Annotated in this window: 49 protein-coding genes (2 of these 49 cut by a window edge); 31 read left to right on the forward strand and 18 right to left on the reverse strand. The window is 46.6% G+C overall.

The window, feature by feature from the left end:
- The 7 genes from AC58VC_RS14035 to AC58VC_RS14065 form a co-directional block, all read right to left on the reverse strand.
- A protein-coding gene (locus AC58VC_RS14035; protein ID WP_497369803.1) for a DUF7507 domain-containing protein crosses the window boundary here: on the reverse strand, positions 1-2,106 show its start. The gene continues 4,608 nt to the left of window position 1, outside the view; only the first 2,106 of its 6,714 coding nucleotides appear in the window; the start codon lies at positions 2,104-2,106; its stop codon lies beyond the left edge, outside the window.
- A 153-nt stretch (positions 2,107-2,259) separates the two neighbouring features.
- Positions 2,260-3,012: a hypothetical protein gene (locus AC58VC_RS14040; protein ID WP_497369374.1), complete on the reverse strand. Its 753-nt coding sequence runs from the start codon at positions 3,010-3,012 to the stop codon at positions 2,260-2,262.
- Between the two features lie 158 nt (positions 3,013-3,170).
- Entirely contained in the window at positions 3,171-4,046 is an 876-nt protein-coding gene (locus tag AC58VC_RS14045; RefSeq protein ID WP_497369375.1) for a carbohydrate ABC transporter permease, read from the reverse strand.
- Positions 4,047-4,062: 16 nt separating this feature from the next.
- Positions 4,063-4,992 (reverse strand): ABC transporter permease, encoded by a 930-nt coding sequence (locus AC58VC_RS14050; protein WP_161409057.1) that lies wholly within the window; start codon positions 4,990-4,992, stop codon positions 4,063-4,065.
- Positions 4,993-5,062: 70 nt separating this feature from the next.
- On the reverse strand, positions 5,063-6,724 hold the full coding sequence (locus AC58VC_RS14055) for a type 2 periplasmic-binding domain-containing protein (protein WP_497369376.1): 1,662 nt from the start codon (positions 6,722-6,724) through the stop codon (positions 5,063-5,065).
- A 260-nt stretch (positions 6,725-6,984) separates the two neighbouring features.
- Positions 6,985-9,354 (reverse strand): AraC family transcriptional regulator, encoded by a 2,370-nt coding sequence (locus AC58VC_RS14060; protein WP_497369377.1) that lies wholly within the window; start codon positions 9,352-9,354, stop codon positions 6,985-6,987.
- Positions 9,355-9,493: 139 nt separating this feature from the next.
- Positions 9,494-10,912, reverse strand: a complete 1,419-nt coding sequence (locus AC58VC_RS14065) for an MFS transporter (RefSeq protein ID WP_497369378.1) — start codon at positions 10,910-10,912, stop codon at positions 9,494-9,496.
- Between the two features lie 7 nt (positions 10,913-10,919).
- Here AC58VC_RS14065 and AC58VC_RS14070 point away from each other — a divergent pair, with 7 nt between their 5' ends.
- From AC58VC_RS14070 to AC58VC_RS14090, 5 genes are all read left to right on the forward strand, one after another.
- The gene (locus AC58VC_RS14070) at positions 10,920-11,153 is read left to right on the forward strand and encodes a cold-inducible protein YdjO-related protein (RefSeq protein ID WP_497369379.1); all 234 of its coding nucleotides are present in this window, start codon (positions 10,920-10,922) and stop codon (positions 11,151-11,153) included.
- Positions 11,154-11,274: 121 nt separating this feature from the next.
- Positions 11,275-11,718: a DUF2663 family protein gene (locus tag AC58VC_RS14075; RefSeq protein ID WP_497369380.1), complete on the forward strand. Its 444-nt coding sequence runs from the start codon at positions 11,275-11,277 to the stop codon at positions 11,716-11,718.
- A gap of 127 nt (positions 11,719-11,845) precedes the next feature.
- On the forward strand, positions 11,846-12,061 hold the full coding sequence (gene rpoZ / locus AC58VC_RS14080; protein WP_497369381.1) for a DNA-directed RNA polymerase subunit omega: 216 nt from the start codon (positions 11,846-11,848) through the stop codon (positions 12,059-12,061).
- 166 nt (positions 12,062-12,227) lie between these two features.
- Positions 12,228-12,968: a hypothetical protein gene (locus tag AC58VC_RS14085; RefSeq protein WP_497369382.1), complete on the forward strand. Its 741-nt coding sequence runs from the start codon at positions 12,228-12,230 to the stop codon at positions 12,966-12,968.
- A 155-nt stretch (positions 12,969-13,123) separates the two neighbouring features.
- Positions 13,124-13,744, forward strand: a complete 621-nt coding sequence (locus tag AC58VC_RS14090) for a carbohydrate-binding family 9-like protein (RefSeq protein WP_497369383.1) — start codon at positions 13,124-13,126, stop codon at positions 13,742-13,744.
- A 258-nt stretch (positions 13,745-14,002) separates the two neighbouring features.
- Here the strand turns inward: AC58VC_RS14090 and AC58VC_RS14095 are convergent, their stop codons facing one another.
- Complete coding sequence (locus tag AC58VC_RS14095; RefSeq protein ID WP_497369384.1) at positions 14,003-15,202, reverse strand: ornithine--oxo-acid transaminase; 1,200 nt, start codon at positions 15,200-15,202, stop codon at positions 14,003-14,005.
- A 503-nt stretch (positions 15,203-15,705) separates the two neighbouring features.
- Between AC58VC_RS14095 and aspA the strand changes: the two genes are divergently transcribed.
- Positions 15,706-17,124 (forward strand): aspartate ammonia-lyase, encoded by a 1,419-nt coding sequence (gene aspA / locus AC58VC_RS14100; protein WP_497369385.1) that lies wholly within the window; start codon positions 15,706-15,708, stop codon positions 17,122-17,124.
- Between the two features lie 62 nt (positions 17,125-17,186).
- Here aspA and AC58VC_RS14105 read toward each other — a convergent pair whose 3' ends face one another.
- The 4 genes from AC58VC_RS14105 to AC58VC_RS14120 all read right to left on the reverse strand — a co-directional run bounded on the left by AC58VC_RS14105 (position 17,187) and on the right by AC58VC_RS14120 (position 21,147).
- A complete protein-coding gene (locus AC58VC_RS14105; protein ID WP_497369386.1) occupies positions 17,187-17,876 on the reverse strand; it encodes a DUF1361 domain-containing protein in 690 nt (229 codons plus the stop codon).
- 122 nt (positions 17,877-17,998) lie between these two features.
- The gene (gene rocF, locus AC58VC_RS14110) at positions 17,999-18,916 is read right to left on the reverse strand and encodes an arginase (protein ID WP_497369387.1); all 918 of its coding nucleotides are present in this window, start codon (positions 18,914-18,916) and stop codon (positions 17,999-18,001) included.
- Positions 18,917-19,072: 156 nt separating this feature from the next.
- Complete coding sequence (locus AC58VC_RS14115; protein ID WP_497369388.1) at positions 19,073-20,305, reverse strand: aminopeptidase; 1,233 nt, start codon at positions 20,303-20,305, stop codon at positions 19,073-19,075.
- Between the two features lie 68 nt (positions 20,306-20,373).
- Positions 20,374-21,147 carry a helix-turn-helix domain-containing protein gene (locus AC58VC_RS14120; protein ID WP_497369389.1) on the reverse strand — a complete coding sequence of 258 codons (774 nt, stop codon included), beginning with the start codon at positions 21,145-21,147 and terminating at the stop codon, positions 20,374-20,376.
- A gap of 161 nt (positions 21,148-21,308) precedes the next feature.
- Between AC58VC_RS14120 and AC58VC_RS14125 the strand changes: the two genes are divergently transcribed.
- The 3 genes from AC58VC_RS14125 to uxaC all read left to right on the forward strand — a co-directional run bounded on the left by AC58VC_RS14125 (position 21,309) and on the right by uxaC (position 24,724).
- The gene (locus tag AC58VC_RS14125; protein WP_497369390.1) at positions 21,309-22,118 is read left to right on the forward strand and encodes a phytanoyl-CoA dioxygenase family protein; all 810 of its coding nucleotides are present in this window, start codon (positions 21,309-21,311) and stop codon (positions 22,116-22,118) included.
- Positions 22,119-22,269: 151 nt separating this feature from the next.
- Positions 22,270-23,199: a VanW family protein gene (locus AC58VC_RS14130; protein ID WP_497369804.1), complete on the forward strand. Its 930-nt coding sequence runs from the start codon at positions 22,270-22,272 to the stop codon at positions 23,197-23,199.
- Between the two features lie 124 nt (positions 23,200-23,323).
- On the forward strand, positions 23,324-24,724 hold the full coding sequence (gene uxaC / locus AC58VC_RS14135) for a glucuronate isomerase (protein WP_497369391.1): 1,401 nt from the start codon (positions 23,324-23,326) through the stop codon (positions 24,722-24,724).
- 331 nt (positions 24,725-25,055) lie between these two features.
- On the opposite strand, the gene AC58VC_RS14140 is transcribed toward uxaC, so the two are convergent.
- Complete coding sequence (locus AC58VC_RS14140; RefSeq protein ID WP_497369392.1) at positions 25,056-25,880, reverse strand: helix-turn-helix transcriptional regulator; 825 nt, start codon at positions 25,878-25,880, stop codon at positions 25,056-25,058.
- A gap of 159 nt (positions 25,881-26,039) precedes the next feature.
- On the opposite strand from AC58VC_RS14140, the gene AC58VC_RS14145 reads away from it, so the two are divergent.
- The 3 genes from AC58VC_RS14145 (at position 26,040) to AC58VC_RS14155 (ending at position 29,082) form a co-directional block, all read left to right on the forward strand.
- Positions 26,040-27,323 (forward strand): Gfo/Idh/MocA family protein, encoded by a 1,284-nt coding sequence (locus AC58VC_RS14145; protein WP_477501826.1) that lies wholly within the window; start codon positions 26,040-26,042, stop codon positions 27,321-27,323.
- Positions 27,324-27,345: 22 nt separating this feature from the next.
- Entirely contained in the window at positions 27,346-28,386 is a 1,041-nt protein-coding gene (locus AC58VC_RS14150; RefSeq protein WP_497369393.1) for a dienelactone hydrolase family protein, read from the forward strand.
- Positions 28,387-28,464: 78 nt separating this feature from the next.
- Positions 28,465-29,082: an SLOG family protein gene (locus AC58VC_RS14155; protein ID WP_497369394.1), complete on the forward strand. Its 618-nt coding sequence runs from the start codon at positions 28,465-28,467 to the stop codon at positions 29,080-29,082.
- A gap of 12 nt (positions 29,083-29,094) precedes the next feature.
- Here AC58VC_RS14155 and AC58VC_RS14160 read toward each other — a convergent pair whose 3' ends face one another.
- Entirely contained in the window at positions 29,095-29,958 is an 864-nt protein-coding gene (locus tag AC58VC_RS14160) for a LysR family transcriptional regulator (RefSeq protein ID WP_497369395.1), read from the reverse strand.
- Between the two features lie 139 nt (positions 29,959-30,097).
- Between AC58VC_RS14160 and AC58VC_RS14165 the strand changes: the two genes are divergently transcribed.
- The 8 genes from AC58VC_RS14165 to AC58VC_RS14200 all read left to right on the forward strand — a co-directional run bounded on the left by AC58VC_RS14165 (position 30,098) and on the right by AC58VC_RS14200 (position 40,736).
- Positions 30,098-30,979: a DMT family transporter gene (locus AC58VC_RS14165; protein WP_497369396.1), complete on the forward strand. Its 882-nt coding sequence runs from the start codon at positions 30,098-30,100 to the stop codon at positions 30,977-30,979.
- A gap of 1,060 nt (positions 30,980-32,039) precedes the next feature.
- The gene (locus AC58VC_RS14170; protein ID WP_497369397.1) at positions 32,040-34,109 is read left to right on the forward strand and encodes a bifunctional aldolase/short-chain dehydrogenase; all 2,070 of its coding nucleotides are present in this window, start codon (positions 32,040-32,042) and stop codon (positions 34,107-34,109) included.
- Positions 34,110-34,142: 33 nt separating this feature from the next.
- The gene (rhaI, locus tag AC58VC_RS14175; RefSeq protein WP_497369398.1) at positions 34,143-35,363 is read left to right on the forward strand and encodes an L-rhamnose isomerase; all 1,221 of its coding nucleotides are present in this window, start codon (positions 34,143-34,145) and stop codon (positions 35,361-35,363) included.
- Positions 35,357-36,859 carry a rhamnulokinase gene (gene rhaB / locus AC58VC_RS14180; RefSeq protein ID WP_497369805.1) on the forward strand — a complete coding sequence of 501 codons (1,503 nt, stop codon included), beginning with the start codon at positions 35,357-35,359 and terminating at the stop codon, positions 36,857-36,859. The genes rhaI and rhaB overlap by 7 nt, the downstream gene beginning before the upstream one ends.
- Before the next feature lie 9 nt (positions 36,860-36,868).
- Positions 36,869-37,636, forward strand: a complete 768-nt coding sequence (locus AC58VC_RS14185; RefSeq protein ID WP_497369399.1) for a DeoR/GlpR family DNA-binding transcription regulator — start codon at positions 36,869-36,871, stop codon at positions 37,634-37,636.
- 113 nt (positions 37,637-37,749) lie between these two features.
- Positions 37,750-38,493: a (Fe-S)-binding protein gene (locus AC58VC_RS14190; protein ID WP_497369400.1), complete on the forward strand. Its 744-nt coding sequence runs from the start codon at positions 37,750-37,752 to the stop codon at positions 38,491-38,493.
- Positions 38,480-39,997 carry a LutB/LldF family L-lactate oxidation iron-sulfur protein gene (locus tag AC58VC_RS14195; RefSeq protein WP_497369401.1) on the forward strand — a complete coding sequence of 506 codons (1,518 nt, stop codon included), beginning with the start codon at positions 38,480-38,482 and terminating at the stop codon, positions 39,995-39,997. The genes AC58VC_RS14190 and AC58VC_RS14195 overlap by 14 nt, the downstream gene beginning before the upstream one ends.
- Entirely contained in the window at positions 39,990-40,736 is a 747-nt protein-coding gene (locus AC58VC_RS14200) for a LutC/YkgG family protein (RefSeq protein ID WP_497369402.1), read from the forward strand. Before AC58VC_RS14195 ends, AC58VC_RS14200 begins: the two co-directional genes overlap by 8 nt.
- Before the next feature lie 134 nt (positions 40,737-40,870).
- On the opposite strand, the gene AC58VC_RS14205 is transcribed toward AC58VC_RS14200, so the two are convergent.
- Positions 40,871-41,734: an aldo/keto reductase gene (locus tag AC58VC_RS14205; protein ID WP_497369403.1), complete on the reverse strand. Its 864-nt coding sequence runs from the start codon at positions 41,732-41,734 to the stop codon at positions 40,871-40,873.
- A gap of 337 nt (positions 41,735-42,071) precedes the next feature.
- Here AC58VC_RS14205 and motA point away from each other — a divergent pair, with 337 nt between their 5' ends.
- From motA to AC58VC_RS14225, 4 genes are all read left to right on the forward strand, one after another.
- On the forward strand, positions 42,072-42,866 hold the full coding sequence (gene motA, locus AC58VC_RS14210; RefSeq protein WP_497369404.1) for a flagellar motor stator protein MotA: 795 nt from the start codon (positions 42,072-42,074) through the stop codon (positions 42,864-42,866).
- Positions 42,863-43,669 carry a flagellar motor protein MotB gene (gene motB / locus AC58VC_RS14215; RefSeq protein WP_497369405.1) on the forward strand — a complete coding sequence of 269 codons (807 nt, stop codon included), beginning with the start codon at positions 42,863-42,865 and terminating at the stop codon, positions 43,667-43,669. The genes motA and motB overlap by 4 nt, the downstream gene beginning before the upstream one ends.
- Before the next feature lie 183 nt (positions 43,670-43,852).
- Positions 43,853-45,148: a hemolysin family protein gene (locus tag AC58VC_RS14220; RefSeq protein WP_497369406.1), complete on the forward strand. Its 1,296-nt coding sequence runs from the start codon at positions 43,853-43,855 to the stop codon at positions 45,146-45,148.
- A gap of 112 nt (positions 45,149-45,260) precedes the next feature.
- A complete protein-coding gene (locus AC58VC_RS14225) occupies positions 45,261-46,100 on the forward strand; it encodes an MBL fold metallo-hydrolase (RefSeq protein ID WP_497369407.1) in 840 nt (279 codons plus the stop codon).
- A gap of 93 nt (positions 46,101-46,193) precedes the next feature.
- Here AC58VC_RS14225 and AC58VC_RS14230 read toward each other — a convergent pair whose 3' ends face one another.
- Entirely contained in the window at positions 46,194-48,155 is a 1,962-nt protein-coding gene (locus tag AC58VC_RS14230) for a methyl-accepting chemotaxis protein (protein WP_497369408.1), read from the reverse strand.
- 318 nt (positions 48,156-48,473) lie between these two features.
- Between AC58VC_RS14230 and AC58VC_RS14235 the strand changes: the two genes are divergently transcribed.
- The 5 genes from AC58VC_RS14235 (at position 48,474) to phoU (ending at position 52,831) form a co-directional block, all read left to right on the forward strand.
- Positions 48,474-49,397, forward strand: a complete 924-nt coding sequence (locus AC58VC_RS14235; RefSeq protein ID WP_497369409.1) for a phosphate ABC transporter substrate-binding protein — start codon at positions 48,474-48,476, stop codon at positions 49,395-49,397.
- Between the two features lie 180 nt (positions 49,398-49,577).
- Complete coding sequence (gene pstC / locus AC58VC_RS14240; RefSeq protein ID WP_497369410.1) at positions 49,578-50,516, forward strand: phosphate ABC transporter permease subunit PstC; 939 nt, start codon at positions 49,578-49,580, stop codon at positions 50,514-50,516.
- On the forward strand, positions 50,513-51,370 hold the full coding sequence (gene pstA / locus AC58VC_RS14245) for a phosphate ABC transporter permease PstA (RefSeq protein ID WP_161409095.1): 858 nt from the start codon (positions 50,513-50,515) through the stop codon (positions 51,368-51,370). Before pstC ends, pstA begins: the two co-directional genes overlap by 4 nt.
- Before the next feature lie 3 nt (positions 51,371-51,373).
- Positions 51,374-52,147, forward strand: coding sequence for a phosphate ABC transporter ATP-binding protein PstB (pstB, locus tag AC58VC_RS14250; protein WP_497369411.1), 774 nt, complete (start codon positions 51,374-51,376; stop codon positions 52,145-52,147).
- A gap of 24 nt (positions 52,148-52,171) precedes the next feature.
- Positions 52,172-52,831: a phosphate signaling complex protein PhoU gene (gene phoU / locus AC58VC_RS14255; protein ID WP_477500851.1), complete on the forward strand. Its 660-nt coding sequence runs from the start codon at positions 52,172-52,174 to the stop codon at positions 52,829-52,831.
- A 313-nt stretch (positions 52,832-53,144) separates the two neighbouring features.
- Here the strand turns inward: phoU and AC58VC_RS14260 are convergent, their stop codons facing one another.
- Positions 53,145-54,731, reverse strand: a complete 1,587-nt coding sequence (locus AC58VC_RS14260; RefSeq protein ID WP_497369412.1) for a response regulator — start codon at positions 54,729-54,731, stop codon at positions 53,145-53,147.
- A 171-nt stretch (positions 54,732-54,902) separates the two neighbouring features.
- Between AC58VC_RS14260 and AC58VC_RS14265 the strand changes: the two genes are divergently transcribed.
- Positions 54,903-56,666 (forward strand): GGDEF domain-containing protein, encoded by a 1,764-nt coding sequence (locus AC58VC_RS14265; RefSeq protein WP_497369413.1) that lies wholly within the window; start codon positions 54,903-54,905, stop codon positions 56,664-56,666.
- Between the two features lie 6 nt (positions 56,667-56,672).
- On the opposite strand, the gene AC58VC_RS14270 is transcribed toward AC58VC_RS14265, so the two are convergent.
- Positions 56,673-57,422 (reverse strand): HAD family hydrolase, encoded by a 750-nt coding sequence (locus AC58VC_RS14270; protein WP_497369414.1) that lies wholly within the window; start codon positions 57,420-57,422, stop codon positions 56,673-56,675.
- Between the two features lie 133 nt (positions 57,423-57,555).
- On the opposite strand from AC58VC_RS14270, the gene polA reads away from it, so the two are divergent.
- Positions 57,556-57,671 carry the 5' end (the start) of a DNA polymerase I gene (gene polA / locus AC58VC_RS14275; protein ID WP_497369415.1) on the forward strand. 2,548 nt of this gene lie beyond the right edge of the window, so only the first 116 of its 2,664 coding nucleotides appear in the window; the start codon lies at positions 57,556-57,558; its stop codon lies beyond the right edge, outside the window.

Below are 57,671 nucleotides of genomic sequence, written 5' to 3' on the forward strand. Positions count from 1 at the left end.
AGGAGAGGGCAAGGAAACGACGTTGACCTGGAAGGCGACGATCACCGAGCCGCCAGCAGCTATAGTACCTACAGCGATGCCGCCGCCAGGAGCTGAAGTTGGCCTCGAACTCCCTCCAACGAGGACGGTGCCGGGTACAAAAGTCGCGCCTTGGGGAATCGCATCCGTGAGAATGACATTCGTCACACTTTCTACGCCTGAATTCGTAATCACCGTACTGTATGTAAAGGTATCTCCGACAACCGCGTCGATCACGTTAGCGCTTTTGACGGCACCAACGCTTGGCAAACGGACGGGAATAGTCACCGTATTGGAGCCAGCCGTTCCCGAGATTGTGCGACCGTCAGGCGGTTGAAACGTGTAAGTACTATTCGCCGTATTTACAAGCTGCGGTGGAGATGGGAGCGAATTAATCAGTACATCAAAGGTGACCGTTGCTGTTCCGCCAGCTGCAACTGTGCCTATGTTTACACCTGTGACAGGATTGGCGCCAGGAACGGTGACGCCATTCACTTTGAAGCTGTTAGCGACGAAGGACGTTCCCGCTGGTATGTTATCGGTAACTGTCATTAATGCGGCTCGATTCCCCGTGTTAGCTATTTGCAAGGTATAGGTTACCGTGCTCCCGACAGAACCGTTCGTCGTACTCGCAGATTTCACAATCGCGATCTTCGGTGAATAAACCGTAGTTGTTACGGTATTCGATGGTATCACACCTGAAATCACACTACCGCCTGCAACGCTTTGGAATGTGAAAGCGGCATTCGCTGTATTCCCGAGCGTTTGTGGATCGGGAAGGCTTGTGACCATAGCTCTGTAAGAAACAGTGATCGATGAGCCAAAAGCAAGGGAACCTAGAGGTGCACCTGTTGTAATATCGAAGGTTGGTCGTGACACGCCAGCTACGATGACGCTGCCAGGTATAAAGGTTGATCCGGCGGGTAAGGCGTCGGATAATACGATACTTGCGGCGCTGGCCGTACCCGTATTGGTGGTCGTTACCGTGTAAATGATGATATCGCCTACGACCGTTCCTGGCACACTTGCACTTTTGGTCACACCAATCTTTGGGGCGTTAATATCGACTTGAATGCCGTTGGCATTGACCACATAGGCATCCCCGGAAGTTGTCAGTTGCAGGATGGCGGAAGATTGATTGTTCGTTAACCGTGCGGAGACATCAACGTTCGTAATGTCCCAGCCTTGACGGCCTCCGCTAATATTCGATCCGGGAGCTCCATTGATTTGGTTGAGTGAGCCGAACGTCCCTGTTGTGTTAAGCGTTCCTGCATCGTTATTGATCTGTGAGGCAAAGAAGTTAGCAGCAAAGTTATTCGGTCCGGATAATGCGACGAGTGAGGCCGTTGTGGGTCCAAACAACGCCTGATCCCCAGTTCGGTTGGCATCCCCCTCCTGGGCGCTGAAAAGCGCTCTACCGCCTAATGCTCCTGTTACCGGTGTAGCAAATCCGGTAATTGTGGTGTTCACAGGAGGGGAGGTAGACTGGACGAGTACGGCTCCAACGCGTAATGACATGTTCCTGAAAGGCAGGTTCGTATTCTGGTAGATAACGGCCAGCGTCCAACCGCAATGGTTGGCTGTTGGATCACCGGTAATGACGATCGTACCAGGCACGCTTCCTACGGTGTAAGTACCCCCCATCCCTTGCTGCACCTGAGTCGTGACATTGGCTGTGCGCACATAGCCGAATGCACCACTGCCCAAGTTAAACTCATTTTTCGTTGCATTATCAGGTGTGATGCTAAATGTTGCTGCTGATGTCGTAAACGAAACCGGATTGTTGATCACAGCGCTCAGGTCAATATTGCCGTTGATATAAGATCCGCCCCAGATCAGCTCTGCATAAAGTACGGTACTTCCAGCAGGAATTGTGAGAATGGCAGCTGAGCTATTCGAGGTGTAGAGATTGGTTGTACCTGCGGGATACGTTCCGAACTTAAGCAGCGTATTCACGGTTGTAAATGCGCCGATGCTGTCTTGTGTTCCCGGTTGGCCTATCGTATCGGAGCGGCTTAGGCCAAGTGTGTTTCCGGTGAACGTGATCGCGCCAGTCGCGTTGAGTGTGGACCTGACGACGAGAGCTATGATCGTCACCCCCTAGATTTTGAACCGTTCGTTCGTTAGATAGCTGAAGGAAGTTTACTGTGATGGCTGGTGAATTTAGGCCGATGGTTACATGGTATGACCTGAAATAGAAAACATGATCAGAAATTATACAGATTTGTAAGGCGGTCTAAATTATAACTGCTTCCTTGAGCTGCGAGGGATTGTTTTGGTTGGTTTAACAGGCTTATGGCTATAAAAGTCCAGGGCTGGCGGGTTATATGGCACATGCGATTCTTGCAGGGCGGCATCCACGGCTATTGACGGGGCAGGTTGTCTTAACGCTTCGGCCCACTGGGGTTCACGGTACTGCTGATTGCACATCCATAGCCATTCGTCGATAGAGAGCTCTTTTTTGACAACAACGAATTGATACATGATTTCACTCACGACATTCGGCTGAAGCTGGAGCAACAAGTCAAGTTCATCCTGCTCATACAGCGGGGGGCTAAAGGGAGATTCGTAGAAAAATTCCATTTTCAGCAGCCGGAAATCAAAAGGAACGGAGTTGCCCGTATAGCTGGGGACGAGGGGACTAAGCGGACTGCCTGGCGGCTGATGGAAATGATTGGTGAAATAACGCGGCGTATATTCATCAAATTTTTGCTTAAGATGGGGATTGGACATATGGCGGAAATGATGAGCGTACGGGGACAGGATACAGACGATCGCTTTGTGGACACAAATCCGGTGCAGCTCGGACATGACTGCTAGGAGATCGTTCACATAGGGCAGACTGCGGCTTGCCATGACAAATTCAACGGAATGATCAGGCAGCGGAATACCGTCATTGATATCACAAACCATGTCCACTTCCGGGCCGCCAATACGATCTATTCCGTAAAAATGCCTGTGTTTATGCTCGCCGCATCCCAGATCAACTTTCATGTAGGCCTCTCCTCTCAAATGAGTAATACTGTGATCCTACAGTGTATGGCCAAGTTTCTCACGAGAAACTGCTGTTGCCTAAAGCTTCCAAAAGTAAGCGAAAAATTGAAAAACGCCGCAGCCTACGAAGTAGGCTGCGGCGCACAAGTGCTGTGAATTTACCCTTTGACAGCGCCAATCATGACGCCTTTGACGAAATACTTTTGCACGAATGGATATAAAATAAGAATGGGTACGGATGCTACCATGATCGTTGCATATTTGATCGTTTCCCCAATTTGAAATTGATCGGCTGCATTGGCACCGGTTGACATGGAGTCGGTGTTATTCGAAATTAGAATTTCCCTTAACGTGAGCTGAAGCGGATACAGATCTCGATCCTTCAGGAAGATGGAAGCATAGAACCAACCATTCCATTTCTCAACGGCATAATAGAGAATCATAACAGCAATAACCGGCATGGAGAGCGGAATGATAATTCGGAATAGGATGACGAAGTGATTGGCCCCGTCCATTTTCGCAGATTCCTCAAGGCTTTCAGGTACGGCCATGAAGGCAGTACGCATAATGATCAAATTGAAAGTGTTAACGGCAAAAGGTAGAATCGTAGCCCATAAGGAGTCGATTAAGCCAACGCCTTTGACCACCAAGTAGAGCGGGATGAGACCGCCGCTGAAAAACATCGTTACAACAACGACGAAGATAAACACATTGTTCCACATGACATTTTTACGCGAAAGGACATAAGCTCCTAAGGATGTGACGATTAGGTTGGTAATGACGCCGAATACAAGGATGAAAAGTGTGTTCTGGTAACCTTTGAGAATCGCAGGGTTCTTGAAAACGCTTTTGTAAGCTTCAATACTGAAGCCTAATGGCTTGAACAAAAACCCTTTGTGGGTGATCAACTGCCCGGCATCGCTGATGGAAGCGAAGGTGACGTAGAGAAGTGGATACAACGTAACGACAACGAGCAAAAGCAGTACAATGTGGATGATCGTAGTAAATACTTTGTCTGAGTAGCTGGTTTTCACTTCAGTCCCTCCTTTCTCACCATAAGCTGCTTTGACTTATTTTTTTACTGATTTTATTTGCTGCAATGAGCAAGGCTAGATTGATGACGGAGTTGAACAAACCGACCGCGGAGCTGTAACTCCAACCGAATTCGATTAAGCCTTTTCGATAAACGAAAGAGGAAATGACATCGGCCGTATCGTACGTGCTGGGGTTATACAGCAAAATAATTTTCTCGAAACCAACGTTTAGTAGATTCCCCATTCGCAGAATGAACATAATCGCGATCGTCGGTAGGATACCCGGGAGGGTAATATGCCAGATTTGCTTTATTCGGTTGGCTCCGTCGATTTTCGCCGCTTCATACTGTTCCTGATCAATTCCCATGAGAGCCGCTAAATAAATGATAGACTCCCACCCAATCTTCTGCCATATTTCCGATAATATATAGATCGTCCGGAACATCTCAGGCTTCTGCAGCATGGCCGTGTCACTGAAGCCAAAGTAAGTCATAAAGTTATTAATGAGCCCGCCATTATTCGTAAAATCTTTGATCATCCCGGCAATAACGATGAGGGAGATGAAATAAGGCATATACGTTACCGTCTGTACGAAACGCTGAAACCTTTTATTCGTCAACTCATTGATCAGAATCGCCAAAATAATAGGTGCAGGAAACTCGAAGCATAGCGAGTAAAGCGAGATAATAACTGTGTTTTTGAGAATTCGCCAGAAATAATAGGAACTGAAGAAATCATTGAAGTGCTGGAAGCCGACCCATGCGCTGCCCAAAATACCTTTATTCGGGGTATACTCCTTGAATGCAATCAGAGCTCCATACATCGGCGCATAATGGAAGACAAAGTAGTAGACCAGCACGGGTACCATCATCAGGTACAAATATTTGTTGAGCAAAAAATCGCGCTTGAAGCGTACTTGGAACGTTGCTTGCCCTGCTTTGCGCATGAAATCTCTCCTTTCGCCGCGAGTTTCTAGTAAAGCGGGGAGGGCGATTGCCCTCCCCCTGGCTTGTTATCTATCTTTTGTTGAAACGATCCAAGGAGGCTTTCTTAATTTCAAGCGCGCGGCTCAGTTTAACAGACTTGAATTTCTCTTGATATTTATCGAAGGAATCTACAGGCTCAGTGCCCAGAATGATTTTGAGCGTCATTTCATCAACCAACGTGTTGAGGTCAGTCATGATTTTGGCAAGCTCTGTGCTTTCTTCCGGTGTAGCCGTGACTGGCGGCAGTTTATGTTTGTCTACGTCCGTTTTTGACCAAGTGGTCACGGCATCACGCTGCGTTTGCAAAGCCAGATACTGCTCAATGTAGCGTTTGTCTTGAACGAATGGACCATTGTAGTTACCGCGTACATACAGGGACAGCGCTTGTGCTGGTGCTAATTTATCCGGATTTTTCATAAGAAGATCGGTATATTTCGGATAGCCATTTTCCATTTTGTAGGAAACGCCTTCGGTGCCGAAGTTGAAGTAATTATGACCTTCTTCGGAGTATCCATAGTCAAGAAGTTTTGCTGCAGTCTCAATATTTTTGGAAGAAGCTGTGATCGCAACCATACCACCTGGTGAGAAGGATGGATCTTTCTGGCCGTACATCGCGATATCGCCTTTTTTGAGCACCGGATATGGTGCTGCAACGAGCACGCCTTTCGGATCTTTCGCTGTAATCAGAGGCTGCCATTTCCCGATACCGCCGCCTGCATTATTTACGGTTACGCCTGTTGCACCGGAGGCCATATTAGCGTCCAAAGCTTTGCCATCTGCTGTTGCGAAGTTTTTATCAATTAGGCCTTCTTCATACCATTTGTGCAGGGTGGCAAGGAAGTCTTTGTAGCCTTTTTCTGCTGGACCAAATTTAATTGTGCCATTGTCAATATAGAAATCACGCGTCACGCCATAAGCACCTGCGAAAGCGCCGTTTCCTAATTCATTGAAAGGTCTAGGCACACTGACAACGGAGAATGCAGCTGTAGCCCCTTTTTTCTCTTTAAAAGCTTTAAGTGTCATATACCAATCGTCAATCGTCTCAGGAATCGGCAGACCTAGTTCGTCCAGCCAGTCCTTCCGGATAATTGGACCTTGATAGACACGCAAGTAATCATCGCCGCGGATGAAAGGGAAGGAATAGTAACTGCCGTTATCGGTTTTTACTTGTTTGTCGATCTCAGGATGTTCTTTGAGATATTTCTTCAAGTTAGGTGCGAATTTATCAATCGTATCATTCAGTTTTAAAATGTAGCCGTCTTTGATCGCTTTTTCAGGACCGCCGGGGAATGCCCCTTGCCAGTCAAACTCGATCATGTCTGGAAGATCACCTGATGCTAACAAAACGTTCAATGCTTGCTGACCCTGGTTGGTAGGAGGAGCAAGGAACTTCAATGGAACACCGGTCTTTTTCTGCCAATCCTGGAAGAAAGGAATGTCTGCGTGAGCGGCTTTAACGCCTGTCACGTTGCCAGGCAGTTCGCCCCAGTACGTTAGGGTCTTGTCTGTTTTGAGCGGGTACGAAGCAGGTGCGGCGGCAGCCGCTGGAGCGGTTGTTCCGCCGGCAGTCGCTTTCGGACTCGTGCTAGATTCTGCCGTCGGCGTGTTCGATGACGAACAAGCGACAGTCAAGCTTCCCATTAACGTTGTTGCAACAAGCACGGTGAACATTTTTTTTCTGTTTTTTTGCATAGATTGACCTCCTAAGAGTTACTGAGTTTTTGGCCAGACAAGCTGGCATCGCAGAAGTTGCTGCTTGTTTGCTGTCAAAATGAGGTGCTCTCTTTCACACCTTTACTATATGATAACGCTTACAAAAGAACCATCTGCAAATTATCCAATTGCTTCTTGAATTGTTGAGATATGCTCTACAAAATATCCAATCGGGTCTTCAAAATAGCCAATATTGGCCTATATAAAGGAGCGGACAGCCTATTGGCTGCCCCAAATATCTACTTTTCAATCAGTTCCTTGTATTTGCCCGGTGTGATACCTTCGACTTTTTTGAAAACACGGATAAAGGCATTAATATCATTGAACCCCACGCCATTCGCGGCATCGCCGACTGACTGCTCTTGGCTTTTCAAAAGCTGCTTGGATTTGTCGATCCTGACTTTATTGATGCGATCCAGCAGACCTTCTCCCACATAATCTTTGAACAGCTTCGACAAGTAGGTCGCTTTGCGGTCAAAATGGCTGCCAATCATGGTCACATTCAAATTCGCGTCGGAGTAATTATTTTCGATATAAATAGAAATTTCATCGACCAGCTGCTGCAGCGCCTTTTGCCGCGTTTGCGACATGGCTACCTGCCGTTTGGCGGCTGTATATGCGCATACCTGCTCTAGCATTTCGTTCAAATAGAGATTCATTTCTGGGACGGTTATACTGCTTAACAGCCGATCGAGCAGCTTGGGATTGCGGATGAAGAAGCTCTCCTGAATGTCACCTGTTTCACTAATGCTTTTCATCATTGTAGTAACTAAACCTAACATTAAGCACTTGGTTAAGGAGACGGATATCCCGCGGATTTCAAAATTTTTGTTCATGATCTCGGCAAGAATGCTCTTAGCGTCTTCCAATTCTCCTGATTTCACGGCATATAGGAACTGTTGCTCAATTTGCTGTGGATAATAGTAGCCGGAGGCCGGCTCACAGGGACGGTTAGCTTGCAAATCATCATAGGCGAGAATTTCACGTCCTCCCATAACCAGCTTATAGGCCATCGAATCTAACGCTTCTAAGAAGGCTTGAGGCACACTTGATATTTTCTCGTGTATGCTGCTGATCGAGATCGTCAGATGAATGTCATAGGTAGCGGAGAGGAATCGTTGCGTCTCTTCGGCGATGCGCAGCAGCTCCTCCTTGCCGCTTGTATCCTTCTCCAGTGATAAATTGACTAAGCAGGCGAGCGAGTCGTCAATCTCCGTCGCATAGCCGCGGTGCCGCTTGGACGTCAGCTCTTCTACAACATTCATAATGATGAATTGCAGCAGCTTCCATTTATCCTCATCCGACGTATGGGTAATCCGTCCGAAGAACGGCGAGCTTTTATCAACGACAAACAGCATGACGGCGAAATCTTTGCGATCCAGCTTCATATCAAAAGTCGTCAAGGCTTCGGCAATTGGCATATGCCTATCTAGCTTTCCTCTCAGTAACTTCTCGATGAAATGAGAGCGGACCATATGCCGCTGCTGTTCCATTTTGCTTTTGAAATCAGCCATCTCAAGTAAGGTGCTGTCCACCGCTTCTTGTATGAAGTGAAACTCATTATAGCGCTCACCAGAAGTATAGGTCATCTTTTTGGAAAAAGCATGCACGAGGCGCCGGACGGGATTATAATTGCGCCGTAAAAAGAAGAAAGTCAGAATGCCGCCGCCAAGCAGCGAAATCGCCATACTCATATACGTCAGGTTGCGGATGTGAGCCGCCTTTTGCCAATAAATCGTACTCGGCATGATAGACACATATTTTAACTTGGAACGGGGGGATTGAATGTTAAAAACTTCGTATTTCTCGCTATCCTTACCTGAAAAATAGAAGTTTGGTGTGTTCGCTAATTTGTCATAAGGGAAATCGCTGGGAAGCGCATGGGCCGAATTGGAAGCCAGAATTTGATTCTCATCATTCAAAATAAAGACGTGACCTTTATTGAAAATCTCCATATTTTGAATAGCGCCAAGAATACGAGACTGATCGACCATAATGACATTCGTGGCGAGAGGTTGATTATGTTCAACAGGGTAGGTGCTGATATAGGCTACGGTTTTTGTTAGCTTATTATCGTCACCGATCCGAGTCATCGGAATAAAACCTTGGAAATGGGGACGAGTCATAATTTCTTGCCAAGCAGAAAAGGAGAAATCATCGCTCATATGCAAAGTTTGATAGGCAAAAGCGCTAGGCCTAACCGTGGTAGGAAGAATCACAGACTGATCCTTATACAAATAGACATAGAAAGAGTCAATGAGCGGATAGGAAGTTTTGTACATCGATAGATTACGTGCAATTTGGGAAATGTCATAACGATATTCTTTGGGGAAGGCCTCATATTTATTAGAGTAGAGCAGTTCCTGCACGTTCACATTCCAAGTGATTTCAAAGTTTAGTTGCTCCATCGCCTTGAATTGGTTGTCCATGACTTCGCGAACCTGCTTCAATAAGGAATCATTGGCTTGTTGAATTTCATCCTTCAGCGTTTTGTTAGATTCCACGTACAAGAGTAAACCGATTACGACAGGTAAAAGGAGAATAACGATATAGGAAATCATCCAGGTTAAGACAATGCTTTGTCCGTTAAAGATGATTTTATTCTTCATAGCTAGCAATCCCCTCACAATCAAAATCGGACTCGATAACGAGTTCATAGCGACATATGTATGCGCTCTCATTTCATTGTATTTCCTTTCCATCGCCTAAGTCAACGATAGAAAAGAACCAATTTTTATTCGTCATCTACTACTGAGATTCTTCAACTGGCTTGAACCGATTTTTCCCGAAAAAGAAATAAAATAAATAGGAAATCACCGTGTAGACAACTGCTGTGATGCAGAAAGCATAGGCGTAGCCGTAGTAGGGGCCATGTCGGAAAACCAGGCCTGTACTTATCGGAGCCGCCAAGAACCAGCCCAAGTTGAAAACGGCTTCTCCGGAAGAGGAGGCTAGTCCACGCAGCGAGCGGTCGACGTAACTCATTTTGACTGAGTTGTAAAAAGGATTCGCCGCGTTCATCAATGCCTGACGGAACAAATACCCGCCGGAGGACAAGTAGAAATTGGCTGAGAAAGCAGTCAGGAGGAGGAATGGGATGGAACAGAGCTGCAAGTACACAACGGATCTGACTTCCCCAAATCTCTTCACAATCATCGGCCCAATGAGAAAGGCAATCGCTGTTGCTCCTTGGCCTAACGCCACAACAAGTCCTATCGCAGACTTCGAAGCTTCAAAACGATCCTCGAAATACACATTTAAATACGGGACAATCATTCCCCCGCCGATAGCTGACAATAAACCGAGTAGGCAGAAAATACCGATGACTTGAAGGGAAGATTTGTGGGAGCGCCACGAATGTTTCCAATTGAGCGCTTCCCTCCGCGGTGGCTGGATCTCCTGCTCGCTTTTTTCGAACAAAGCTACAGGGATGACACCAAGCGCAGCGAAGACGACGCCAATTAATAAAGTGAAACGTAAACTTAAAATCTCCTCAAACCCGATGACGAATTGAAAAAAGTCACATAGAAGGCCTCCGAGCGCAATACCCACAACATTGGCAATCATCACCAGCGCCATATTAAAGCTAAACAAATGTACACGCTGCTGAGGCGTGGAATTGTTAGCCATAAAAGGCAGAATGGTTGCCGAAACGACGGCAAGTGCCATGCCTCCGAAGAAAGAGGAAACGAGCATGCCTCCTTCAGCCTCGAATAAAGAGCGAACCGTCAAGGCGACAATGGTAAAAACAAGACCAAACGTAATGACTCGTTTCGGCCCGAATCGGTCATTCATAATACCTGCGGGAATAAGAATGATAGCTGCTGCCAGTGAAGTCATACCAACGATGCTGCCGACCGTCGTTTGCTCGTAGCCAAGACTTTTGACATACAGATTATAAACGAGACCAAACATACCCAAACCTAGGTTCCAAACAAAGTTAAAGCAAAAGAACAGCAAAATATTTCGACTGTATCCCTGAAACTGAGACTTCCATTCTTGAAGTAAATTCGTCATGCGAGATTCCTGCCTTTGTATTGTGTGTCTAATTTGTAGCCGCTTTTCCCATTCTACCATCGGTAAATAATTTTGAACACGGGAAAGACTTGATATTAAATTGGATCTGTATAATAATAAGTAGTCTAATCTACGAAACAGGGAGAACATGCTGAAAATGTCTACATCAACGAGTGCCGTTACGGAAGAACAGAAACCAGAAGTCGAACAGATTGAAATTTGGAAATGTAAAGAGGGAGATTGTAAAGCATGGGTTCGCAAAGAATTCGTTACGGAAGCTTTACCAACATGCCCGCTGTGCAAAAATCCGATGATCCGCAGCTATAAGCACGTGCCTGTGACTGCGAAAAAAGGAAACAAAAAGTTCCTAGTAGGGAAAAAACGTTTCTAATTACGAATATCCAAAGACCAAAGCATCTTCAACAACGCTCTTAGAGTGATGCTTTCGGTCTTTTTTTCTTGCAAGATTAGCGGTGAACAAGCATACGATGATTAGTGAGGGGGGAATGCCGATGGAGCAGCCTGATCTACATCTAAGTAATGACACCTTAATGTTGATAGAAAAGCTGAAAAAGAGGAAGAAAGAATGGGATAGACTTAAGAAGGCTCAATGGATATTTCTCATTCTTACTGGCGTTTTGTTACTGTATTGCACAATGTCTTTCTATCAAAAGGTTTTATTAGTTTCGGGTGGTAATGCTATGGCAATCCTTAACTTGCTTGTTTCGAACAAACGATTAACGTTTTCTCTACTGGCTTGTATAAGCTTTTTCATGTTTAGCCGAAATCTTGTGAAGCAAAAGGAGAAAGCCAAAACGAAATATGAGAATATCCGCATGGAAACCGTCGATAGGCTTGATGCGAATTGGTTAAGTGACGTTAAGTCAGAAACGCGCGATAAGATCTCAAGTTATCTGGATAAAGAATTTGACATTAATATTGCGTATAAAGGTTAAATAACTAATAAAAATGGATAATTAGCTGATAGAAAGGGTATAATAATATATACTATGCCCACAAAGTAGCGACTCATGAAAAACGTCGAATACCAAAAATCGCAATACGGGAACTGAGGTAATTTGAATGTTATATCCTTCCATTGATAAACTGCTTGATATCGTTGATAGCAAATATTCGCTAGTTGTAGCTTCTTCCATGAGAGCAAGATCCTTGCGTGATGGTGCAAAATCTGATTTGAAAGGCCAAAAGTCTCATAAGTATGTTGGGATTGCTTTAGAAGAACTTTATGGCAACTATATCAGTTATGAAAAACTTTTGACCGAGCCGGATAAGAAATAAAAGACCAGGAGAAAACCCTTCAATGCAGCAAATGAGCAGCTAGTAGCTAGCTGATGTCATTTGTATGCGTGAAGGTTTTTTTGCGTGTGGAGTCTAGTCATAATTTTAGTAGAGATAGAATACTAGTAAGAGAGGAATGAGTTGCGTATAAAGGGGTTGTAGCTGGATGATAAAGCCCATGATCAAAGGGATATTTCATATATTTCGTTCGCGGAAAGCGTCAGGAACAGCGGATATTTCGCTTCGTAACATCAAGGTTAGCGCACCGCATACCTATTTTGAGCGAACGACGGCTTTTATTGATGACCTCTACTATTTTGCGAAAGACAGCTCCATGCCTTCCACGAAAATGACGATTACCTTTATTATTCGCATCCTGTTTGATAATTTTGTAGATCAAGTTCGGAAAGAAATGATGACATATGATCATCTTCTGGAGCTTAGAGATACTTATGGGAACGTTCTATACGGCAGGCCTCATTCGCAAACGATAAGTTATGTGGCTGCTTCTGCCCCTCACCACCCTTATTCCAAAAAGTCAACCAGAGTTGACGGGAATCCAGCGATGAAATTTCAATGGACACTGAGCCATGATGCTAGGCATTCTGTTCGTTCAGATAACAGATACAAAACACTGAATGTTCCTTTAGATGATTCCAAAGTTCGCCGAGTGCAGACGCTCTTTTCGGATTTTGAAGCAAGAGGAGAAGATATCTATATGGATATGGATGAGCTGGTATCTCTTCTCTATTATCAATTCGTTGATCATATTCGCAACAATATTCATCTTGAAGCTAAACAGTCACTCATTCACGATATGGTAAAAGAGTGGAAATTGCTGCAAGGTGAAGAGGAGGATGTGGAAGTGGAAGATGATGATTCAAAATGGCGAGATGAGGATGATTAAAACAAAAGAGGAATAGATAAACAACGATGAACCGCGGATAGGCGGTTTTATTGTGTTCATGGCGCACTCCCACACTTTTACCTATTGGCATCCTTGTCATAAGAGATTAATATGGTTTACAAAGATGAATTGCAAAGGGAGGAAAATGAACTCGAATGAGATACGAATGCCCATACATAGCTGATGAAAATGTACGTATTCCTTGGGATGAAATAACCCCGGGTGTGTTGTACGATGTTGTAACTGGAGCCAATCCTCGTTTGGAAACTCGATTCCGTGCATGCTGGACCGTAGATGCTTTGCTTGTTCGATTTGATTGCGAGGACGATCATGTCGTGGCTACGATGGAACGGCGTGATGATCCAATCTACGAGGAGGATGTCGTGGAAGTGTTTCTTGATCCCGTGGGGACGGGCAAAGTCTACTACGAATTCGAACTCAGCCCCCGGGGCGTTGAATTCGATGCTTTGATTCACAATAACCTCGATGGGAATAAAAAAGTGGACGTAGCTTGGGACGGTAAGGGTTTGCGCACCTTTGTCACCGACGGGGCAGAGGGGTGGAAGCATTACGAGCTGCGAATTCCATTTGCAGATTTAACGGATGAACATGAACAAGCGAGTGTCCCGCGGCATGGTGCCGAGTGGGGCTGGAATCTATACCGGATCGATGAGGATACGGAAGGGGAGCGGCATTACTGGGCATGGTCTACGACCGGTGCTGTCAATTTTCATATTCCTCAGCGTTTTGGTACGCTCGTGTTTGTGAAAGAATAGAAAAAGCTCCGACTTCCATCATGGAGAGTCGGAGCTTTTTCTATTTAGAGGAACTACAGGACGCTATTTGTCTGAAATGCAGCTGTTTGCAGGATAAGGGGAACTGTGGTCCGTTATTTCACCGTTTTGGGATGGAAAGTGGCCAACTTGGGGCAGATAAGGTCCTGTAGTTCCGATTCACACAGGATATGCCCGATTTAGCTCAAATAGCGTCCTGTAGTTCCCATATGCTCAGATTATTAGATTGCCATAACTAATTTAAGCGCCACTCAGCACATCATTCACGTGCTGCCAAGCCCAATCCAGCTCCTCCCGCGTAATCGTTAGCGGAGGAGCGAGGCGAATAATGTGCTCGTGTGTCTCCTTGCACAATAGCCCCTTCTCCTTCAGCTGTTCGCAGAAGGGCCGGGCCGGGACCTTAAGGTCAATACCAATGAACAGCCCGCGTCCGCGAATATCCGCGATCAGCGGGGACTGAATTTCCTGAAGCCGCTTCAGGAAATAAGCCCCAAGCTCATCCGAGCGCTCTGCGAGCTGCTCGTCTTCGATCACTTCCAGCGCCGCGATAGCGACGGCGCAGCCGAGCGGGTTCCCCCCGAAGGTGGAGCCGTGGGATCCGGGCTCGAACACCTCAAGGACCTCGCGATCTCCGGCCACAGCCGAGATCGGAAAAACACCGCCGCCAAGCGCTTTGCCCATAATGTACAGGTTCGGCGTGACGCCTTCCCAGTCCGTGGCGAAGCGGCGGCCCGTACGGCCGAATCCAGTCTGGATTTCGTCCGCGACAAATAGCACACGATTCGCTTGGCATAGCTCATAACATTCCCGCAGATAGCCATCCCGCGGGATAACAATGCCGGCCTCGCCTTGAATCGGCTCGAACAAGAACCCGGCTGTATGCGGTCCGATCGCCGCGCGAAGTGCCTCCACATCCCCATAAGGGATGATGCGGAAGCCCGGCGTGAAAGGCCCGAATCCGCGCTTGTATTCCGGCGATGACGAGAAGGAAGTGACCGTCACCGTGCGTCCATGGAAATTTCCTTCACAGACGATAATTTCCGCTTGATCATCCGGAATCCCCTTAACGTCGTAGCCCCAGCGGCGAATAGCTTTTACCGCCGTTTCTACGGCTTCCGCTCCGGTATTCATCGGTAAAATCATCGGCTTATTTGTATAATTCGCTAATTTTTCATAAAAAACGCCGAGTGTTTCGCTGTGAAAGGCTCTTGAAGTCAAAGTGACCTTCTCAGCTTGTTCATGGAGCGCTTTCAAAATGTGGGGATGACGATGTCCCTGATTCAAAGCCGAGTAAGCGCTAAGCATATCCATGAAACGGTTGCCGGCTGGATCCTCGACCCAAACACCTTCCGCTTTTGAAATGACGATAGGCAGCGGATGATAATTATGTGCTCCGTATTTTTCAGTTTTCTCAATGATCAAAGAACTTTTTGTGTCCATGAGTATTCCTCCTTGGAGTGCAACCTGGCCAAACGTGTCTTGATACCTGTATTGTCGCACATAGCGAGCTTGTAATCCATTGTATTCTTCTGGTTATCAGGTTGCTCATGTGCGGCTATAGGTCGCTTGTTCGATATTCGGGCAGCTCATTTTTGGGAAATGTCCTTTGCATGTGGCTGCTTACGAGCATATATTAGTAGAGAAAGTTAGACGAGGTGCAAGCTTTTTTGAAATGTACCCAAATGAGTCATGGTAATGCGTAAGTTGGGTAATATAATTTGAAGAATACTAAAACCTTTCGACTTATGAAAATGCTTTCATTTTCGCATAAATTTATTACAAGGCGTGTCAGATATTGGAGCAGGAATACGAGTAAGATGGCGCGAATAGTTAGGATAACTACTGTGCATTACAGTGGTCAATTAAAATCTATCTCTGAAAAATGCTACTAGAACACCTACTTCGCGAGCAGTTACTTTAATGAAAAAGGAACGGTGTGTACGATGAGTATTCGCATTGAAAAAGATTTTTTAGGTGAAAAACAAGTTCCAGTCGAGGCTTATTATGGCATTCAAACGATGCGTGCGCTTGAAAATTTTCCAATTACAGGCGTTAAAATTCATGCAGAACTGATAACGGCTTTAGCAGAGGTAAAGCGGGCAGCAGCTCTGGCGAATATGGAAACCCATATGCTGCCTAAGAAAATTGGTGAGCCACTAGTAAAAGCAGCTGAAGAAGTTAGAGAAGGTAAACTTCTGGATCAGTTCATTGTAGATTCCATCCAAGGTGGAGCAGGAACATCGATCAATATGAATATGAATGAAGTTCTGGCTAATCGGGCTCTGGAGCTGATGGGTGAGGAGAAAGGCAGTTACTTCCACTGTAATCCAAATAATCATGTGAATATGTCGCAGTCAACGAATGATGTTATTCCTACCGCAATCAAAATTGCCGCATATCGGTTATCTCAACAATTAATCGAGACGATGATTTCGCTGCAGAGCGCTTTTGCCAGGAAAGAATCAGAATTTGATGATGTGATTAAAATGGGAAGAACGCATCTTCAAGATGCTGTTCCGATTCGTCTTGGACAAGAGTTCGGTGCCTATGCACGTGTCTTGCAACGTGATATCAATCGAATTCGCCAAGCTTCAACGGGGCTTTTGACAGTGAATATGGGGGCAACTGCCGTAGGCACGGGGCTGAATGCGAAGACGGAATATGTCAATCGCGTGATGTTTCATTTGAAAGATGAGTGTGGAATCCCGGTTGAGAATGCCGAGCATTTGGTCGATGGTACTCAGAATATGGATGCTTACACAGAACTCTCCGCATCTTTGAAGGTATGTGCGGTGAATCTGTCCAAAATATGCAACGATATTCGTCTAATGGCTTCAGGTCCGCGGGCCGGTCTAGGAGAGCTGAAATTGCCTCCAAGACAACCAGGTTCCTCCATCATGCCGGGCAAAGTGAACCCCGTTATGCCGGAGGTTGTGAACCAAGTTGCCTTCCAAGTCATCGGGAACGACCATACGATTTGCTTGGCGTGTGAAGCAGGTCAGTTCGAGCTTAACGTCATGGGACCTGTACTGGCGTTTAACTTGCTGCAGTCACTCAAAATCTTGCGCAACGCGGCGGATGTCTTCGAGCGCTTCGCGATCGAAGGTTTGGAAGCGGACCGTGACCGGTGCCGCACTTATGTCGAGCAAAGCTTCGGCATCGTGACTGCCTTGAATCCGCATCTTGGCTATGAGGTGGCCGCGCAGCTGGTGAAAGAGGCTGTACGCACAGGCATGACGCTGAAAGAGCTGATTCTGGAGCGCGGCTTGCTGACGACAGAGGAGATTGAAGAAATCCTCAATCCGATTCAGATGACGACGCCAGGCATTGCCGGCGAAAGATTGCTGCAGCCTACCGACTAAGTCAGGCCTGAACGAACCAAACGCCCTCAACTCATCGGAAAGATGAGGTGGGGGCGTTGTTGTTATTTTTTAGACGTTGCAAGCTTGGAGCTGCCAATGCCATTGATAAGTAAATAGAAAGTTGCATACATGGCCAAGATGACAAAACCAACAAGCACGCAGAAAATAATTGCCTCTTTGTGTATGCTCTTCTCCAGGGTATTCACGATATCGATGTCCAGCAGGGCATCCCAGCTATTCAGGCGATATTCTCTGCCCAAAAGAATACCATATCCGCTTAGTAGCGAGGTTACGATCATGAGGAACCATGAAATGATGTGGCCCCAATGCTTCATCATAACGACATGGATCATATACATGGAGCTGCATCCAAGTAATAATCCATTCCATGCATATAAAAAAATGGTGAAAAAGTCATTCCAATATGCCATGTCCCAAGCTTTTTTGGTTATGTATAAGTCCTTCAAAAGCGTTAAGTGAAGGAAATCAGTTATGATATACGGCGCATTTGGCAGGAACAGAAGCCAGCCTAGGCCAAAGATGACCATGAACATATGGACAATAAAGGAAGGTCGGCGTAAATGTAGCAGATAGGTCAACAAAGCGAAGAGATTGGGTATCCAGGCAAGGAACAGATTCCAATTCAGAAATTCAAAATACGTTTGGTTTTTGAAGAAGAAGTAGATGCCAATCGTGGATAAGGAAAGCAGGGCAAGTAAAAGCTGCAGAATCCATTGATTTATCGTTTTCATGCTGATCTCCAGTCCAATGTCCGTCTCGTAAGTCCTCTATATTTTACCAAGTAAACCTACTTGCAACAAGCAGAAAAACCCATATTCCTGTGAGGAATACGAGTTTCAGTTCGAGCGGATAGCTATAAGATTTGTTTGCCCAGCAATGAACTAATGAGGCCGACAGCAAGTTGCGAGGTCTTGTTGTTATCGTCGAGCAGCGGATTGACCTCAACGAATTCGGCGGATGTGACGATACCTGCTTCATGCAGCATCTCTACGGCGAGATGGGCTTCGCGGAATTGGAGTCCGCCTTTTACCGCTGTACCGGTTCCCGGTGCTTCGAGCGGGTCTAAGGAATCAACATCAAAGCTAACATGAACGCCATCTGTTTTACCGCTTATATAAGCGATGGCATCTTGCATCACGGCGGCCATGCCTTTGCGATCGATATCATGCATCGTGTAGCACTTGATGCCGAGTGAACGGATCAGCTTCTTCTCGCCTTCATCCAGTGAACGAGACCCGATAAGGACGATATTTTCTGCCTTCACCTTGGCTTGATCCCCTTTAATGCCGGTTAGCAGAGGATGCCCCATCCCAAGGCTAATCGCGAGTGACATACCGTGAATATTGCCGGACGGACTAGTGTCCGCCGTATTTAAATCAGAATGCGCATCAATCCAGATGACGCCTAAATTCGTATAATGCCCGGATAACCCTGCCAATGTCCCAATAGCAATGCTATGATCGCCGCCGATAACGAGGGGGAATTGCCCTTGCTCCACCACGTTGGAAACTTGTTCAGCCAAGCGAGTGTTGACGTCTATTACTTCAGCTAAATATTTTAAATTGTTTTTTTCCACCTCAGGGGGAAGCGGTGCTGCTGTATCGTTCGGAAGACGAATCTCCGCCACATGCTGAATCGTCATATCCATTTGCTGCAAACCTCGCAATAAGCCTGCTTGCAAAATAGCTTTAGGTCCTTTACTAGCCCCGCGTCGGCCTGCTCCAAGATCAAATGGCACGCTAATCGCAGCAATCGTCGGTTTGGTACTCATACGACCAACTCCTCTTGTTTGGATGGGGTGCAAGAAATTCCGTCTACCTTCTGACTAACATTCCCAATTTCGTAAGAACCCATGCTCTTATACTATATGAAAAAAGAACCTTCCGTTCCACTCTTATTGTGGTTTAGAAGGTCTCTTTTGTCTAAATTAAAATGCCCAGTTGCCCTTGCGGAAAATAGGTTCAATACGGCCGTCTGCGTGCTCTCCGTCAATATCCATGTCGGCAGAACCGACCATGAAGTCTACATGGATCAGGCTGTCGTTAAGCCCTGCTTCGCGCTGCTCATCCTTGGACATGGCAGGTCCACCCTCCACGCAAGTAGGGAAAGCTCTTCCCAAAGCCAAATGATTTGAAGCATTTTCATCAAAAAGTGTATTGAAAAAGATCAGATTCGAGTTGGAAATCGGTGAATCATGAGGAACAAGAGCAATTTCGCCTAAGTAGTGGGCGCCTTCATCCATTTCGATCATAGCTTTCAAGGACTCAAATCCTACCTCGGCTGTATAGTCGATGACACGTCCATTATCGAAGGTGATCGTAAAGTTATCGATCAAATTTCCTTGATAACTCAGCGGCTTCGAGCTGCGTACTGTCCCTTGTGTCCCTAGTCGATTCGGTGAAATAAACACCTCTTCTGTCGGGATATTCGGATTGAATTCAAATCCTCCCGTTCCATTCGTAGCTGATCCGCCGCGCCAAATGTGGTTTTTCGGCAGCTCGACAGTTAGCTCGGTGCCCGGGGCACGGTAATGAATTTTATGGAACTGCTTCTCGTTGAGCTGTTCTCTTTTGCTGCGCAGGGTAGCGTTATGCTCGTGCCAAGTCTCCACAGGATTGTCTTGATCGACCCGTGTTGCTTTGAAAATCGCATCCCACAGGGCATCGATAGCAGCCCCTTCATCCAAGTTTGGGAACACCTTAGAGGCCCAGGCTGGCGTAGGCGCAGCGACAATCGACCATGTCATGAAATAGGAGGACATGCTTTCTCTCCATTTTACCAATTTAGGTCCTGCTGCTTTGGAATTTGCGGCAATACGTGCAGGATCGACACCTTTCAGCAGCTCAGGATCTACGGCATCGATCAATAGATAAGCACCGTTATTCTCCGCTAAATCGTTAAGTGCTTGAGCGCGCCAGGCAGGATACTCGTGAAAAGCTTCCTCTGGTGCATGCATATATTTAATTTGAGTGCTAATTTCATCCTGCCATTCGATATGTACGTGTTTGGCACCTGCTTCATAAGCTTTCCGGGAGATGAGGCGCACAAGAGCTGGATGGAGAATAGGAGCGTTAATCCACAACGTTTGCCCGGATTGGATATTCACACCCACGCGGACGATAAGTTCCGCATATTTATCAAGATTACGTTCAAAGGTCATAGAAATCCTCCTTTTTTCTATAGCTTGCTAGCAGTTTATCGTGGAGTTTGTAAACTGTCAAATAATTTTTACCGTCGTTCTTTCATGAAAGTGCTAGGGTTAGTGCCATGCCATTTGCGAAATTGGTTGGTGAAGTGATTATAGTTTTGAAAACCAACGTCATAACAGACGTCCGAAGCGCTTCGCTGCGTATGCTCAAGCAGGAGAGCGGCCTGCTGAATCCGCATTCGATTGAGGGAATCAATGATGGAATAGCCTGTGCTGGCTTTAAAAAGATGAGCAAGCCGTGATGGGGAAAGCCCGACATGCTGGGCTAATTCTTCGATGCGGACGGGCTCGCGCATTTGCTGGGATAAGAGGTGGAGGACCTCTTCAATGCGAGGGTCCATGGTACGGCTTGTTTTCTGCGCCATGATGAGCAGGATTTCCCGCAAGGAGGAAAGGATCAGCTCAAACCAGTATTCCCCACGCTCTCTGGAATCCTGCAGGATGCGCGCGAAAGCTTGATAGATGCGTTCTCGGAGCGACTCGCTTTCTATAGTGAGGAAGAGATGATCTTCCTTAGGAAGCAGATTCGTTTCTGCGAGGATGGACGGAAAATGAGCCCAAACAAAGTGCCAATGATGACTTTTCCTCGTACCGTAATGCTGCGGTGTTCCTGGAGCAAGCAGCGTGAGATCCCCTGCTCGGCAGCGCCTTTCTGTTCCGCCATATTTGAAGTAACCTTCCCCGTCTAACGTGAAGCAAAGTAGCCAATCATTACGTCCTTCAGGGCGAATGGTGACATAAGAATCCGATTCACTGAAATGCCCCGCCAAGAAAGTGTTTGCTTCGATATTCATGAAGATTGCTCCTTCCTGAGAGCTTGATGCTGATTGAATTAAGTATAACAGAAAATAGCAGGATTGTAGGATTAATTAGCAGCATTCTTACTTCTGTGAGAGCGCTTTATTCGGTATGCTGAAAGCAGGAAGAATACAAGATAACTTGGAGGGAAGATAGAATGTCCAAAACATTGCTTAAACTAACCATAGAGCAAAAACAGCATTTTGAACGTGAAGGTTATTTGATTGTTAAAGGCTTATTTTCAGCGGAAAATTTGACCGAAATCGATGCCACATTTGAAGAGATTTCGATGCAGACGGTACCGGGATATTTTGAACCTGATCTGCAGGCAGATGCCTCCGACCCTCTGAAGCGTTACCCGCGTGTCATGCATCCGCACCGTTTCAATGAGACGGCCAAGAAGTATATGCTGCATCAGCCGGTGATGGAGGTGTTAGCTGATTTGTATGAGGAGGAAGCACTAGCTGCGCAAAGTATGTTCTATTACAAACCGCCAGGCTCTCGCGGTCAAGCGCTGCACCAGGATAACTTCTACTTGCAGGTTGAGCCTGGCAACTGTATTGCCGCATGGACAGCTATAGATGCCGCAGATGAGCAAAACGGCGGTCTACTCGTCGTGCCAAAAACGAATACGTTGGATCTTTCTTGCCCGGATCTTGCAGACGCCAAAGAATCGTTTACGACGCATTATGTGAAGCCGCCAAAAGACGAAAAGGCAATGCCTGTCGTCATGGATAGAGGCGATGTGCTGTTTTTTAACGGCAATCTGATCCACGGCTCGTATCGCAACAAAACGAAAGATCGCTTCCGCAGGGCGTTCATCTGCCATTATGCCAATGAATCCGCTACGCATATAAGCCAACATTATTGCCCTTTGTTCCGGCAAAACGGCGAAGCCGTCGATCTGGAAAATAACCCTAGCGGCGGACCTTGCGGGAATGAATTCGAAGCGGCTTATCCGCATTAAGGCGATATAATAAGCAGATAAATTAGGGACTGTTCCTCGACCAAATACGGGTCAGGGGGACGGTCCTTTTTACATTGCGGCTAGGAATTCATTTATTTAGTATGGAAAATTTTCAATTGTTTACAATAGGGGAGGGGTGATTGAATTGACGATGCAGGGATGGATTGCGGGTCTCATGCTTTTGATGCAGATGAATGAAATGGCGGATCAGACAACCAAAGATGGAAGTTCTCAAATTCAAGCGAATGTGCAGCGTGAGGCTTACAGAGTTGATTATGTTGATGTGCCGTTGATCAATAATGAAAGATTAGATCGTCTTGTGACCGAAATGGAGAAGAAAGCGTACCGGAAGCCTGTCAACGCGACGATTAGCGATGCGGGAGGAATTGTGAAAGAAATTCCAGGAGCGCAGTTGAATCGGCGTGCCTTCGTGGAACAATTTTACAAGCAATTTTACAGTGAAGGACCTTTGAAATTCGATGTTCCCGTGCTGACTATTTATCCGAAAGTAGATAGTGAGCTGCTTGCTAGCATCCGAGTACATCCAATCGGCTATTATGTGACGTATTTTAATTCCAATAATAAGCACCGTTTTACGAATATTAAGCTCGCTACTCAGGCGATTAACAATTACGTAGTTCTCCCGAACGAAACGTTCTCTTTTAACCGGGTGGTTGGTGTTCGTACGCGTGGAAAAGGTTATATGCCGGCCAAAGTCATTGTTAGAGGAGAGTTTTCCGAAGGGATTGGCGGCGGTATTTGTCAAATTTCTTCGACCCTTTATAATGCGGTGGATCGCGCAGGACTTACGATTGTAGAAAGGTACTCGCACAGCAGATCTGTACCCTACGTACCTTCAGGAAGAGACGCGACGGTGAATTGGGGTGGACCGGATTTTAGCTTCAAAAATAACTATAATCAGCCGATCCTCATCAGAGCGCAGGCTTTGCCGGGCAGAGTCTATGTCAGCATCTACTCCTCTGAGTTGATTAATCATAAGCCGCGGCACGTCCCGGGCGCTTCCAAAGCTATACCGGAAGAAATAACGGCGGGTGCAGACGCAGAGAATTCAAATTCGTAGACTTTGAGAGGTCAATATATGCATATTTCGCAAAATTAAAGCAAAAAATCACAAGACTTCACTCCCACCTTCGGCTAAAATAAAGGGCAGATCATTCAGGTCGAGAAAGGTGGAAATTCGCTTTATGAAAACGTTTTTAGATGAAAACTTCCTACTTACTAATGAAACCGCTGTTCATTTGTTCCACGAATATGCCAAAGATCTGCCGATTATTGACTATCACTGCCACTTGAGCCCAAAAGAGATTTATGAAAATAAACAATTCAATAACATTACGGAAGCTTGGTTATACGGCGACCACTATAAGTGGAGAATGATGCGCGCTAACGGCGTTGAGGAGAATAAAGTTACTGGAGAAGCTAGCGATTATGATCGTTTCGTTGCTTGGGCAGGTACGCTGCCAATGGCAATCGGCAACCCGCTTTACCACTGGTCCCACATGGAGCTTCGTACATACTTTGGTGTGAATGACCTGATCAATGAACAGAATGCGCCTGCCATTTGGGAAAAAGTGAACGCGAAGCTGGCTGAAGGCGGTTCACGCGCCAGAGACCTGATCACGAATTCCAAAGTAACCGTAATCTGCACGACGGACGATCCGGTTGATTCCTTGGAGTATCACATCAAAATCAAAGAAATCAAAGATTTCCAAACCCAAGTGCTGCCGTCTTACCGTCCTGACAAGGCGCTCGAAATCAACCGAGCTACGTTCCTCCCGTGGATCGCTCAACTGGAAAAATCGGCTGACATCACGATCTCTTCCTATGATGACCTGCTTGCAGGACTTGAGAGCAGAGCTGAATTCTTTCATTCCGTGGGCTGTAAAGTGTCTGACCATGCTTTGGATTACGTGCCTTTTGCGGTGGCGACCAAAGAAGAAGTTGAACAGATTTTCAAATCGGCCTTGGCTGGTAACGCAGTTAGTCTGGAAGATGAGAAAAAATATAAAGCATTCACTTTGTTGTTCCTAGGCGGCGTTTATAAAAAGCTGGATTGGGCGATGCAGTACCATATCAACGCGTCCCGTAACAATAATGGACAAGCTTTTGCAACACTCGGACCGGACACTGGTTTCGATTCCATCAACGATAGCGCTGTAGCTAGCGCGCTTACTGGTTTGCTGTCTTCCCTGGCTGTAGCGGATTCGCTGCCAAGAACGATCCTTTACTCATTGAACGCACGCGACAATGAAATTCTTGCTTCGCTGATGGGCAGCTTCCAAGGCGACGGGATCCCGGGCAAAATCCAGCTTGGCGCCGCTTGGTGGTATAATGACACAAAAGACGGCATGGTTTCGCAGATGAAATCGCTCGGCAATTTCGGTTTGCTTGGCCGTTTCGTCGGAATGCTCACCGACTCCAGAAGCTTCTTGTCGTACACGAGACATGATTATTTCCGCAGAATTTTGTGCAACATGATCGGCGAGTGGGTTGAAGATGGCGAGTTCCCGAACGATGATCAGCTGCTCAAGCAATTGGTTCAAGGCATTTCCTATAATAACGCGAAACAATATTTTGGGTTTTAAATGAAAAAGGCTTCCCACAAGTAGAGTTATCTGCTTGTGGGGAGCCTTTTTTGGTTTTGGTGGATGCGCGGCTTGGCGTGCTTGTGAGCAGCTGCGGGAAGAGGGCAGTGAGGCATGGGCCGCGAACTGGCGGGCAGTATAGCGTCCAGCTACTAGTAAGCGTAAGCAGCAACCACGAAGCGACAACAATGTGCAACGAGCGATGAGCGACCAGCAACTCAAAACAACTAGTCACAAGCCATACTCTCAAGTAGCATCCACCAATACCACTTTTTCCATTTATTCTCATCTAATCTCCATCCATTCGCATCCAACACGATCCACCTGCCCACTACTGGCTCAACCGCATCAACTTCCGACACTCAAGCGGCGTCTGTGAGGTGACCTGCTTAAAAACGCGGCCGAAATGGGCGACACTATCAAAACCCGATTGCTCCGCAATGTGAATCACCTTCAGCTTCGTTTCTCTTAGCAGCCGCTGAGCTTCCCGAATCCGCACATTGTTCAAATATTCAACGAATGAGAAACCCGTCGTCTCTTTAAAAGAACGGCAAAAATAGCTGGGACTGATATAAAACGTCTCCGAGATCGAAGCAAGCGTCAGCCGATTCCGATAATGCTCATTGATAAAGGCCACAATCTCGAAAATTTTGGGATTGTGGGATTGTGGCGCGTGATCTTGAGCCGTGCTGATCTTATCAGTCAGGCGCGAGCAGAAGATCAACAGCTGCGTAAACAATGCGCGGCTGTTTAATTGCCAACCACCGAGCGCTTGCTGCTGTTCCCGAAGCAGTTGAAACAGCAGATTCTCAACCAGGGTACGATTCGTACCGTTCAGCGAGAATACATGCTGTTTTTGCACAAAAGGCACAAGCAGGTGCGTGGACGCATCCTCACCAATAGAGCGAATCCATCTATCATCGAAACTGAGCAAAATACGCTCGTGAGTCTCGGCATCGACATTTCGCGTTTTGTGCAGCTGATTTTTATCGATAAAAACGAGATCGCCTTCTTGGATGAAGTACGAACGATCTTGTATAAAGTAGTAGCGTTTGCCACTCAGCAAATAGTAGATTTCATAATGATCATGGAAATGATTCACTTGCATGGAGTAGGGCCGATCTCTGCGCAGTCTTTCAATTTCATATTGGATCACAAGGGCCACCTCTTCGATCACTCAAACTAAAATGTACTGTTATTATAGCAAAATATGCAAAGATTGAAAGACATTAGATAAGATTTGATTAGAAACACAGCAAATATTGTATTAATCTTGAGGTAAGAAAACTTATTCTCGAGAGGGGCTTAACCGGTTATGAAAAAACGTTATGCAGTCGTCGGCACCGGAGGACGGGCCGAATTTTTCTATGGCGCTATTGTAAGGGATTTCCAAGATACATCTGAACTGGTTGCAATCTGCGATATTAATCAAACGAGAATGGATTTTACGAACGGTTTGCTGCAAAAAAAATATGAATATAAGGCTGTACCCACTTATAAAGCGCATGAATTCGAAGAAATGATCCGTAGAGAAAAGCCGGATTATGTCATTGTAACTTCCGTTGATCGCACGCACCACACGTACATTATTAAAGCGATGGAGCTAGGTTGCGATGTTATTTCGGAGAAACCGATGACCGTGGATGAAGAGAAGTGTCAAGAGATTCTCGATGCGATCAAGCGGACAGGTCGTCAGCTTCGCGTAACCTTCAATTACCGCTATGCACCGCACAATACGAAAATCCGCGAGCTGATTATGGATGGAACCATTGGTGACGTTCACTCCGTGCATTTCGAATGGCTGCTTAATACCCAGCATGGCGCGGATTATTTCCGCAGATGGCACCGGGATAAGCGCAATGGCGGCGGTCTGCTCGTGCACAAATCGACGCATCATTTTGACCTTGTGAACTTCTGGTTGGGAACGCGTCCTGAAACCGTTTATGCAATGGGCGGATTGATGTTCTACGGTAGAGAAAATGCGGAGAAACGCGGAGAAACCAAGTTCTATCAACGTGCGACAGGCAATGAGAATGCGAAGGATGATCCTTTTGCGCTGCATTTGGATAAAAACGAGCACCTCAAAGGCTTATATTTAAATGCGGAGCATGAAGACGGTTATCAGCGCGATCAAAGCGTCTTCGGCGACGGTATTAACATCGAAGATACGATGGGCGTTATGGTTCGCTACAAAAATAAAGCGATTCTGACCTACTCTTTGAATGCTTACATGCCATGGGAAGGCTTTAATGTGCATATTAACGGCAGCAAAGGCCGTATAGAAATGAAAGTCGTTGAGCAATCGTACGTCAATTCCGGCGGTAAAAAAGAAGACGAAGGTGCTTTGAAGGAGAAAACGATCAAAGTGTTCCCTATGTTCGCAGCGCCTTATCAGGTTCAAATCGAAGAAGGCGTTGGCGGTCACGGTGGCGGAGATCCGGTGCTACTTCGCGATATTTTCGAAAAAGCATCAGACGATCGCTTCCAAAGAGCAGCTTCTCATGTGGATGGTGCTATGTCCATTCTTACAGGCATCGCTGGCAACATTTCACTGCGCACAGGACAACCCGTTGCCGTGGATAAGTTAGTCACTTTTTAGCAAATGAGAGTGAGGCGACGGTATGTGGAATCCAGATGCCATCATGGAGAATCTCTATCTCTCCTATGAGCAGAAACGTCAAGCGCAGATGAGGGAAGAGAGCGCTGAGCAGACTAGGGAAAGGCTTAAGCAAGGGCTGGCCAGTTCGTTGCAGATAGGTTTGATGACGAAGGATGAGCTTCGCCCTGTTCTCCTTGAGCGTGTCGAACGGAAGGATCATATTCAGGAGCGAATCGAATTTGGGACGGTGTCGGGATTCCGTGTCCCTGCTTACGTGCTGATCCCCAAGGGGAAAAAGGAGAGATCAGCCGCAGTCCTTGCCCTGCATGGGCATGGCTATGGCAGTAGGCAGATATCGGGTATGCATGCGGATGGCACCGAAAATACCGGAGAACCGGATTCTCATGGCAATTATGCGCTTGAATTAGTGAGACGCGGCTTTATCGTCATGGTGCCGGAAATTATCGGTTTCGGCGATCGAAGGTTGGCTGAGGAACTGAAGGATGGGAAAGTTGGCAACTCCTCTTGCCAAGCACTTGCTTCCCATCTGATGCTGTACGGCATTTCACTCGCAGGGCTGCGCGTGCGGGAAGCGCAGCGGGCCATCGATTATCTGCTGACACGCGAGGATGTCGAAGGCGGCAGCGTAGGCTGCTTTGGCTTCTCAGGAGGCGCCTTAGTTGCTTCTTACGCAGCGGCTTTGGATGAACGCGTCAAGGCTACCGTGTTATGCGCATTTGCGAATACGTTCAAGGGAAGTATTATGCATCTTCGGCATTGCATCGACAACTACTTGCCAGGCGCGCTGGCCTATGCGGAGCTGCCTGACTTAATAGGGTTAATTGCACCGCGTTCGTTATTCATTGCTTCTGGCAGGCAGGATCGGATTTTCCCGGTTGCTACGGTGGAAGTGGCGATTGAGCAGTTGAAGGCTGAGTTTACGAAATTTGGTGCGGCTGAGCGGTTGGGATTCCATTTGTATGAAGGTAAACACGAAGTAAATGGGAGTCAGGCGTATCCTTGGCTTGTTGAGGCTATGAGTAAAGAGCTGTCCGGTTATTAACCGGCGGCTCTTTTTGCTTTCTATCGCTATCGTTCTATGCTACCCTTTAGGGAGAGTTAACAAGGTGGTGTGCCTCTTTTGAAAAGAATATTAATTACAGGATATAAAGCATCAGAGCTAGGCATTTTTTCATTAAAACATCCAGGCATTGCGATTATTAAAAAAGCGATTCAAAAGAGACTCACTCCGCTGATTGAAGAGGGACTTGAGTGGGTGGTTGTCAGTGGCGGATGGGGTGTCGAGTTATGGGCGGCGGAAGCCGTTCTTGACCTTAGAGCCAGCACCTATCCAGAGCTCAAATTGGCCGTAATCACGCCTTTTTTGGAGCAAGAAGAGAAGTGGAGCGACGATAAAAAGAATAGCTACACGAGCGTTATAACTCGGGCTAATTACGTAAATAGCATCACGAAAACGAAATATGAGGGACCTTGGCAGTTTAAGGAACGGGACAAGTTCCTGCTGCGTAATTCGGACGGCATACTTCTTGTCTATGATGAGGATACAGAAGGGTCTCCGAAGTTCATGAAACTGCAAGCTGCCCAGATTGCGGCTAATCACGACTACCCAATCATCACGATTAATGCCAGCGATTTGCAAAATGTCGCCGAAGATGAACAGGATGTTGAGCACGGCGATCAGTGGGGGGACATGGAAGCCAAGCATCCAAATGCTCCCGCTGATTATGAGGAAATTTAAGAATTTTGCCTTTTACGCACGGGCGGCTTCTGGCAGCATGTCGACAAAAGCGCTCAATGAACTGCTAATAAAAGCATCCTTGCGCGTGATAAATTCCGTTTTGATAAAACGGTAAGGCTCTGGAATCGCAAAGGTGCGGATTAAACCTTCCCTTTCTTGTTTCTGTATGACAGCTTTGGGCATGAGCGAGATCCCCAGTCCCGCGGATATTCCCCCAATAATGGCTTCAAGCATACCGAATTCCATCATGATTGGTTGTGTTTTGCCAATGGACTGTAGCCACTGATCCAGAACGTCGCGATAGGAACAGCCTGTATTGAAGACAAGAATAGGCTTCGTCAAAGCTTCGGAAAGTGTGGCAACGCCAGGACCGGCAGCGACGACCAATTCCTCTTCATATGCCTGAGTGGACTGCAAGTCAGGATGTGTACAGGAACAACCGATGAAAGCGCCATCGAGCTCATAGTGAAGTACTTTTTCAATCAAAAATTGCGTATGCCCAGTAGTTAAAGAGAGCTGTACATTAGAGTGCTGCTCGTAGTAAGAGGCAAGCAGTTTGGGGAGGCGGACCGCTGCAGCGGTCTGTGTGGAGCCAATCAAGAGCGGACCGCTAGGTTCACCTGTTGAAGAAAGTGCCAGGAACGCCTCATCGAGCAGACCGACGATTTTATCTGCATATGTCAGCAAGGTTTTACCGCTAGAAGTTAAGGACATGCCTCGATTATGACGGGAAAAGAGGACCGTTTGCAGTTCAGATTCCAACTGTTGAATCCGAGCGGTAATATTGGATTGTACGTAACCGAGGCGTCCCGCAGCTTTGGTAACGGAACCCTCCCGGGCAACCATTTGAAACACTCGCAAATCTGAGCTTTCCATCGTTATGATCCTCCTGTGCGTATATTTGAATGTCTTTGATATCATTAATTGTGATTTCAAATATCTTTAGCAATCATTATACATAATTCCAACCCTCCTTTACAATGAGATCATCTTGTTGATAGGGAGGTTTTTTAAGATGAACAAATATAAATATATAGCTCTTATTCTTGTCACAACATTTGTGATGGGGGTCGCTTTTCCCGTAGGTAAGGTCGGGCTCGATTATTCGACGCCGTTCTTTCTGATGGGTATCCGCTTTGCTCTAGCTGGAGGAATTTTAGCGCTCATCGTGAGGAAAAAGCCACGGCCCTCCAGTTTGAAAATGTGGGGGCAAGCGGGCTTGATCGGCTTATTGCAATCAGCGGGTGTGATGGGCTGCGCCTATTACAGCATGCATTGGATTAGTTCAGGTGAGTCTTCGATCATCACTTGTACGAACCCTCTGCTCGTAATCGTCTTAGGCACTTTCCTGACAGGAGCCAAATATCGAGGGCGGCAATGGCTCGGTGTAGCGCTTGGTTTCATTGGAGTGGTCGTTACCTTCGGACTACAATTGAACTTCCAGGCAGGCATGTTGATCGGCTTTCTCGGTGCCATATTTTTTGCTGCATCTACGTTGCTCATTAAACAGTGGGGAGCTAGTTTCGATATGACGGTGCTGGCCGCGTATCAAATGCTTGCGGGAGGCATTGCGCTTCTTCTTCTGGGAGCGGTGACTGAACATCCGCATTTCTCCTTTACGCCGACGTCTGTAGTCGTAATGCTCTGGCTTGTCATTATGGGGTCAATTGTGCAATTCTCCTTATGGTTTTATCTGCTTCGCAGCGGAGACCCTGCCAAAACGAGTGCATTCTTGTTCTTAGTTCCCGTGTTCGGGCTGCTCTCTAGCTGGCTGCTGCTTGGTGAGAAGGTCGCTTGGTATGTCGGTTTGGGCGGTGCTTTTATTTGTGTGGGCATCTTTTTGGTGAATTGGGAGGGGAAGGCGCGCTCGGGAGAGCGATTGGTGCGAGCTCGGTAATGGGAACCCACCACTGAGCCATCCATAAAGGCCGTCTCGTGCCCACCGCGCGCGAAACCAGCCCCTGAGAGTGCCGAAAAGGCCCTCTCAGCAGCGAAAACCAGCATTCAGCGGGGAATCCACCGCTGAGCCGTCCTTAAAGGCCGTCTCGCGCCCCCCGCGCGCGAAACCAGCCCCTGAGAGTGCCGAAAAGGCCCTCTCAGCAGCGAAAACCAGCGTCCAGCGGGGAATCCACCGCTGAGCCGTCCTTAAAGGCCGTCTCGCGCCCCCCGCGTGCGAAACCAATCCCTGAGAGTGCCGAAAAGGCCCTCTCAGCAGCGAAACCAGCGTCCAGCGGGGAATCCACCGCTGAGCCGTCCTTAAAGGCCGTCTCGCGCCCCCCGCGAGCGAAACCAGCCCCTGAGAATGCCGAAAAGGCTCTCTCAGCAGCAAATATTCAAGTTTCATCGGAATTCATCCAATGAGAGCTCGTAGAGGACATGGTGTTTGCTGTGTCTACTACGACCCTTACAGAGGGAGGGAACTACACGCCGCTATTTTACAGAAAAGCTGCATTTTCCACCAGTCAGGGGAACTACGGTCTGCTATTTTGCCAATTTCACCCTTAAAGCGTGACATGGAGGGGAATAAGATCCTGTAGTTCCGCTCAGAGAGGAAATAGCTTGTTTCCCTCTGAATAGGGGACTCAAGTTCCCCTAAAATGAGCACTAGCGGGGTTCACGTTAGGTTTCTTTAAATTTGTTATTGGCAAATGAGACGGGAGTTGGTTGTATGGAGATTAGAGTGTGAGATGGTGGAAGGTTAGTAAAAGTAGCTAACACCAATGCCTGACGGAGTTTGATCCGTCGGGCTTTTTATGTTGGTCTTCGAAGATGCGATGAGCCTCCTCAAATGAGGTGTTTACCGTTCTTTTCAACAAAGAAAAACAAAGATAAAAATAATGATTCAAAAATAAACAAAGATGTGGTACGATAAATCCATCAAAAACAAACACATCATGGGATGTGAAGAGGAGAGACTTTGGGCAGCGCTCAGAGATCCCTATACTAGGAGGATACTTATGGTTGCGAATTTGTGGGAAGCAGAAAAGGCGAACAACGTATCAAAAGGCGTAGAGGAATTGGTTTACCGCTCCAATTTACTAGGAACAGATCGTGCTGTTGCGAACTGGGGCGGAGGTAATACGTCCTACAAAACAATCGAAAAAGATTTCCGTGGTCGTGACGTTGAAGTGATGTGGGTCAAGGGAAGCGGTTCTGACCTTGCGACGATGAAAGCAAAGAATTTCACAGGTCTTCGTATGGAAGACATTCGTCCTTTGTACGAAAGAGACGAAATGTCCGACGAGGAAATGGTTGCTTACCTTGTGAACTGCATGATCGACAGCAAACATCCGCGTGCTTCTATTGAAACACTTTTGCATGCATTCTTGCCGTTCAAACACGTAGATCACACGCATCCGGATGCGATTATCTCGCTATGCTGCGCACACAATGGCCGTGAGCTGGCGAAAGAAATCTATGGCGACCGCTTCGTATGGGTACCTTATGTACGTCCTGGTTTCACACTTTCCAAAATGATTGCTGAAGGCGTAAGAAACAATCCAAATGCTGAGCTAGTATTGATGGAGAAGCACGGTCTGGTCACTTGGGGCGAAACGTCCGAGGAGAGCTATCTCAAAACACTTGCAATCATCAATGAAGCTGAAAGTTTTATCGAAGCGCGGGTTAATGTGGACAACTTGTACGGCGGTTCCAAATATGAGTCTCTTTCCGATTCCGAGCGCAACGACATTTTGGCGCAAGTACTGCCAACGGTTCGCGGAGCTGTAAGCAAAGAGAAGAAAATGATCCTCACCGTGGACAGCGCTGACGATGTAGTGAAGTTCGTTAACAGCAAAGATGCAGCCATTCTGTCTCAAGTAGGCGCAGCTTGCCCGGATCACTTGGTCCATACAAAAATGAAGCCGCTATACATCGACTGGAATCCGAATTCCCGTGATGCTGCTTCCCTGACGGAAGCTTTGCAAGCTGGTATTGCTGCATACAAAGAAGAGTACAAAGCGTACTTCGAGCGCAACAAAAATGAAGGCGATGTTATTTTCGAAACGGCTCCTCGCGTTATTTTGATCCCAGGTATCGGGATGATTAACACAGGCAAAAGCTGGGCTATGGCGCAAGTCAGCGGCGCGCTTTACCACCGTGCAATCTCCGTTATGAGAGGCGCTACAGCCCTTGGAACTTTCGTTTCCTTGAGCGAAAATGAGTCTTACAACGTAGAATACTGGCCGCTTGAATTATACAAATTGACACTTGCACCTGCAGAAGCGGAATTCTCCCGCAAAATTGCCTTCATCACTGGCGGCGCGGGCGGAATCGGCAGCGTAACAGCTCGTCAATTCCTCAAAGAAGGCGCACATGTTGTGCTGGCGGACTTGAATCTAGAAGGCGCGCAGAAATTGGCGGCTGAGCTGAACGAGCAATACGGCGAGAACAGAGCCATTGCTGTAAAAATGGATGTAACGAAAGAAGAAGAAGTGGAAGCGGCTTACCGCGATTCGATCCTTAGCTATGGCGGTATTGATGTTATCGTGAATAACGCTGGTCTAGCGACATCAAGTCCATTCGATGAAACGTCCCTTAAAGAGTGGAACCTGAACATGAACGTGCTCAGCACAGGATATTTCTTGGTAGCTAGAGAAGCTTTTAAAATTATGAAAAAGCAAAATGTTGGCGGCAGCATGGTATTCGTCGGCTCCAAAAACTCGGTGTTTGCAGGTAAAAATGCCTCTGCTTACTCAACAGCGAAAGCGGCTGAAATTCACTTGGCACGTTGTATCGCAGCTGAAGGCGGCGAATACGGTATTCGCGTGAACTCCGTACTACCGGATGCGATTCTCCAAGGTTCCGCAATTTGGAATTCCAACTGGCGCAATGAGCGCGCAGCGGCTTACGGCATTGAACCCGATCAACTCGAAGAGCACTACCGCAAAAGAACGACATTGCTTGTTAACATTTTCCCGAAAGACGTTGCAGAAGCTATCGTATACTTCTCATCTTCCAAGGCAGAGAAAACGACAGGCTGCATGATAACCGTTGACGGTGGCGTTCCGGCTGCATTCACCCGCTAATCCGTACCATATCCATAAGGAGGCTATTATCCGATGAGTGATAAAGCATATGCACTGTTTGAAGAACAGCAAGCAAGTAGAGGTATTGATCTAGCTGCTGTAAAAGCCAAGCTGAAAGCCCTCAAAGTTGAAACTCCATCCTGGGGTTACGGGGATTCTGGAACTCGCTTCAAAGTGTTCAAGCAAAACGGCGTGCCACGCAACCCTTTTGAGAAATTCGAGGATGCTGCGCAGGTTCATAAACTGACGGGTGTTTGCCCGTCGGTGGCGATTCACATTCCTTGGGATAAAGTGGACGATTACGCGAAGCTGAAACAGCATGCAGCTGATTTAGGCGTTTCTATCGGTGCGGTTAACCCGAACCTTTTCCAAGAAGATGATTATATCTTCGGAAGCGTGACGAATTCGAACGCAGCGATTCGCCGCAAAGCGACGGATCATTTGCTGGAGTGCGTGGACATCGCCAAAACCGTTGGCTCCGATGTCCTGAGTCTCTGGTTCGCAGACGGTTCCAACTACCCAGGTCAAGTTGACATTCGCGCTCGCAAAACTTGGATGTATGAGTCGCTCAAAGAAATGTACAATGCAATGACGCCTAACATGCGGATGTTGATTGAATACAAATTCTATGAGCCAGCCTTCTACCACACGGATTTGGCGGATTGGGGCATGGCGTTCAACATGGCGAACAAATTGGGTCCTCAAGCAGAAGTGCTTGTAGACACAGGCCACCACCCGCAAGGCACCAACATTGAGCATATCGTGACTTATTTGTTAGATGAAAATAAACTCGGCGGCTTCCACTTCAATTCCCGCAAATATGGGGATGACGATTTGATCGTAGGCTCCGTGAATCCATACGAATTGTTCCTGATTTTCTACCAAATCATTGATGCCGCGAACGATAAAAACCCGCAAATCCGTCAGGCGGCAAACAACATTGCGTATATGATTGATCAAAGCCATAATATCGAGCGCAAAATTCCAGCGATGCTGCGTTCTGTGCTGAACGTTCAAACGCAATATGCAAAAGCTCTTCTCATCAACCTGGATGAAGTGAGAGATGCGCAAGAACGTCAAGACGTTCTTGGTGCGGAAGATGCGGTTCGTAAAGCTTTCGAATTCGACGTCACACCGCTGCTGCAAGCTGTTCGCGAAGAAATCGGCGTGCCGGTTGATCCGATGAAAGCTTACCTGGAAAGCGGCTACGACGAAAGCATTAACGTGCGTGGTAAAGGCGGTGCGAGCTGGTGAGTAAACCCTCAAGCGTTCTGGCCTTTGATTTGGGAGCAAGCAGCGGCAGAGCGATCGTCGGACGCCTTGATTCTGAAGCGGGCCAAGTGACGATCGAGGAGATTCACCGCTTTCCGAATGATCCAGTGAAGGTGGGCGACCATCTTCACTGGGACATTCTGCGCTTGTTTCATGAGTTGAAACAAGGCATTTTACAGACGAAGCAGCTAGGTTACACAGATATCGAGAGTTTGGCGATCGATTCCTGGGCGGTAGATTTCGGTCTGCTTTCCAAAAACGGCGAACTGCTTGGCAACCCTTATCATTACCGTGATCACCAGACTGACCATGCGATGGAAAAGGTGTTCGCCAAAGTGGGACGCGAAAAGCTTTATGCCATTACGGGGCTCCAGTTTCTGCAATTCAACTCGATTTTTCAACTTGCAGCAATCAAAGAAAGAAACCCGGAACTGCTGGAACGCGCTGAAACGCTGCTCATGATTCCAGATTTGCTTCGTTATTTTCTAACTGGGGAAAAACATAGTGAATTCACGAACTCTACGACGACACAGCTCTTGAATGCTACAACGAAGACGTGGGATGCAGAGCTTCTTGAGGAGCTTGATCTTCCAACCCGTTTGTTGCTGAGCCCAGTACCTTCAGGTACACGGGTAGGTTCGTTAACTGAGGATATATGCACGGATCTTGATGTTGCTTCCATTCCTGTCATTGCCGTAGGCGAGCATGATACGGCTTCAGCCGTTGTTGCGGTTCCTGCGCTGGACGATCATTTTGCTTTCCTAAGCTGTGGGACTTGGTCCTTGCTCGGAACAGAAACGATGGAACCTGTCCTAACGGAACAGGCTTTAGCTTGGAACTTCACGAACGAAGGCGGCGTGTATGGCACGAATCGTTTGCTGAAGAACATCATGGGACTTTGGTTGATCCAAGAGTGTAAACGAACGTGGGATAAAGAAGGCAAGAACCTCAGCTTTGCCGCTCTCGTCAAGCTTGCTGAGCAGGCGAAGCCTTTCCAATCATTCATCGATCCGGATGATGACATGTTTCTCAATCCGCAGCATATGCCGAAGCAAATTCAGCAATATTGCCGGGATACGCAGCAGGCTGTCCCGCAATCCGAAGGTGAAATCGCACGTTGCATTTTAGAAAGCCTAGCGTTCAAATATCGGTTTGTTCTGGAATGGACCGAGCAGCTGACGGGTGTTACGTACCCTGGACTTCACATTGTTGGCGGTGGCATTCAAAATGAGCTGCTCTGTCAATTCACTGCGAGCGCTACAGGGCGCGAGGTTTGGGCAGGTCCTGTCGAGGGTAGTGCCTTAGGAAACCTTGTAGTACAATGGATAGCATTAGGGTATATCGCGAATTTGCGCGAAGCCAGGAAGCTGATTCGGAATTCGTTCCCGGTCAAAACGTACATCCCCGAGGATGCTGCGGGTTGGCAGGCAGCGTATGCAACATTTTGTCAGGTGGCGTCCCGATCGAGGATGAAATGAGGGAAGACGATGCTGGTAGCGGAAAGATGGCAGAGAATCGTTCAGTTAGTGAATGAAAGAGGAAGCATTCGAGTGACGGAGCTCAGCGAGCTGTGTCAAGTGACGGAAGAGACGATTCGAAGAGATTTGGATCGGTTAGAAAGTGAAGGCAAGCTGATGCGCAGCCATGGCGGTGCCGTGAGCGTGAAGGAAGCGCAGTCGGAAGTGCCTTTCCTGGAAAGGGAAACGGCACATGCCGATTTCAAGAACGCTATTGCGAAGGAAGCTGTATCGCATATTCGCGAAGGCGACAGGATCATTTTGGATGCCAGCACAACGGCTTGGTATATGGCCAAATTGATTCCGGATATGCAGCTAACCATCCTTACGAATTCGATGAAAGTCGCGCTTGAGGTTAGCGGTAAAGAGAAAATCCAGGTGATATCAACTGGAGGACTCCTCTCGCCAAAGTCGTTGTCCTACGTAGGACCACTAGCGGAAAGATCGCTTGACATGTATCACGTCCATAAGCTTTTCCTTTCTTGCAAAGGGGTTCATATTCAACGCGGCATCAGTGAGTCGAACGAGCTTCAAGCGCTAATTAAGCGCAAAATGATCTCTATTGCTGATGAAACGTATTTGCTAGCCGATCACAGTAAATTCGGGATGCAGTCATTGACGCAAGTCGCGGCGTGGCCCGAAATTAAGCATGTAATTACAGACGGACAAACCAATAAGGAGGATGTGGAACGCATTCGGGAAAAAGGTGTTCACGTCATCCAATTAAATAAAGAGTGAAAGACATTGTTCCTTCCATTCTCCAGTATGTTCTCTCTTGTACTGAGGATGGTTTTTTGTATAGCCACCTGCCTCTGTGGGGGGAACGATGCAGGAAGGGAGTCAGCTGCAACATGAAAGTATCGATGTTCATTACGTGCCTCAGCGATCTTGTCTATCCCAAGGTCGGCGAGTCTATCGTTCATTTACTTGCCAAATACGGAGTCAAGCTAGACTTCCCGGCGATGCAAACCTGCTGCGGCCAGCCCGCCTTCAACAGCGGTTACTGGGATGAGGCGCGAGGCTCGGCATTGACCCTGCTCTCGGCTTTTGAAGACAGCGATTTTGTCATCTCGCCTTCGGGTTCTTGCACGAGTATGATTCACCATTATTATCCGAAGCTTTTTGAAAATGATCCTGTGAATCTAGCACGCGCTAATCGGCTTGTTGAGAAAACCTATGAATTCACACAGTTCCTCGTGCAAGTGTTAGGGGTTACGGATGTGGGAGCTGTATTCCCGCACAAAGTGACCTATCATCCTTCCTGCCACGGCAGCCGGCTGCTGGGAGTTAAGGCTGAACCGATGCAGCTGATGCAACATGTTCGCGGCATGGAACTGCTGCCGCTTCCTCATGCCGAGGATTGCTGCGGCTTTGGGGGTACTTTTGCGGTGAAAATGTGCGATATCTCTGGTGCAATGGTATCAGAGAAATCGGACCACGTCCTTGAGACAGAAGCCGAAGTGCTTGTTGGGCTAGACATGGGCTGTTTAATGAATATTGCTGGTAATTTATCGTTTCGAGGAAAGCCTGTCAAGGTGATGCATCTGGCGGAATTATTGGCTGAGGGAGTGAAACTTGCCCATGAGCGAGCATAAACCTAGCGGGACGGTGAAGGATAGATCCAAGATTGCGCTGAACAATGACTTTTTGCGCAATGCGGTGAAATTCACGACCGAACGATTGAAGAATGGGAAGCTGGCTGCGACGGCCGAACATGGCAATTGGGAAGAGTGGCGTGATCGCGGACGAGAAATAAGGTTGCATACGATTGCTCACCTCGACTACTATCTTGGCAAATTTGTTGAAAATGCAAGGGCGCAAGGGGTGCACGTTCATTTCGCTGCCGATGCGGCTGATGCGGTTAGGCTCACGATGCAGATTGCCGAGCACAAGAAGGCGAAAAGCGCTGTGAAGTCCAAATCGATGGTTTCTGAGGAGCTGCACATCAACCGTGCGCTTGAGCAAATCGGCGTAGAAGCTATTGAGACAGACCTTGGGGAATATATTATTCAGCTAGCTGGCGAAACACCTTCGCATATCATTATCCCGGCCATTCACAAAAACCGCTACCAGATCGCTGATCTGCTGTCCGAAGACGCAGGGGAGAAGCTGGAACCCGATACGGGGATTTTGGCCGGATACGTACGAAGAAAGCTGCGTGAGAAATTTCTTGAAGCCGACATTGGGATGACGGGCTGTAATTTTGCCATTGCCGAAACAGGGTCGATGGTGCTTTTTGAAAATGAAGGCAATGCACGGATGGTGAGCACGATTCCTAAGACACAGATCACTTACATGGGGATGGAACGCATCATTCCTACGCTGGACGATCTCGAAGTCATGGCTACGCTGCTGCCTCGTTCGGCTACTGGACAGAAACTGACAGTGTACATGTCCGTTATTTCTGGGCCGCAGCGTCAGCAGGATGGCGATGGCCCTGAGGAGATGCATATCATCATCCTCGATAATGGGCGCTCCCTGCAGCTCGGCGATCCGCAGTTCCAGGAATTGCTGAACTGTATTCGCTGCGGTGCTTGCTTGAACGCTTGCCCTGTGTACCGCCACATCGGCGGTCATGCCTACGGCGGCGTGTACAGCGGCCCTATCGGCGCCGTGCTTACGCCGGCACTGAACAAAAATGTCGACCAGTGGGACGACATCGCCAATGCCTCAAGCCTCTGCGGGGCCTGCTATGAGGCATGTCCAGTCAAAATTCCACTGCACGATATGCTCGTCTATCTGCGTCAGCGTAAAGTTGAGCGAGGCTCGACGGATTTTGTAGAGAAAATGGGAATGAAAGGCTTTAACTTCCTCATGTCCGATGCCAAGCGCGTGAAGGCACTCATTAAGCTCGGTCGCATTGGGCAAAAGCTGCTCGTCCGTGACGGCCATATTAAAGCGCGGATTGGTCCTCTCAAAGGCTGGAACTCGTATCGTTATGCGCCAAGTATGGCGAAGAAGACGTTCCGTGAGTCGTGGAAAGACATCGAACAGGAGCTGGAAGGCACGTTCCCTGAGCTGGATGCTGTCATGAAAGCGCGTATGGAGAAGCTTGTGGCTGATCGCACAAACGGCGGAGGAGGACATCATCATGACTAAATCAGATCCGGCATTCCTGCAGCAATTGCATGAAGAAGCCCTCAAAAAGCAGGAATCCTTCTTTGCTAATATTTCGACGCGTCTGGGTCGAGCGAAACCGCTGCAGAACGCTCCAGCACATCCGATGAAGGGAGCTCCGGCTTTTTGGGAAGACGTGAACCTTCCGCTGGAGGAGCGTATTCAGCTTTTCATGGCGAACTGGCAAAAAGCAGGTGGACACACGTACCGATTGTCAGGCATGGCAGAAGCGGAAGCCTTCATTATTGATTTTATCGCTAAAACGCAGGCGAAGAATCTGATTATCCAGGATCAGCCGGAGCTGGAAATGCTGCGCGCAAGTCTTTCGGCCGGCACGGAAACCAACATCACCGTGTGGAACGCGCAAGGTGCTACCGCCGAAGCCAAGGATGAGCTAGTCGCTAAGGCTGCTGGCGCAGATATCGGTATCGTAGCTGTCGAGCATGCGGTAGCTTACACAGGCTCGTTAGTCGTCACGTCTGACGCTACGCGAGGTAGAAGTGTAAGTCTGCTCCCAACGACGTTCATCGCGATCATCCCCGTGGAGCACCTTCGGACGAAGCTTGGTGAGGTTCTGCGGCCTTTTGACGATCTCGCCTTAGGAGAGCGTCCAGCAGGCATTCATTTTATATCGGGTCCGAGCCGGTCAGCCGATATTGAGAACGATTTGACCATTGGTGTACATGGACCTGGTATCGTTTATGCGTTAATTATTGAATAACGGGACGATGCTGACGTTGCACAATGTTCCGTATAATGTACAAGTTCGAAGTCGGGGACTCACCCTGCTATTGACGCCAAAAGCCAAGGAGCTAAGCGCATTCAAGCCGCTTAGCTCCTTTTTCATGTGCTTATTTAACGAACGTACCATTCCCCCGACACCCAGTCGGTTGATTTCCAGCGCAGTACCTCTGGATTAGCCAGATGCATGATCTCCTTCAGGAAGGACAATTGCTCGAGTTCAGTCATGGGTTTGAAATCCTTGGCGATGGCTAGATTTCTCTCTAGCTGCTCCATCGATTCCATGCCGACGATTGCTGTGGAAATGGGCAAGGAGAACGTATACTGGAGCGCCTTCTCGTACCACGGAGCAAGCTTGCCTAGCGCCATTACTTTCATGCCGATCACGGCAATGCCTTTCTCGTTTGCTTTCGGCAGAAACTCATGTGCGAAGCTGTACACGAGGTGGTCAGCGGCTGAAAGAGCCACAAGCGCGCTATCGAACGGGTAGCGGTCGATGGCTTCGAGCTGAACACGTGGGTTCGTGTGTCCGCTAATCGAGATATGTTTGATCAACCCTTGTTCTTTTGCTTCAATCAGCGCTTCCAGAGCACCGCCTTTGGCAAAACAGTTGTCCAGTTCTTCCATCGTCATAATATTGTGCAAGCGCCATTCTTCCACATGATCCGTTTGCAGCCTTTTGAGGCTCGCTTCGAGCAGTTTCATAGAACCGTCTCTCGTGCGGTCGTTCGTTTTGGTCGCAATCCAAACATCGTTTCTGCGGCCATGCAGCGCTAACGCTTTGCCAAGTCTTTCTTCGGATTGACCTTTGGAATAACTCGGTGCCGTATCGAAATAAGTGATGCCTTCGTCAATCGCACGGTTCACAATCGCAATAGCCTCATCTTCTGTACAGCTGTGCTCGTCTACGATGCGTTGTGCGCCAAAGCTAAGCAGCGGGAATTGCTGCCCCGTCCGGCCGAACATTCGTTTCTCCACGTTCATCTCTCCTTATGTATGAAGATTGCCTGCTTCTTTTCTATCGTTTCCTAAAAGGCTGCCAGATCATACCAACTTCCTTCAGATTTGCTGATATCGATTTTAGCAGGAGTTAGATCTCCTTAAGTATAAATTAGGTAAGAGAGGGACGCCAGATTTCGTGATTCCCCTTTGGTATTCACAAAAAATACATGACTAAAGTCCTATTTTATGCGCCGAAAAAGATTGTAATTTATAGAAATTAAACCTATCATTATGTACATAGACAGTATTTTTGTCGAATTATGGAATGGGTTATACGTGGCTTTTATTATTATAGATAGAGGGAGTCTGGCATATGGAGAAATCATCATTGATTGGCATTGTTTTAGCGCTTATATCGGTTGGTGTGGGCATGGTGTTAAAAGGGGCAAGTTTGGTGGCGTTATTGAACCCAGCAGCTGCACTTATTATTTTCGGAGGAACGGCTTCAGCCTTGTTTATCGCGTTTTCACTAGAGGACATGAAAAAGATTCCGAAATTATTGAAGATTATTTTTACCGAACAAAAATTAATGCCTAAAAAAGAACTCATTAATACCTTTATCGAATGGGTATCCATTACACGTCGTGAAGGCCTTCTTTCACTGGAAAAGCAAGCAGAAGAGCTAGCGGATCCTTTTATGAAAAGCGGGATGCGCCTCATTATTGATGGGAATGATCCTGATTTCGTGCGCGATGTACTGCTTGAGGATATTGCAGAAATGGAAACAAGACATAAGAAATACGCGGGAATTTTTACACAAGCCGGTACATATGCACCAACACTTGGCGTTCTTGGCGCCGTTGTAGGTTTGATTGCTGCCCTTGGGAACTTAAGTGAAGTAGAGAAACTAGGGCATTTGATTTCTGCCGCATTCGTTGCCACGATGTTCGGGATTTTTCTTGGTTATGTTATTTTTCATCCTTTCGCGAACAAACTCAAGCAGAAGTCGAAAAAAGAAGTTGAAATAAAACTCATGGTGGTCGAAGGCTTGCTGTCGATTCAATCAGGAGTATCCGCCAACTCTGTGAAGCAAAAAATGATGATCTTCGTAGCGAATAGCGATCGCGCAGCGTTTGACGAAGAAGAGAAAGGGGACGCGGCGCAGTGAGTAAAAAGAAGAAGCATGAGGAACACGAAGAGCACGTTGATGAATCCTGGCTCATTCCCTATGCGGATTTGCTTACTTTGCTTCTAGCTCTTTTTATCATTCTATTTGCATCCAGTCAGTTGGATTCGAAGAAATACAACTCGATTATGCGGTCCTTAAACAATGCGTTTACGGGAGGAGAAGCGCCTTTCGCGGTATCCAATTTAATCCCGATTGACGACGCGGCGAGCTCCACCAAGAACAACAACAAGAATCAGAACCCGCCTACGAAGGAACAGAGTAATACGGACAGTCAACTGGCTGCCAAGCTGCAGAAGGAAGAAAAAGATCTGGAAGAATTGAAGAAAAGCATGGATGCCTTCATCAAAGAAAATCAGTTGAATGAGCAGTTAACGACGAAGCTTGATAACGAGAAACTGACGATAACGATCAGTGATCGCGCGCTGTTCGATTCCGGCTCTGCAACCATGAAGCAAGATTCTCAGAAGCTGGCTGTTTCCATTGCAGGCATGCTGGCGAGTTACCCAGGCTATCAGGTTGAGGTGGGGGGGCATACGGACAATATCCCGATTCACCGAGCGGATTTTGAAACAAATTGGGATTTGAGCGCCAAGCGGTCCGTTAATTTCATGAAAATCTTACTGAATACTGGTAAAATCGACCCGTCCTCTTACTCCTCAGTTGGCTACGGGGAATACCGCCCGATTGCATCGAATGATACAACGGAAGGCCGCGCCAAGAACCGCAGGGTTGAAGTAAGCATTCTGCGCAACATTAAGGCAACGGATGAGATTGCGAAATAAGTCTATACGGGAGAAAGGCCAAGAACCGATGAAGGGTTCTTGGCCTTTTCTTTATTTATACTTTATTATAAATTTTGCAGGAAGTCCGATTAATTCCTTGAATTCGCGTTTCACCCATTCTGAATAGAGGTAATACTAAATGGAGTAAACTAGTATAATTCATTTCGTAAAGGATGAGTTGCAATGGTATTGAACCTATTTTTAATAGCCTTACTCATATTATTAACCGCTTTTTTCGTGGCTACTGAATTTGCAATTATTAAGCTCCGTCCCAGCCGTGTCGAACAGATGGTACTTGAAGGTAGCAAGAATGCGCTTGCCGTGCAGAAAGTAACAACAAATCTAGACGCCTATTTATCTGCCTGCCAGCTGGGTATTACGATTACAGCGCTTGGCCTTGGTTGGTTAGGTGAGCCTACTGTAGAGAAATTGCTGCATCCTTTATTTGAAATATTAACCATAAGCGATAGCTTGTCACACATCTTATCTTTTGGTATCGCATTTGTCTTGATGACGTACCTTCATGTTGTTCTTGGTGAGCTTGCGCCAAAGTCACTTGCGATTCAAAAAGCGGAACAAATCGCAGTGCTAACAGCACCTATCATTGTTACTTTCCACAAAGTGATGTATCCATTCATTTGGCTGCTTAATGGATCTGCGAATGCTATGATCAAATTGCTCGGAATGAAGCCAGCAAGCGAACATGAAGAAGCCCACTCAGAGGAAGAGATTCGCCTTATTCTTCATGAAAGTTATCAAAGCGGCAAAATTAATAAAACAGAATACGGCTACACAGATAGAATCTTTACATTTGATGAGCTGTTAGCGCGGGAAATTATGATACCGCGGACCGATATGGTTTGTTTATACGCTAACAAATCATTGAAAGAAAATTTGGAGATCATTAAACGTGAGCAATATACCCGGTTTCCTGTTGCCAAAGAGAATAAGGACCATATTATTGGTTTCGTGAATACCAAACAGTTTTTCTTGAATTATGATAATAACCCTAATTTTGATTTTGGATCTCTGCTGCAGCCTGTAATGACTGTGCCTGATGTCATGCCCATTAAGCAGCTATTAAAGAAGATGCAGAAAGAACAGGTGCATATAGCGCTGCTACTCGATGAGTACGGTGGTAGTGCCGGTTTAATAACCATTGAGGACATCCTAGAGGAAATTGTCGGTGAGATTCGTGACGAATTTGATAAGGATGAGAAACGGGATATTGAATCACTGGATACCAATCGATTCTTGATCAAAGGAACCGCGCTCGTTGACGAAGTCAATCATTTTCTTGAAACCAAAATAGAGCATGGAGAAGTCGATTCCATTGGCGGGTGGCTCTATAGTAAACAACCTGAGTTAGAAAAAGGCCACCCGTGGGACTATGGGGATTTGACCTTTATTGTTCGGGAGAGAGAGCAAAACCGTATTCGTAAGATCGAGATTATTAAAAAACTTCCGCAAAAAATATAAGCGATAAGACCAACCAGCATAACGCGGGTTGGTCTTTCTTATCATTGTTCAGATAATCCGAAACGCTAAAGGGGATGATAATAGAAATTCAGTTGCAAAGGAGTAAGACAAATTGGATTCTACCTATGAGCATACACATATCCCGTTAACGACGGTATCAAGCGGAGAAGGGCAAGAAGTGAGCATTGATATTTATTGCTATTGTATTCAGTTCGTTAATATATGTTTGATCGGTAATCCGACCAGTAAGTCGAAGACATGGTTTCTTGTCGACGCCGGGATGCCACATGCCGCAGATAATATTATTCAATTGGCGGAGGATCGTTTTGGCACTATGACGAAGCCACAGGGAATTATTTTGACTCATGGACATTTTGATCATGTCGGATCAATCGCGGAGCTGCTTGAACATTGGGATGTCCCTGTATATGCGCATGAGCAGGAAATCCCATACCTAACAGGCAAAGCGAACTACCCCGAAGGGGATTCAACCGTGAATGGGGGTCTCATTAGTGAACTTTCTCCGTTATTTCCGAATCACGGCATTAATCTTGGGGATCATGTAAGAGCGTTGCAGGCCGATGGAACCATTCCTGGGCTGCCTGGTTGGCAATGGATACATACACCGGGACATACCCCAGGGCATATATCACTCTATCGGGAAAAAGACCGCTCATTAATCGCTGGCGATGCTTTTGTCACAGTGAAACAGGAGTCGCTCTACCGAGTGCTTCTTCAAACGCAGGAAATTAGTGGTCCGCCGAAATATGCTACAACGGATTGGGAAACTGCTGCCGCATCCGTCAAGAAGTTGAATGAACTTCGTCCAAGCTTGGCTGTGACAGGACATGGCACACCGATGCGCGATGAGGAGTTGACGAATCAATTGGCGTATTTGGCTGAGCACTTTGATGAAGTTGCTCTGCCAGAGGAAGGGCGCTTCGTGCATTAGCGCTCTTTCAAGGTGTTAAAGAGGTTCTCCCAGAGTCATCAAGTGACTGAGGGAGAACCTCTATTTTTAAATTTTTGGCAGCCTTTTCTTTTGTTACCCGATGAGTACTGGCTCTTTTTTATCCTTCGAATTTGCGACAGCTGGTTTTGTATCGGCTTCAACATCCCGAGCATGATCAGCAATTTCCTCGACAGTTTCGTCCTTCTTAATTCCTGTAAAATCAGCTCCAACCTGCTCATCTCTGTTATGTCCGTAATCTGCGCTGCCAACCCCATTGCTGTCATTATCGCGATTACCTTCGCCGCCGCTAGTAAGATCAGTACCTGTGTTGTCCTGACCATCCATGCTTACTTCATCGGTTTCGGTTATTTGAAACTTGCTAATCTCCGCGAATAACCGGTCAGCCAATGCGAGAATGTCATCCGACTCTTCAGCAATGCGGCGAATGGAGGCATCCTGCTGAATGGACGTCGAGTTGACTTCTTCCACGCCTGCCGCTGTTTCTTGGGCGATCGCCGCCACGAACTGCACGGATCCAACAAGCTGATCGTTCTTGGAACGTGCTTGTTCGATTTTCGAATGAATGTGCTCAATCTGCTCCTTGATCCCGATCATTGAATGCTCGATACTCTCGAAGGAGCTGAGCGTATCAGCCACACGATGATTCTGGGTAACCGCAGAATCCTTTGCTTCCAAGAGCGAGCTTTGCAGCTCTTGGATTTGTTTCTGCAGCGCTTGTGTAATGCCGCTGATTGTCTTGGACGAGTCGCTGCTCTGCTGCGACAGCTGACGAACCTCATCCGCGATGACGGAGAAGCCGCGGCCGTGCACGCCGGCCCTCGCCGCTTCAATCGCGGCATTTAGGGCCAGGACGTTCGTTTGCGTCGATATCTCCGTAATCGAACGTGTGATGGCGCCAATCTGCTTCGAGCTGGCGGCTAGGGTTTGCATGGCTGCATCGACTTTGTGCAGCACTTCCTGCGACTGTTCGGACGAGGCCTTCAGCGCACGGACATAACCTGTGCCTTGCAGCGTTCCGGCTGCGGCCTCATCGCTCGCTTTTATCATTTCATAGGTATAAGCGGTAATGTCGCGAATTTCTTCTTCCAGCTCTGTAATGATGAGCGAGCTAGACTCCGTTTGCATAGCCTGTTCATCGGCTCCATGTGAAATTTCATTGATCGCTTTCAAGATGTCCGTATTTGCGGACGCCGTAAGCTGAGAGAAGCGGTGAAATTCATGCGAGTGATCACTTAAAGAGGAGGCGATCTGCTTGGTAGCATAAAGCATTTGACGCACCTGGCGAATCATATGGTCGAAGCTTTGGCTGAGTTGACCCAGCTCATCTTTGGAAGTTGCATTGATCGTATGGGTCAAATCTCCTGCCGCGATAAGTGAAACGGCTTTCTGCAGCCTTTGAATAGGACGGATAAATGAACGAATCAATAAGAAAGCGATCAAAACCGTAATCACAAGTACAACTATGGAAGCATACATCATGACCAGACTAGTGCTGTCCAAAGCTTTGGTGGAGGAGACGATAGCCTGATCAGCTGACTCCGCATAGGTCACATAGAACTTATCGACTAGATCAAAGATCACAGTTTTCAGATCCTGAGACTCATTGTACAAGTACATGAGATTGATTTCTAAGTCCTTAGTGCTTGTACCATTATTGACTTGAATCATTTTGGCAGCAGAATCAAAGTTATTAATGTAGTCTACGGAAGCTTGTATTAGCTGGCTGCGCCATTTTTGCTGATCGGGCGTAGCCGCGGTATCACCTATTTTTTTAATATAATCATTGAAAGGTTGGCGTTTGGCATTGTATTTAAATATGTATTCGGGTTTCTTCGAAATCTCCAATCCAGAAGCAATTATGTTCATGTCTTGAACCATTTCTTTTAATTCCAAAGCCATAACTTTCAGCTCGACCTTGTCGTTCTGATCATTCATATGTTGTTTGATTTGACTAACCTGATGAAGATTGAAATAAGCAACAGCCAGAAAAATCAAGAGCACCCCACTGAAACTGACAATTAATTTGGAACGCATGGTCATATTGAAGAAAAATAACCGGCTCACATTCATCCCCCCATAAATAGACAAGATATGACGCGTTTCTTGTTTCTACTTATAAATATAGGAGACTTCTATTAACTAAAGCGTCGAACTGTGTAAATAAGATGTAAAATTAACCATACAACTCTATCGAAAGTCCTATGAAAAAGTTTTACATTACGTTTACGTTTCATGGGTTTGGATTTTACATTCGATTGTTACGATGTATTTGTAAGTTAGTTGCGAGGAACAAACAAGGAAATCGAAACTAACCAGAGAAGCAACATAAAATAAAAGGAGGACATGCTGACTATGTTCAAGTTCATGTCGAAAAAAGGAATTACATTATCTCTATCCGCGGTATTAATGATGGGGTCATTGGTTGGATGCGGAGCAAAAACAGAAACAAACGGAGCTGCTTCCGCAACACCTGCTGCAACTACAGCTGCTACAGCGTCTGCAAAACCTTCTGATACACCTAAAACAGAACTTACTGGTACAATCACTGCTTCTGGTTCAAGCGCATTGCTTCCACTAGTTAAGCAAGCCGCAACTGAGTTTATGGAAAAGAACCCAAAAGTAACAATTAACGTTACAGCTGGTGGTTCAGGTACAGGAATTAAAAACGTAGCTGATGGTACTTCAGATATCGGTAACTCCGATGTTGAGCCAGGTGCTGAATATAAAGATAAAGGTCTTGTTGACCACCAAGTAGCAATCGCTCCTTTCGCATTCATCGTTAACAAAGATGTAAAAGTTGAGAACGTAACAAAACAACAAGCAGCTGATATCTACATGGGTAAAATCACGAACTGGAAAGATGTTGGCGGTAATGATGCGAAAATCGTTCTTGTACACCGTCCAGATAGCTCTGGTTCCCGTACACTTGTAAAAACTATCATTCTTGATAATAAAGATTTCACTAAAGACGGTATTACTCAAGAAAACAGCGGCGCTATGAAAACAGCAGTTGTTGGTCAATCCGGATCCATCGGTTATGTAGATACTCCTTACATCGATGATACAGTTAAAGCATTGAAAATTGACGGTGTTGCTTACTCCGAAGAAAACATCAAAAACGGTACTTACAAACTATTTGGTGTTGAGCACATGTATACAAAAGGTGAAGCTAAAGACCCAGCTAAAGCTTTCATCGAATATATGTCCAGCAAAGAATTCCAAGGTAAACAAGTTCGTGATTTGAAATTCTTGCCTGCTGATTTGCTTAAAAAATAATCGGATTTCACATCAAGAGCGTACGCATCATGCGGGCGCTCTTTTTGCTATGCGAGATGACAAATCATTAAACTTTTACATTGCCTTTACAATTCATTAACGATGCAATGACATTCATGTCCTATCATAACAGTATGACATGTTAGGGCATGTGGTATTAAATAAAGGGGGATTAACCCAGTGAATTCCGTAGCAGACAAACTATCAAATGCGAGTTCAGACAGCAAAAGCCGTCCAGTTGTTTCCAAATGGACCAGAGGACAACATAGACAAGACAGCATCATGCGATGGGTGTTTGTCATAAGTGCTGCTCTTGTTTCGGCGATTATTTTTTCCATCATTGTTTTCGTAGGTATGCAAGGGATCAAGACTTTTCAGGGAGTAAGTCCTCTGGAGTTTTTCTTCTCGACCGACTGGACACCAGGCTCAAATAAATTCGGAGCGTTTCCTTTTTTATACAGCACCCTGCTAATGACGCTTGTTTCCGTAGTCATTTCCGTGCCGCTAGCTTTATCCGGTGCTTTGTTCATGGCCAAAATTGCTCCGAAATGGATGCGTGAAATCATGCGTCCTGCGACTGATTTATTCGTAGGGATTCCTTCGGTTGTCTACGGTTTGATCGGGTTGACAGTCATTATTCCTTTCTTAGGTAAATTAACCGGCGATGTCGCCTACGGCATACTGCCTGCTTCTATTATATTAGCAATTATGATTCTACCGACTATTCTCTCCATCTCAGAGGACGCTATCCGCGCACTTCCTAGCCGTCTGGAGGAAGCATCTCTAGCGCTTGGAGCAACACGCTGGCAAACGATGTGGCGCGTGTTGCTGCCAGCAGCTAGACCGGGTATTTTAACGGCAATTATTCTTGGGATGGGTCGTGCAATTGGAGAAACCATGGCTGTATTCATGGTAATTGGGAACTCGCCACAAATGCCAAAATCGTTGCTGGATTCTACAACGGTGTTAACAACAGCAATTGTCAAGGACATGGGTAATACGAATTACGGATCAACATGGAACAATGCCTTATACTTAATGGCGCTGCTTTTACTTGTAATCTCCTTATCCTTAATCGTCATCATTCGTGTTGTTGCAAAAAGGAGTGAAGTGAAATGACAAGTAAATCAACAGACCGGATTGCTACGGTATATTTTTGGGCATCAGGCATTGTTATCATAGGGATTTTGGCTTGGTTTCTCATTCGGATTTTAGGGGATGGCATTCCTCATCTGTCTTGGCATTTTATCTTCGGAAAGCCAGAAGAGATTAAAGCAGGTGGAGGCGTAGGGCCTCAATTGTTCAACTCTTTCTATGTCTTGTTCTTGTCTCTCTTGATCTCCATTCCAATCGGATTGTTTTCAGGCATTTACTTAGCTATTTACGCACAAAAAAATTGGTTCACGGATCTTGTCCGAATTTCTGTTGAGGCTTTGTCTTCTGTACCTTCCATCGTTTTTGGATTGTTCGGATTCTTGCTTTTCGCCAACTTGCTCGGGCTGAAGTTTTCCATTATCGGCGGCGCGGCGACGGTTGCCTTGTTGAATTTGCCAGTCATGGTCAGGGTTACAGAGGAATCGATCCGCACGGTTCCGGAGTCCTATTGGGAAGCAAGCTTAGCGCTAGGCTCAACCAAATGGCAGGCGATTCGTAAAGTGCTTATTCCAGCAGCACTGCCTAGCTTGATTACAGGAATCACCCTGATTGCAGGTCGTGCATTAGGTGAATCCGCGATTCTTATTTACACAGCGGGGTTATCGGTTTCCCGGTTCTTCCCAGATTTCAACCCGCTGAACATGGGAGAGACGTTATCTGTTCATCTTTGGTATGTCGGGGCTGAAGCACTTGTTCCAGATGCGAAAGAAATTGCTAAAGGAAGTGCCGCTCTGCTCCTGATCGTCGTACTTATCTTTAACCTGTTGGTCAGCATACCAAGCCGAATCCTACAAAAAAGACTTTCCGGGGGGAAATAAACCATGGCGACTTCAACTATGACAAAAACAAAGATCAAAGCAGATAAATTGAATTTATTCTACGGAGACAATCACGCGCTTCACGATATCGACTTGTCGATTGAAAAAGGAAGTATCGCGGCATTGATCGGACCGTCAGGTTGTGGGAAATCAACGTTCCTTCGTACCTTGAACCGGATGAATGATTTGATTGACAGTGTTCGTATTACAGGAAATGTTGCTGTAGACGGTCATAACATTTATGGTTCTGATTCTGATGTCGTTTCATTGCGTAAGCGAGTGGGTATGGTGTTCCAACGCCCGAATCCTTTTCCGATGAGTATCTATGACAATATTGCTTATGGCCCGCGCATTCATGGGATCAAGAAAAAAGCTTTGCTCGATGAAATCGTGGAACGCAGTCTTGTACAAGCCGCGTTATGGGATGAAGTCAAGGACCGTTTGAACAAATCCGCTCTTGGTTTGTCAGGTGGGCAACAACAACGTTTATGTATCGCTCGTTTGCTCGCAGTTGAGCCAGATGTATTGCTGATGGATGAGCCAACTTCTGCCTTAGACCCAATTTCAACATTGAAGGTTGAAGAACTTACACAAACCCTGAAAGATAAATATACGATCATTATCGTTACACACAACATGCAGCAAGCAGCTAGGATTTCCGATATGACATCCTTTTTCTTGAATGGGTACTTAGTCGAAACTGACAAAACAGATAAAATCTTTACTAATCCGAATGATCAACGTACCGAAGATTACATCACAGGAAGATTCGGCTAACCACTACTGGAAGGGGCAACGTACATGGATGCAAGACCCGGGTTTCATCAATCATTAACTTTGTTGCAAAAAGAACTACTCGAGATGGGGGAAAGCGTTAAAGAATTGATTCTAACGTCTGTTAATTCCTTGGCAACGCTCGATGAGAAGGCCGCGCAGCAAGTGATTAACAATGACGATCAGATCGATGATTATTTAACAAGGATTGATGAACTGTCGCTGCGTCTCATTGCTTTGCAGCAGCCTATGGCGAGTGATCTGCGCATTATTGGCACAGCACTGAAAATTGCCATTGATTTGGAACGTATTGCTGATCACGCGGTAGACATCGCCAAAATTACAATTCGCTTCGCAGGCGAAGAACTGGTGAAGCCTCTGGAAACGATTCCCCAAATGGCGAATATCGCCATCGAGATGCTGCAAGAAAGCCTGTTGTCCTACACCGAACGCGATGTTCACCGTGCTGCGGCGTTGGCGGAGAAGGATGATCGTGTAGATAAAATGTACAGCACTGTGATGACAGAGCTGATGGGTATGATGAATTCCGATTATCACCGTAATCGCCAGTTGACTCATTTGCTGCTGGTTGCCCACTTCCTGGAGCGGGTGGCGGATCACACTACGAATATTGGTGAAGGCGTCATTTATATGGTGACTGGGAAGCGTAAAGATTTGAACGTGTAAGGCTGTTCAGACTCATAAAAAGATAGGTTGTCCAAAGTAGTATTTCTACTTTTGGGCGGCCTTTTTAATTTTGGCTAACTAGTGCCTTCTACTTCCTCCCTGTTAGAGAGATTCAAGTTCCCGTAGGTGAGCCTTATCGGAACTCTCGCTAGTTTTCTTGAGATTTTCTGGCAAGATCAAAAAGACCGTAAACCCAAGCGGAACCAGCTTAGTTCTACGGTCTTTCTTGTCCACCCAAGCCATGCACTCTGTTCGCTTAATGCCGCGGAACCTGCTCAGTGGTGCGGGCATCATGCAGTCAACATGATCGATCCTAATTAGGAACGGTTGCATCTTCAGGAATAGGGAAACGAATAAGAAAGGTCGTCCCCTCCGAACTGGATTGGACCTCAATGGAGGCCTTGTGCCTAGCAGCGATGCTATAACAAATGGCTAAACCAAGACCTGTGCCTTCATCCTTCGTAGTGAAGAAAGGGCGTCCAAGCTTCTCCAGATGCTTCTCATCAATGCCTGTCCCTTCGTCCGAAATCAACAAGACGACATATCCGTTTTCTTCGAAGGTTTGGATAGTAAGCGTTCCGCCAATCGTCATGGCCTCAAGCCCATTCATGCACATATTGAGAATAAGCTGCCGCATTTCTTTATCATCGAGGTGAATAACAGGGCAATCTACGAATTGGAACTGAACGTGCTTGCCTGACATGACGGCTTCAGCTTGTATAAGTGGAAGGAGCATTTCGATGATCCGGTTAATTTGATCCGGCTGTTGATGGGATTGTTTATTTTTGGCCAGCGATAAATATTCGGTAATAATTTCGTTAGCTCGATCGAGCTCCTCTAGCATAATCGGAATATACTCTTTTTGCATATTGCGATCGTTTTCACGAAATAATTGCAAGAATCCGCGAATCGTCGTCATCGGGTTGCGAATTTCGTGGGCAATACCGGCTGCCATTTCCCCGACCAGATTCAGCTGAGCTAGGCGAGCCATCTCCGTCTCAAAACGCAAGCTTTCCGTAATGTCGACAGCCACTTGAAGCAAGCAACTCTCATTTTCAATATCGATGATCTCCGTTGAGAGAAGTGCCGTCCGAGTCTCCTTGGATTTGGTTTCATACTTCACTTTGCAGTTATGAATGACCTCATCGCAGCTAGTTGATTCCCCGGAATCCGTTCGTAATAAATCCATATTGGTGCCAATGATTTCGTCGCCATACCCCGTATATTGCTTCCAGCTTTCATTTATTTCGATATAAGTAAGATCCGGCAGACGGCGGATAGCCATCAAAGAAGGGGAGAGCATGAACATCTTCTTGAAATGGTCCTGGGACTTCAGCAGCTTCTCATGGGCATCGACTAGTTCCGTAGTCCGTTCTTCGACCCATTGTTCTAAAAGCGAATTCTGCTGTTTCAGTTTCTCCTCGGCTTCCGCCAGTTTGCGGTTCGTTTCTTCGAGATCAAGCGTCCGTTTGTGCAGGAGCTCGCTTTGATATTTAATTTTCTGGTGTCCCAAGTGCATATTGACGAAAGCATCGACTTTCATACGCAGCATTTCGGGATGAACGGGCTTGAATAAATAGTCAATTGAGCCTACGTGATACCCTTTTAATACGTGCTCAATCGATGTGCTGAGTGCCGTTAAGAAGATGATAGGAATATCCTGACAGGCTTTGCGCTGTTTGATCAGCTCAACCGTTTCAAAGCCGCTAAGTCCCGGCATTTGTACATCCATTAGAATGACAGCGATATGATCGGCGGGTTCCTTTAATAAATATCGAAGAACTTCCTCACCCGATTGCAGAGAAATAACGTCGTAGTGGGAAGAGGCCAGAATGCTATTCAGAGCCAGCAAGTTCTCGTAGCGGTCATCTACCGCCAAGATTTTGACTTGTTGTTCCATTTCAAATCCTTTCCGTGCTTGTACAAGCGCTTGTACGCACCTAGCAATCGTCCTTCTATTTTTTCGTGGCAAAAAGGCAATTCCCTCTTTTTTATTTAAACTCTTTACACACATTTTACATATTGATAATAAAGCCTGCCATTTGGTTTGATAGACTGAGAGTAAACTTAAATGACGCAAGGGATGATGGACATGGGTATTCAGTCAGAAGAGCTCCTCCAATTTTACGATATCATTGAAAAAGGTTCCATATATTCTGTCTATCAGCCTATTGTATCTATGCAAGATGGCCTAGTTATGGGGTATGAAGCACTAATTCGCGGTCCCAAGGATAGTAACTTTCACTCGCCGCTAACTATGTTTCAATTCGCAGAGCAGCACGGTGAGTTGTACAAGCTTGAGCAGTTGGCGCGCGAGAAAGCCATACAGGGGTCTATTTTGGAGCATCCGCAGCAATTACTTTTTATTAATATTTCTTCGCATGTGCTGTATGATCCTGGGTTCGTTCCGGGGAAAACGTTAGAAATTTTACAGAAATACGGGCTTCGTCCAAGCAATGTCGTTTTTGAAATAACAGAAAGAACCTCCATTGAGGATTTCTCCCTAGCCCAAAAAATATTGGCGCATTACCGGAAACAAGGTTATCGGATTGCGATCGATGATGCTGGCGCGGGGTATTCGTCTATGCAGGCCATTGCCGAGCTTCAGCCGGATTTTATCAAGATTGACCGATCTCTCATCCAGGATATCCATATCAACAAAGTAAAAGAGTACATATTGGAAACATTCGTTACTTTTGCACAAAAAATGAACATCTCTTTGATCGCTGAAGGCATTGAACATGTCGATGAATTGACTAAATTAGCGAGGCTTGGCGTGCATTATGCACAAGGCTTTTTGCTTGGCAGACCGCAAACGGATGCTGCGACGATTCAGGACAGCTTGAAGATGTTGATTTGGCAGCAGCGCAAAGTACAAGGAGGCCATATGACCTGGGCGATTGGCGATCTGAATACACCTGTGAAAGTGTTCGACAAGAAAGTGCCTATATCGGAAGTGGCGGATTATTTCAAAAAGAATCAAGAATCTGTAGGAGCTGTCATCGTTAGTGAAGAAGAACCAGTCGGCCTAATGATGAGAGATCGCTTGTTCCAGCAGTTGGCGGGGCAATATGCGTTCTCTTTGTTTTGGAACCGGACGATTGACAGTGTCATGGACGACTCGCCGCTCATCGTGGACGAGTTTATTTCCGTCGAGCAAGTGTCTCAGATGGCGACTTCGCGGTCGATACATCAGTTGTATGACCTTGTGATCATTACAAGCAATGGGAAGATGGCAGGTATTGCTTCGATCAGAGCCATTCTAGAGAGCATTACCAATGTCCGCATGGAATCGGCCCGAGTGGCGAATCCACTGACTGGCTTGCCGGGGAATTTGCAAATTAATCGGGAGTTGAATAAGCGGATTCATGAGAATAAGTTATTCCATGTTGTCTATGCGGATCTGGATTATTTCAAATGGTTCAATGACAGGTTCGGTTTTCAAAAAGGGGATCAATTGATTCAATATACCGCGGACATTATGCAGCAGGCGATATCAGTTTGCGGGACCCCGCTTGATTTTGTGGGGCATGTGGGAGGCGATGACTTTATCGCGATTTCTTCTACGGAAGAGCCTGAGCTTCTGTGTCAGGAAATGATTCGCAGGTTCGAAATGGGCGTACAGATGTTTTATGAAGATGAGGAATGGGAGTATGTGTGGGACCGGAGCGGGAATAAGGTTAAAAGCGAGGGAGTCACACTGTCGCTGTCATTAGTCGTTTGCAGCTGTGAATCTCCCATTTCACTTGAACATATTTCTCAAACCGCGGCTGTGCTCAAAAAGAAAGCAAAGGCGTACCCGGGCAGCATTTATTATTTTCATAATATAGGGTAAACACGTTTAGAAGGTGTAGATCAACTGTTTAAATGAGCGGATGATAACGACCTTCTGCTTGCCGATCCGCCGTTCAGAAATTTTCTTCATATTCCCGGGATGTATCCAGATGGCGTCTAGACCGCTGGATGCGGCTCCTACCACGTCATTGCGCCACGAGTTGCCAACCATCACACTTTGGCTTGAAGCCGCGTTCATGGTCTTCAGAGCCCTCTCAAATATAGCTGGGTGCGGTTTACGCGGACCGTCCTTCTCCGAGCTAAACAAGCGATCCTCGGTTATCCACCGGGTCAACTTCAATTTATCCAAATTACTATGCAATCTTCTGCGGTTTCCGTTACTGATAATGGCAAGCTTATAGTTTTGGGACAAAGCATCAAGCGTATCCTCTACGCCGGGAAAAAGCGCTACAAAATGATCCTCTTGTTCCTCGACCTGTTCAAAGAAAGCGCGAGTAAAACCCGTGCTGACATTCACTGGCAGCGGGTGCAGCGCCTTGCGCAAACAAATATGCCTAAGCTCATCCGGTGATAAAGGGCTCCGTACAGGCGCTTTGCGGTGCCGGCTCCATTCCATTTTATAACTCTGAAGAACGTCTTGGGCAGTGAAAAGAGTTTCGTCCGGCTCCCACCTCGCCGTGTAGTCATTCATGACCTCAAGGAATGCGGAATCAAAGCATTGTCTGCGATCCAGAATCGTATTGTTCATATCAAAAAATATAACCTTTTTACGTGTTGGTGAGAAAAAAGGGCTCATTCGGAGAACCTCCTTTTGAAGAGCGGAACATCGATTAATGGATTCCTTACATGTTTATGTGCGCTAGCGTTTTTTTATTTTAATTTCGTATGCTATGATGAAGGAAGTATGTCTAAAAACGGGGTGCGAACTTATGGATAAGCTTATTATTATTGATGGTAACTCTATTGCGAACAGAGCCTTCTATGCTTTACCGCTGCTCAGCAATTCTAGTGGATTGCACACGAATGCCGTTTATGGTTTTACAAC

The sequence above is a fragment of the Paenibacillus sp. J22R67 genome (assembly GCF_059692175.1).

Bases quoted from the DNA above. Each gene is read 5' to 3' on its own strand.
- AC58VC_RS14040 (WP_497369374.1), bottom strand. From the start codon at position 3,012: ATGAAAGTTGATCTGGGATGCGGCGAGCATAAACACAGGCATTTTTAC.
- AC58VC_RS14050 (WP_161409057.1), bottom strand. From the start codon at position 4,992: ATGCGCAAAGCAGGGCAAGCAACGTTCCAAGTACGCTTCAAGCGCGAT.
- AC58VC_RS14055 (WP_497369376.1), bottom strand. From the start codon at position 6,724: ATGCAAAAAAACAGAAAAAAAATGTTCACCGTGCTTGTTGCAACAACG.
- AC58VC_RS14060 (WP_497369377.1), bottom strand. From the start codon at position 9,354: ATGAAGAATAAAATCATCTTTAACGGACAAAGCATTGTCTTAACCTGG.
- AC58VC_RS14065 (WP_497369378.1), bottom strand. From the start codon at position 10,912: ATGTTCTCCCTGTTTCGTAGATTAGACTACTTATTATTATACAGATCC.
- AC58VC_RS14070 (WP_497369379.1), top strand. From the start codon at position 10,920: ATGTCTACATCAACGAGTGCCGTTACGGAAGAACAGAAACCAGAAGTC.
- AC58VC_RS14075 (WP_497369380.1), top strand. From the start codon at position 11,275: ATGGAGCAGCCTGATCTACATCTAAGTAATGACACCTTAATGTTGATA.
- rpoZ (WP_497369381.1), top strand. From the start codon at position 11,846: ATGTTATATCCTTCCATTGATAAACTGCTTGATATCGTTGATAGCAAA.
- AC58VC_RS14085 (WP_497369382.1), top strand. From the start codon at position 12,228: ATGATAAAGCCCATGATCAAAGGGATATTTCATATATTTCGTTCGCGG.
- AC58VC_RS14090 (WP_497369383.1), top strand. From the start codon at position 13,124: ATGAGATACGAATGCCCATACATAGCTGATGAAAATGTACGTATTCCT.
- AC58VC_RS14095 (WP_497369384.1), bottom strand. From the start codon at position 15,202: ATGGACACAAAAAGTTCTTTGATCATTGAGAAAACTGAAAAATACGGA.
- aspA (WP_497369385.1), top strand. From the start codon at position 15,706: ATGAGTATTCGCATTGAAAAAGATTTTTTAGGTGAAAAACAAGTTCCA.
- AC58VC_RS14105 (WP_497369386.1), bottom strand. From the start codon at position 17,876: ATGAAAACGATAAATCAATGGATTCTGCAGCTTTTACTTGCCCTGCTT.
- rocF (WP_497369387.1), bottom strand. From the start codon at position 18,916: ATGAGTACCAAACCGACGATTGCTGCGATTAGCGTGCCATTTGATCTT.
- AC58VC_RS14115 (WP_497369388.1), bottom strand. From the start codon at position 20,305: ATGACCTTTGAACGTAATCTTGATAAATATGCGGAACTTATCGTCCGC.
- AC58VC_RS14120 (WP_497369389.1), bottom strand. From the start codon at position 21,147: ATGAATATCGAAGCAAACACTTTCTTGGCGGGGCATTTCAGTGAATCG.
- AC58VC_RS14125 (WP_497369390.1), top strand. From the start codon at position 21,309: ATGTCCAAAACATTGCTTAAACTAACCATAGAGCAAAAACAGCATTTT.
- AC58VC_RS14130 (WP_497369804.1), top strand. From the start codon at position 22,270: ATGCAGGGATGGATTGCGGGTCTCATGCTTTTGATGCAGATGAATGAA.
- uxaC (WP_497369391.1), top strand. From the start codon at position 23,324: ATGAAAACGTTTTTAGATGAAAACTTCCTACTTACTAATGAAACCGCT.
- AC58VC_RS14145 (WP_477501826.1), top strand. From the start codon at position 26,040: ATGAAAAAACGTTATGCAGTCGTCGGCACCGGAGGACGGGCCGAATTT.
- AC58VC_RS14150 (WP_497369393.1), top strand. From the start codon at position 27,346: ATGTGGAATCCAGATGCCATCATGGAGAATCTCTATCTCTCCTATGAG.
- AC58VC_RS14160 (WP_497369395.1), bottom strand. From the start codon at position 29,958: ATGGAAAGCTCAGATTTGCGAGTGTTTCAAATGGTTGCCCGGGAGGGT.
- AC58VC_RS14165 (WP_497369396.1), top strand. From the start codon at position 30,098: ATGAACAAATATAAATATATAGCTCTTATTCTTGTCACAACATTTGTG.
- AC58VC_RS14170 (WP_497369397.1), top strand. From the start codon at position 32,040: ATGGTTGCGAATTTGTGGGAAGCAGAAAAGGCGAACAACGTATCAAAA.
- rhaI (WP_497369398.1), top strand. From the start codon at position 34,143: ATGAGTGATAAAGCATATGCACTGTTTGAAGAACAGCAAGCAAGTAGA.
- AC58VC_RS14185 (WP_497369399.1), top strand. From the start codon at position 36,869: ATGCTGGTAGCGGAAAGATGGCAGAGAATCGTTCAGTTAGTGAATGAA.
- AC58VC_RS14190 (WP_497369400.1), top strand. From the start codon at position 37,750: ATGAAAGTATCGATGTTCATTACGTGCCTCAGCGATCTTGTCTATCCC.
- AC58VC_RS14195 (WP_497369401.1), top strand. From the start codon at position 38,480: ATGAGCGAGCATAAACCTAGCGGGACGGTGAAGGATAGATCCAAGATT.
- AC58VC_RS14200 (WP_497369402.1), top strand. From the start codon at position 39,990: ATGACTAAATCAGATCCGGCATTCCTGCAGCAATTGCATGAAGAAGCC.
- motA (WP_497369404.1), top strand. From the start codon at position 42,072: ATGGAGAAATCATCATTGATTGGCATTGTTTTAGCGCTTATATCGGTT.
- AC58VC_RS14220 (WP_497369406.1), top strand. From the start codon at position 43,853: ATGGTATTGAACCTATTTTTAATAGCCTTACTCATATTATTAACCGCT.
- AC58VC_RS14230 (WP_497369408.1), bottom strand. From the start codon at position 48,155: ATGCGTTCCAAATTAATTGTCAGTTTCAGTGGGGTGCTCTTGATTTTT.
- AC58VC_RS14235 (WP_497369409.1), top strand. From the start codon at position 48,474: ATGTTCAAGTTCATGTCGAAAAAAGGAATTACATTATCTCTATCCGCG.
- pstA (WP_161409095.1), top strand. From the start codon at position 50,513: ATGACAAGTAAATCAACAGACCGGATTGCTACGGTATATTTTTGGGCA.
- pstB (WP_497369411.1), top strand. From the start codon at position 51,374: ATGGCGACTTCAACTATGACAAAAACAAAGATCAAAGCAGATAAATTG.
- phoU (WP_477500851.1), top strand. From the start codon at position 52,172: ATGGATGCAAGACCCGGGTTTCATCAATCATTAACTTTGTTGCAAAAA.
- AC58VC_RS14260 (WP_497369412.1), bottom strand. From the start codon at position 54,731: ATGGAACAACAAGTCAAAATCTTGGCGGTAGATGACCGCTACGAGAAC.
- AC58VC_RS14265 (WP_497369413.1), top strand. From the start codon at position 54,903: ATGACGCAAGGGATGATGGACATGGGTATTCAGTCAGAAGAGCTCCTC.
- AC58VC_RS14270 (WP_497369414.1), bottom strand. From the start codon at position 57,422: ATGAGCCCTTTTTTCTCACCAACACGTAAAAAGGTTATATTTTTTGAT.